The following is a 57,671-nucleotide window of genomic DNA, read 5'->3' as shown; positions in this document are numbered from 1 at the left end:
ATTGATAAAAATAGTAAGGCAATTAGAAGAAACTGATTTACAAAAAAGACCAACACCTCATAAGCAGTCTATCGGAGAGTTGCTGGAACACATTGCGATCATTTGTGAAGCTGACTGGCGTATTGCGAATGAGGCGACCCAAGAAGAGATGGAAACATTTTATGCTAATGTATCATATAAAACTGTAAAGTCTATAGAAAAAGGCTTAATGACTAATTTTCATTCATTAAAAAATCATTATATGAAATTATCGGACGCAGAGCTACTGTCTCGTACCACTTCCTATTGGGGTGTGACATATACAAGGTATGAATGGTTGTTAGAGATTTTAGCACATGTTTATCATCATAGGGGGCAAGTACACGCTATGCTTGTTCACTGTTACGATAAAGACCCTAAAATTTCTATGTTTGAATAACTGTCCTCAATTCAAATAACCATCCATCGTGTTGGTTCAAGTAATGTCAATTATACGTTCTTCGAGTTCATGCTCGACCTAGTTCACGATAGAACAAGGTCTCTCAAACCCTTCTCCATTAAGAGAGGGGTTTTTTTGTGGCGTTCACTTCTAAAACTTTACATCTATATATGTTATAATTAATAATCATTCTCAATTAAAGGTGGTTTCGTCAGTGAAAAAAATGATTTGGCTTATGAGTCTGCTGGCAGTATTGTTGGTGGCTTGCGGGCAGAAAGACAATAAAGAACAAGAATCAAATACTCGTACATATACAACTGAAACGGGTGAAAAGATCACCATTCCTGACAAGCCAAAGCGTATTGTTGTGTTAACAGCGCAGCTTGGAAATTTTAAAAAGTTAGGTGTGACACCTGTTGGCATGACAGATGTTTATCCTAAATCATCCTTTTTAGATGAAACAGGTGTGAAGAGGGTGCCGATAGAAAATGTGGAGGCAATCGCCAAACTGAAGCCTGATCTCATCATTGCTTATTCACAAAATGATCAAGTTGAGAAATATAAAAAGATCGCAAAAACAATTACTTTCACAACAAGTGAGCATAGCTTCAAAGAGATGCATATTGAAATCGGAAAGATTCTTGGAAAAGAATCGTTAGCGAAAAAACAAATACAAGAAATGGACGAGCAACTGAAAAAAGACGGCAAAGAGGTCAAAGCAAAAATTGGTGAAGACAAGACGTTCTCCATTATGGATGTGCAGCCTAAGCAGGTATACTTATTTGGTACAGACTTTGGCCGCGGTGGGGAGGTCATCTATCAAGGGTATGGATTTAGCCTGCCTGAAAAAGCGGATAAGGCTCTTCCGAAAGAAGGGTATCTCGGTATTTCATTAGAAGAGATGAATGAGTATACAGGTGACTATTTACTTGTACCAACAAAGGATGGAAAAGCACCTAATCTAGATATCACAGGTAGCGGTGTATGGAAGAAAAATAAAGCAGTGAAACAAGGACATGTTTTATCCTATTCAATCAAAGAATTTATCTATGCTGATCCAATCTCAATTGAAAAACAGTCTGCTGCGTTTAAACAAATGCTGCTCAAAAATTAATAGAAAAAAGACAAAGCACTTAAACAGGAGGCTTTGTCTTTTTTTCTGCTATCCTCTTAAAATACTAGCCATAAGTCTCATTTATCCCCTTTTCAGGCGTATTTGTTGAGCCCGATCACTGTATAAGATTAACATGGTAGAGAATTGACAATAAGGAGAGGATTCTTGTGGCGAAGGTTTTAATGATTACGTTCCCAGCTGAAGGACATGTGAACCCAATGTTAGGAATGATAAGAGCATTTGTTGATCGAGGTGATGAAGTGCATGTGGTCACAACTGAACATTATCAAAAGCGGATCAAACGCTTAGGCGCTCACATACATATACATCCAGATTATATTCGCACATTAAGTGTCGAAGAAAGCGATTTAGAGTCCATGCAGCCATTTTTCCATGCCATGCTGCAAACGTCATTAGACATTTTAGAAGTGGTGGAAACTCTTTCTCAACAGCATTCATTTGATTTGGTCTATTTTGATATGTTTGGAGCAGGTGAGCTTGTGCGGGATTACTTACAAATTCCAGGCATTGGTTCAAATCCTTCTTTTGTGCTGCAGGAGGCGCATTTTGATACACCTTTATACAGAAAAGATGAGAAGGCGGCTCATCTGTTAGAAGAAATACATGAACGTTTTGGCGTTCAGCCAACACATTTGATGCAATTCATGAAAAACCGCGGAGAACTGAATATGGTGTATACAAGTGAATATTTTCAGCCGTCTGTTGATGCATTGGATGATTCGTTTGTCTTCATTGGACCGAGCTTTCTAAAACGTGCTGACCAGCATGATTTCCCGTTAGAAGCGCTTGAGCGAGAGAAGGTCGTCTTTATTTCAATGGGAACGGTTCTTGGAGATACTGAAGCATTCTTTAATATGTGTATTGATGCTTTTGCCGACTTTGATGGAAAAGTGATTCTCGCAACTGGTGAAAAAATCGACATGTCTCTCCTAAAAGAAGCGCCATCTCATTTTCTTATCGAGCCTTATGTGCCGCAGCTTGAAGTCCTTGAACTGACAGATGTGTTTGTGACCCACGGCGGGATGAACAGTGTCAATGAAGGTATTCATTATCATGTTCCAATGGTTGTCATCCCGGTTGACAAAGATCAGCCGATGGTGGCAAAAAGACTGACGGATCTCTCTGCTGCTCGTGCACTCGATAAAGACCAGCTGACAGCAAAACAGCTGAGAGATACTGTAGAGAGTGTACTCGGAAGTGACACATATCGTGCTGGGATTGAAAAGATTGAAGAAAGTTTCCAAACAGCAGGAGGAACAGAAAAAGCATTACGTGTCATTGATCAGTTTATGCAAGCGAAACAGACTCAATCATGAGTCTCTCAGCGTGTAGACAAACCCTCGAATTCGCCCGCAGGTCTGTGCGCTGGTGCTCGCCCTTCCTAGACTGCAAAGGTTTTCTTTCACGCTGAAAAGAAGACAAAGAGCTAAAATAAAGATCATTTTAGCTCTTTGTCAACAACCTGACAGACTCAATCATGAGTCTGTTTTTTCGGTGAAAAAAGCCATTGTATTTCCCAGATCTGTATGCTAATATTCAATTCGTAATCATTTCGATTAATAATCGTAATGATTACGATAAAATGAACATTTGGGGGAAGTACATATGAATCATCAACCTGATTACATAAAGAAAAAGGACGAGAAAAAGCAGTCCTTTGTGACATATACCTTGATGCTGTTTTCAGTCATGGCTTGTTTTCTATTGGCATCTTGTTCTGAAAATAAGACCTCTTCCAGTTTAAGTGGAAGAGAAGATGATGAACTGGTGTATGCAAGTACAAAAGATATAAGAGACATTAATCCCCATCTATATGGCGGGGAGATGGCCGCTCAAAATATGGTGTTTGAATCGCTTGTTGTGAATACGGAAAAAGGCATTCAACCTGCCCTGGCCCAAAGCTGGGATATTTCTAAAGATGGAAAAACCTACACATTTCATCTTCGAGAAAACGTGACTTTTTCAGATGGTGAGCCATTTAATGCGAAGGCTGTCAAAATGAATATTGATGCAGTTGTCAAAAATATTGAAAAAAATGCTTGGCTCAATCTCGTGTCAGAAATTAAATCCACAAAGGCTGTAGATGAACATACTTTTGTTCTCACATTGAAGGAGCCCTATTATCCAACATTAGAAGAACTTGGTTTAACACGTCCATTCCGTTTTATTTCTCCCAAAAGCTTTATTGATGGCACCACATCAAAAGGCGTAAAAGGTTATGCAGGTACAGGTCCTTATGTGTTAAAGGAACATAAGAAAAATCAATATGCCATTTTTGAAGTGAATCATCACTATTGGGGAAAGAATCCAAAGATTTCAACGGTGAAATGGAAGGTCATGCCAGATCATCAAACCATTTTACTCGCTCTTCAAAAAGGGGAGGTTGATCTCTTATTTGGAGCAGATGGTGACATGATTGATGGAGATTCATTTCAGGCTTTAAAAGAAGCTGGTCAATATGGTGTGACTGTGAGTCCTCCTGTTGGTTCAAGATCTATTGTGATCAACTCCAATCAACCAATAACACAAGATCCAAAAGTAAGAGAAGCATTTCAATATGCCATTCAAAAAGAGATGATTACAGAAGGGATTTTAAATGGAACTGAACAGGTGGCACATACACTGCTCGCCCCATCAGTCCCTTACGCAGATATTCCGCTTAAAAAGAAAACCTATCAAAAAAAGAAAGCAGAGGCATTATTAGATGAGGCAGGCTGGAAGCTAAAAGAAGACGGCTATCGCTATCAAAAAGACAAGCCGCTCAGCGTGACCATTTATTATAATTCGGATAATGCAGGTGAAAGAACGATTAGTGAATCGATTCAGCAGGACTTCAAGCAGGTTGGAATCAAGCTGGATATTAGAGGTGAAGAAAAACAGGCATTTTTAGATCGTCAAAAAACAGGAAAGTTTGATCTTATGTACTCTCTATCTTGGGGACTTCCTTATGACCCTCAAACATACGTCTCTTCATTCCGTGTTGCATCCCATGCTGATTATCAAGCTCAGTTAGGATTGAAAAAGAAAAAGTGGCTGGATGAGACCATTACGAAAGTATTGGTGGAGCCGGATGAGCAAAAGAGGGCACAAATGTACCGAGATATTTTGACGTATATTCATGATGAAAATGTGTATATCCCTATTTCCTATTCTGTGACAAAGGCCGTTTATAATAAGCGCCTCAAAGGTGTAGATTTTCATGTATCTCAGTATGAAATTCCCTTTGATCGAATGTATTTTTCGTCATAAATCGGAGGCTGAGACATGACACGCTATATCATAAAACGATTATTGCTTCTTTTGCCGCTCATTGTATTCATTACGTTTTTTGCGTTTGTGCTACTTGCGATGCGTGCGAGTGATCCAGCTGAGGTCGCTTTACGTGTGAACCAAGTAACCCCAACGGAAGAGATGGTTGAATCTATGCGTCAAGAGCTAGGCTTAGATCAACCTTTTTTCATACGCTATGTCACATGGCTTAAAGACGGATTAACAGGTGATTTTGGCAGTAGTTATGTCACACATGAGCCTGTACTTGACCTGATGATGGAGGCACTTCCTGCGACTTTACAGCTTGCAGGGATGTCCCTTTTGTTTATTATTGTGCTGAGTTTGTTATTCGGAATGGTGTGTGCATATGCGGCACATACATGGTTGGATCGAATCGTGAGAGCATTTGTGTTTATTGCAGCTTCCATGCCTAGTTTTTGGTTGGGCATTTTATTTATCTGGCTTTTTTCAGTCAAATTTAACTGGGTCAACACGAGTGGAATGGAAGGGTTTAAATCGCTTCTTTTGCCAGCGATGACTCTATCGTTTGGCTACTTATCGACCTATGTGAGACTCATTCGAAATCAAATCCTAAAGTTTCAGCATGAGCCCTTTGTTTTTTATGCAAGAGCTCGTGGTTTAAAGGAACGAACCATTCAATTGAAGGTGATGAGACATGCCCTTCAACTAGCGGTAACAGCACTCGGTATGTCAATACCAAAGCTCATTGCAGGAACCGTCATTATTGAAAATCTCTTTGCTTGGCCAGGGGTTGGCCGTTTGTGTGTAACAGCTATTTTTCACGCCGATTTCCCTATGATTCAAGCCTATTTGTTTGTGATGGGAATTCTATTCGTTGTGTGCAACCTTATCGCGGACGTCATACAAATGATCATGAATCCGCAGTTGCGAAAGGAGGTCTGAGAACTTTGCCTGGATGGAATCGATTAAGAAAAGATCGCATAGCCATTCTGTCTATTTGGTTTTTGGCACTTGTCACATTAGCTGGGCTGTTTGCACCAGTGCTAGCGCCACATGATCCAACTGACACGAATATTCTTCAAAAATATGCCGGTGTGAGTCTAACATATCCGCTCGGAACGGATCAGCTGGGGAGATGCGTATTGTCGCGGCTCTTATATGGTATTCGGACAACGATGCTTGCTGCCGTGCTGACAATGTGTATCACGATGCTCATTGGCACGATACTTGGACTCATGGCTGGCTTTTTTAGAGGGAAAGTTGATGGAGCTCTAATGAGAATATGTGATGTCATGCTGTCATTTCCAGCAGAGGTGATGATTTTGGCCGTTTTGGGCATTATGGGACCTGGGCTTTTCAATATTATTTTGGCCAATGTCCTTGCAAAATGGGCTTGGTATACAAGGATGATTCGTTCGTCAGTCCTACAATATACGAATGAACCATCTGTTCAGTTTGCGAAAGTATCTGGGGGTTCACCTTTTTATATCCTTCGAAAACATCTATTTCCTCGCATCTCAGGAGAGATTGCTGTCTTTGCTACACTTGACGCAGGCTGGGTCATTTTAAATATTTCTGCTCTGTCTTTTCTTGGATTAGGTGTGAGTGCACCTACACCGGAATGGGGCATGATGCTCAACGAGGCGAAGAATGTCATGGTGACGCACCCGGCTCACATGCTCCCGCCTGGACTTGCGATCTTATTTGTGGTCATGGCACTGAATTTTTTAGGAGACAGTCTTCAGCAGGTCATGAACCCTGCCATGCACCTTACCAACAAAAAAGGGGGGAGACGGTTTGCCTTTCATCGAGATAAAAAATCTGTCCGTACATGATCCGATTCAACAAAAGGATTTAGTGGCAAATATCACGTTTACATTACATAGACAACGTTGTTTAGGCGTTATTGGAGAAAGTGGAAGCGGAAAATCAACCGTTGCAAAAGCATTAATTGGCCTTATCCCTCCTTCGCTAGAGATGATTGGGACCATTTTGTTTGACGGTGAAAAATTGACAAGTCAGACTTCACAGCAGTGGAGAGGAAAGCGAATTGGCTACATTCCACAAGATGCTATGAATGCGTTCAATCCAATTGAAACAATTGGTCATCAAATACTTGAAACGTTCCAGCGGCATTTGGGCTTACGTGGCAAAGAAGGAACAGCACATGCGATTACTGGGCTAGAACGTGTCCATTTAAACAATTCGCATATGTTAATGAAAAAATATCCTCATGAGCTGTCGGGAGGGATGCTTCAACGTGTCATGATTGCCATTACGATCATGCTTTCTCCTGACGTGATCATTGCCGATGAGCCTACAGCATCATTAGATGCATATAACCGGCGTGAAGTCATCACGCAATTACAGACGCTGAAAGAAGAAACAGGAGCTGCCTTGATCATCATTTCGCATGATTTAGGCGTCGTTCAGGCAATCGCTGATGAATTGTTGGTGATGCACCAAGGGGAGATGCTTGAGCATCGTCATGCAAAAGAGATATTTACATCACCTGAGCATCCTCAAACGAGGCATTTACTAGAAACGAGGCTTCGCTTATCGGCACCCCTTGAAGCACTGAGGCAGCAGAAGAGAGTGAGGGCATTCCCATGCTGATCACAGCAAATCAACTACTTAAACATGGAGAAGATAAAGGGCGCTTTTTTCATAAAGAGGAATCCATAGCACGCATAGCTCAGGTTTCATTTCAGATTGGAGAGGGTGAATGTGTCGGGTTAGTCGGTGAGAGCGGCAGTGGTAAAAGTACAATAGCACGTACGCTGCTTGGTTTAGAAACATTAGACGGCGGAGAGATAAAGATAGGTGGATGGCCAGCTCATACATGGCGTAAGATGAACCGGGGGGGAATGAGTGTTGTTTTTCAGGATTATCTATCTTCTGTCCATCCTTCCTTTACAGTGAAAGAGATCATAGCAGAACCCATGCAAATAATAAAGCGAAACATGGATGTGAACCAAAAAGTGTTGTCCCTGCTCAAGCAAGTAAGACTTCCATCGTCTTTGCTAAATCAATATGCTCATCAGCTAAGCGGCGGTCAGCTCCAGCGTGTATGCATAGCAAGAGCCATATCGACGAATCCAGCCATTCTCATCTTAGATGAAGTCCTTAGCTCACTTGACGTTTCTGTCCAAGTTCAAATATTGGAGCTTCTTGAGACATTAAAGCAAGAGTTAGATATGACCATTCTCATGATTACCCATGATCTAGAGGCAGCCGTTTTTTTATGTGATCGACTTCTTTTTTTACATGAGGGAAAACTTGTGGAAGAATGTAAAAGTGACCAGCTGTTTGAAGCGACTCATCCATTTACGCTCAAGCTAATAGACTCACTCATGCCTTTTCAACTTGACAAAAAATAACCAATCTTTTATCGTATACGTAACAAACGACGGAAGGGTGACCCAATGCAATGAAGTACTAATCCTATGACCTGTAAGCAAAATGAAAGAACGAAGGCAGTGAGCAAACGATATGTGTTGCTATGTTTGCTGCGTTTTCATTTTTTAGCTTCGGAATAGGATGGTACAGCTTGGGAATCAAAGATTGAAGTGATGGATACGGGGGATATGTGTGCTCATTTGATGAACCGCATGTCATTTTGTATCGATACGCTTATTTTTGTACACCATTTTGCCTCCTATTCTGAGAATGGGAGGCTTTTTCATGTCTCCTGATACGAAAGGAGAGGGTTGGATGTTACTGAGAGCCCACCAATTAAAAGTATTTAGAAAGGATCGCTTGTTATTTGATATAGAGGAGCTGGCCATTCATCAAGGGGACCGAATCGGCCTTGTGGGAACGAATGGCAGTGGGAAAACTACATTGCTCCATGTACTGGCGGGGAGGGAAAAACCAGACAGCGGCACATTTGCACACACTACAACTTGTACGCTGCTTCCTCAACTAAAGACAGGAGATGGCAGACAAAGTGGCGGAGAGATGACACAAGCTTATATTGAAAGAGCTTTAAGCCGGCCTTCTGCCCTTTTATTAGCCGATGAACCCTCGACTCACTTAGATACGGAGCATATTGAGTGGCTAGAAGAAAAGCTTCGTTATCATCAAGGTGCTCTGATTGTCGTCTCGCATGACCGTGCTTTTTTAGATGCGTTATGTACAGACATTTGGGAATTGGAGGATGGGAAACTCAAACCATACAAAGGCAACTACAGCGATTTTGCCCGGCAAAAAGAACTCGAACATCGCCAGCAAGTGGAGGCGTACGAGGCGTATACCCAGAAGAAAAAACAGTTAGAACATGCACTGCAAAAGAAAATGAAAAAAGCCGACAAAGCGACAAAGCCATCTCCAAAGCTGAAATCCTCGGGGCCTAAAATTGCAAAGCCTTATTATGCAAACAAGCAAAAAAAGCTTCAAAAAACAGCCAAATCTATTGAAACAAGAATGGAGAAATTAGAAAAGGTGGAGAAGGTAAAGGAAGCCCAGCCTCTTCAAATGACGCAGCACACCATGAAGGAAGTGGCAAGCCGCACCATTTTTCGTGTCGAACATGTAGATGGCAAGGCAGGAGATAAAGTCCTTTGGAAAAAGGCGAATGTAGAAGTGAGAGGCGGAGACAAAGTCGCGATCATTGGGAAGAATGGGAGCGGTAAAACGACATTTCTCCGAATGCTTGTAAACGGTCATCCCGGGATTTTTCGTTCAGAAGCCGTGAAGATTGGTTATTTCAGCCAAGATCTTTCAGGACTGAATCTAGATGAATCGATCTTACAAAATGCACTGGAACAGGCGATTCAAGATGAGACTGTCGTTCGCACCGTTTTAGCGAGACTTGGGTTTCGGGGAGACGATGTGTATAAGCTGACGAACGTATTAAGCGGCGGGGAACGGGTGAAGACGATGCTTGCCAAGCTGCTCGTCAGTGATGCCAATGTTCTGATGCTTGATGAACCGACGAACTTTTTAGACCTTGCGGCAGTAGAAGCGCTTGAAGGACTTTTAAAAGATTACCCGGGCACAGTTGTGTTTGTCTCCCACGACAGAAGGCTCATTGAGCAGGTGGCTACTCGTATTCTTCATGTGCACGAGGGGACCATTGAACGCTTTGATGGCACCTATGAAGAATATAAACAAAAGGAAGAAAAGCCAGCTGCTACAAAGAAAGAAGAAGAGCTCCTGCTGATTGATATGCAGCTGTCTGAAGTGCTCAGTCGTTTAAGCATCGAGCCTTCTCGTGAGCTTGAAGAGATGTTTCAAGCATTGTTGAAAAGAAAGAAGTTGTTAGAGTCATAAAAAAAAGCCCCTGTGTTTACTGCACAGGGGTCTGTTCGTTTCGTTCTTTTTTCAATTGTTCAAGTTCGCTGACTGTGACAAGCTGGTAGCCTTGTTTGGTCAGTTCATGTATGATCTTCACTGCTGCTCGAGCAGAGCTGTCATAAATATCGTGCATGAGTACGGTTTTGCCATCTGCTGCATGTGAGAGAACATGGTTTGTGATCTGCTGGCTGTTGCGAATTTTCCAGTCTTCAGGATCGACATCCCACAATGAAACGTTCATGCCAACCGCTTGATTGATGTCGGGATTTGTTCCTCCATATGGCGGTCTAAAGTGCGTAGGAGTATAACCGCTGGCCTTTTCAATCAGTTTCTGCGTGTCTTTTACTTGTTTGACCGCTTCTTTTAGAGGGAGTCTCGTTAATAAAGGATGGTTATATGAATGGTTTCCGATCTCATTTCCGCCCTTTAAAATGTCGGCAAGCATTCCAGGATAATACTGAACCCTGCTTCCTAATACGAAAAAGGTGGCGTGTCCTTTATTTTCCTTCAGCGCTGCTAAAATGGTTGAAGTTGTGGCTGGGTTTGGACCGTCATCAAATGTGAGTGCGATGGCTTTTTTATTCGGATCAAGCTTTGGCTTTTGCGGCAGCTTGACGGCTTTTCTTTTTGGATTTGGTTCTTTGATTTCATTCTGATTTTTGGTCTTATTCATATATTCCGGCTTCAAGATATCTTTTAGTAGCGTCTTTTTGATCGCCAGCGTTTGTGGACCTAAGTCCTTCGCGGCTACTTGAGAAGCTGGGAAATAGAACTCTATATATTTCTCTTTTAAGGCGAATTGACTGAAGTTTTGATCAGTAGGGGCTGTTCCTTTTTGAAGGAGTGATAGATCCTTAGACAAGGTTTTATCTTTTTTAAGCTCCGTGTATGTAATATAGGATAATTTTTTCAAATAGTCCTTTTTTGGTTGAAATAAATCTTTTGTGTCAAGAAAGTCTTTTTTCTGAAAATCGAAATTGATTGTGACGTGATGAGTGGTTCCATTTTGCTGACCTGTATATGTGTAGGTCGTAAAATAAATGGCCGCAGATTGTTTTGCATAGTGCACCATGTCATAGTCAATATTCAGTTCAAACCGTTTGTTTTCATCAATGTCCTTTGCTTCACTAAATGTCTTTTTGAAATGCTCTAATGCTGAATTCGCATAGCTTTGAATCTTGTCATCTAGCTTTTTTTGATGAAAAAGTGGATAGTTCACCGCATATCTCATAAACTTCCCGTCATTTACAAGAGTGACAATTTCAACATTTTTATAATTCGTATCCTGCTTCACATTTTTCTTCTCTGTACCGCTTGCTTGCTGATTTTGAAAGAATGCAACTGCTCCAATGACGATGGCAAGCGCAAATAGGATGATACTCCATTTTCCCTTTACTGACACAACTTTCAATTCTCCTCTCATGACGGGTCATTCTTTATTCCTTTGACATCTGTTTGTAATATTTTTATAACATTTGACTTACTTTTGTAATTTTAGGGGATTTTCATGCGGAATGTCAACTATTTTCCTATTAAAATACTGTAAAAATTGATAGGTCTTTCAGAACGAGAAAAAGCAGAAGGAAAGAATTCTCTTATTTGCCGTCTACCAATACCTTCAATAATTAAAAAAATGAGCCGTACATTGATTTTTCAGAGGCTGACGGCTATAATTTTGATGATTATGATTCTCATTTTCAAACTGACTTTTAATGAAGAAAAGGATGACACCGATTTTGCCGGATAAGCGAACATCTCAACAAAAACGATCATCACCTATTTTGTTCTTTTTATTGTTTTTTCTAGCTGTCATTGGTTTATTGGCGGCTATGTTTTTGGCTGTTTCCTACGGTGCAAAGTCATTGTCTTTGCAAACGGTCTGGACAGCTGTGTTTGACTATCAGTCTCATGTAACAGAGCAGCAGATCATTCATGAATTAAGGCTTCCTCGTGTGCTAGGAGCGGCGCTTGTTGGAGCGGCGTTTGCTGTGGCAGGTGCGCTCATGCAAGGCATTACAAGAAATCCGCTGGCAGATGCGGGGATATTAGGCATTAACGGCGGTGCGATGTTTGTAGTTGCTCTCTGTTTTGCTTTTTTTCCAGGAATGCCTTATTCGGCATTGATGTTATTTTCTTTTTTTGGTGCCGTTCTCAGTACACTGCTGATCTTTGCCATTGGGGCGGCTGGCGGCGTGCTGACCCCACTTCGGCTCACTGTAGCTGGAGCTGTTGTTGCCGCATTGCTGCATGCGCTAAGCTCAGGTATCGCCATTTACTTTGATCTCAGTCAGGATCTGGCTTTTTGGTATGCAGGGGGTGTGGCAGGTGTCAAATGGCCGCAGCTGATGATCCTTGCTCCAGTCATTCTCATTGTCATCGTTTGGGCGATGTTATTAGGACGATCCCTCTCGTTATTATCACTTGGTGAAGATGTAGCTGCGAATTTAGGGGTGAAAACCCGGCAAGTGCGAATACTAGGTATGGCAGCTGCGGTTCTGCTGGCAGGCGTTTCTGTATCGGCGGTTGGGTCTATTGGGTTTGTCGGGCTTGTCATTCCGCATATTGCACGAAAGCTGGTTGGGGTCAATTATCGTTTCGTCATTCCGATGTCAGCGATTTTAGGCGCAATGCTTCTCGTCTTCGCTGATCTTGCCAGCCGGACAGTAAATCCGCCAAGAGAGCTTGCCATTGGCGTCATGGTGGCACTTGTTGGTGTTCCTTTCTTCTTATATATTGCCAGAAAAGAAGGGAGGAACCTGTCATGAAAGAGAAACGGCGTGCTCTTGTCGTGACAGCCGTTTTGCTTTGTCTGAGTGCGGCTGTCGTGCTGTATAGTTTAAATACCGGCACGCTGAAACTCAGTCCTCTCGTTGTCGTCAAAACGTTATTTGGCTTTGGAGATTTCCAAAGTGAGACGGTGCTGTTTGATTATCGTCTGCCTCGAATCGTCGTGACGATACTAGCTGGAATAGGTCTAGGCATCGCAGGTGGCATTTTGCAGAGTTTATCCCGCAATCCACTGGCTGATCCTGGGATTATTGGTCTGAATGCAGGAGCCGCATTCGGCTTAATCATCTTTGTGACGTATTTTCACGTACTAGAAGGAAATCCATCTTTACTCATTCCGCTCTTTACATTTGGTGGAGGCCTACTTGCGGCGTCAGTCATCGTTCTTCTTGCGTACGACAGGCATGAAGGGCTTGTACCTATCCGGCTGATTCTTGTTGGAATTGCCGTAGCTGCGGGGTTTAGTGCATTGACGTTATATTTGTCATTGAAACTGGATGAAGATACATATACCTTCGCTTCAAGGTGGCTTGTGGGAAATGTATGGGGAAGAGACTGGATTCATGTACTTGCGCTCCTGCCTTGGATCGTATGTCTTGTCCCGCTTACGCTCATGCAGTCCAGCACACTCAATGCGTTAACATTAGGTGATGCCGTTGCCTCAAGTGTCGGAGTACGTGTAGAGCGCAAACGACTTTTTCTTCTCACCTTAGCTGTTGGTCTAGCGAGTGCAAGTGTATCGATGACAGGCGGAATTGGTTTTATTGGCCTTGTTGCACCTCATTTGGCGAGGCGTCTTGTCGGCTCACTGCACCAATATTTTTTACCAGTAAGTGCCCTGCTTGGGCTGTTGATTCTGGTCAGTGCCGATACAATCGGACGTTCCATATTTGCCCCAAATGCCATCCCAGCAGGTGTGGTTGTGGCTTTTATCGGAGCACCTTATTTTCTCTATTTATTAACAAAAACAAAATAAGAAAGAGGAACTCATCATGAAAAAAGTACTTGTGTTTGGTTTAACGCTCTGTTTCTTGATTCTTGCCGCTTGTGGTCAACAGGAAACAAAGAAGACAACAAATCAAGATGAAAACGGAACACCTAAGATTGCATCCTTGTCGATTCATTTAACAAATGATTTATTAGCACTCGGGATAAAACCTGCTGGCTCTGTTGTAGGGGGAGACTTAAAAGATTTCCTTCCACATGCGAAGAAGCAGCTCAGCCAGACGAAAAAGCTGGGCATCGCAGCAGATCCTGATATGGAGTCATTGCTTGCTTTAAAACCAGATGTCATTTACGTCGATGAAGAACTGGCTGGACAAGACTTATCAAAATACAAGAAAATCGCCAAAACCGAAGTGTTTAATTTAAATGATGGCACATGGCGTGATCATTTAAAAAAAATCGGCAAGCTCGTCAATAAAGAAAAAGAAGCCGATCAATATATTAAGGACTACAATCAAGAAGCAAAAGAAGTCAAATCACTTATCCAGAAAAAGATTGGAAATGGAAAAGTGATGGCAATTCGTGTAACAGCAAAAGAGCTTCGAGTATTTAGTATGAAACGTCCGATGGGGCCAATTTTATACGATGATTTAGGACTGACACCTGTAGATGGTGTGAAAAAGCTGGACAGCAAACGTCCATTTGAAGTCATTTCTCAAGAAGTGCTTCCTGACTTTGATGCAGATGCTATTTTTGTTGTCGTGAACCGTGATGATAAGGCGCAGCAGGCATTCAAACAGTTAGAGCAGACACCGATTTGGAAAGGCCTAAAAGCCGTAAAGAAAAACCAAGTGTATCCGATTGCCGATCAGCCATGGCTTGATTATTCAGCTCTAGGCAACAAAATGGCAATGGATGAAGCAAAAAAGATGTTCTCTAAATAAACAGCACATAAATCAAGGCATCATTCCGCATCTAGGAATGATGTCTCTTTTTTTGATTCATTCTTCTATTCATGCGCTTTTTGCATACATATGAGAGGGAACGAGCAGTATCGTCCGTATGAAAGGATAAGGGGAGGGGTTACAGTTGAAGGTTCAAAAAATTAGTGCAGGCACTATTGCGAGGCTTGTGCTGCTTTTATTGGCACTTGTGAACAGCGCTCTCACTGCTGCAGGAAAAAGCCCAATTCCAATTGATGAAGAAGGTGTGCAGCAATTCATTACGTTAGCTTTTCTTGGCATCACATCACTATGGGCCTATTGGAAGAACAATGATATTACGAAAAAAGCACGAACGAAAAAAGAAGAATAATAGAAAACAGAGCCTTTTCATGCAAAAAGGCTCTCAGCGTGTAGAGAAACCCTCGCATTCGGTGTCAGTCCTGCGCGGGTACTCACGAATGTCAAATTCGCTCCGCAAAAGTAGCTGTCCTTCCTAGACTGCTATCACGCTGAAAAGAAGACAAAGAGCTAAAATAAAGTTCATTTTAGCCCTTTGTCCATAAACTGAAAAGAGCCTTTTCATATAAAAAGGCTCTATTTCATCGAAGCGACAAGCGCCTCTCCCCGCAAATTGGTTTGATCTCAGTGGCTTACGCCCGGTGTTCTCCCATATTGGTAAGAAACGCTTTCACTTCCTCGATGGTTAAGCCAATGGCCTTTGCTTCACTCATGAGACGCTTCCATTCTGACATATTTGAGTCGGTCAGCTTTCTATGATGGACATGCAACGTCTTTCCTTCCTGCTCCTTTCTGTAGGTTTGGAGCAGCTGATACAGTTCTTCTTTAGGCATGCCGGATTGGACGGCATGAACGATATGATCCCGCCACTCCTGTTCACCGCCCTCAGCGTAATGAAACATCATCGTTTCTGCATCAAACAGCTCTTGTAAATCAATGTCTAGTGATGAGGATACCTTTTTTAAAAACTGGACAGATGGATTACGGTGGACACCACGCTCAATTTTACTCAAATACGATTTAGAGACATGGGCATCTTCAGCCAACTGCTGGATTGAGTATCCTTTCCTCTTTCGGTAAATTCGTATCACCTTGCCTATCATTCGATATATGATCTCCCTTCTCCCCGGCGAATCGTTCTGTGACCTTTTCGTTCATTATAAGAAATAAATTGTTCTTTATAAAATTCAAAAACGTAAGAAACAGGAAGTAAACAAAAGAAAACGAACGATTTCGTTCTTTAAAAAGAACTATAAGACCTATTATGACATTTTTCTTTGCGGGTATTATCTTTTATAATCCAATCATTAACAAAAAGAAACCATATATAACCTTTTTATGATGAAATCGGGAGGTATCTATGAATGAGAATATAGGTTTTAAGCAGCTGTTTTCTGTCATAAAAGAGAAAATGGCCCTTCTGATCCTGATTGTCCTGATCGTAACGGGCATTTCAGCCTACTATCAGTTCTATGTCTCGACTCCTGTATATCAGGCAACCACTCAAATTCTTGTTCATAAACGAAGCAGTGATGCACAAGCGAATTTAAACGATATTCAGATGAACCTTCAATATACACGTACCTTTCAAGTCCTATTAAAAAGTCCAATTGTCATTGAAAAAGTAAAAGAAACACTCAATCTTACAGAATCGGCAGAAGGATTAAAACACAAAATTGCCACAAGTACAGAAAATGAGTCAGAGGTCATAAATATTTCTGTACAAGATGAGGACCGAGCGAAGGCAGTAGCCATTGCGAATACAGCCACAGAGGTGTTGCAAGAAGAAATCAAAAAAACCATGAATATGGATCGCATTAATGTTTTGTCTGAAGCCAAGCTGTCCAACACGATACTAATGAACTCACGTAAATTCGTTCACATCGTTCTGGCACTAGGCGCCTCTGTATTAGGGGGAATGACACTCATTTTCTTAATGAATTTACTCGATGATACGGTAAAACGAACACATCAAATAAGAGAAGAGATCGGATTGCCGTCGCTCGGCAGTGTCTATCAGATGCATGCAGACAGGAGGGCAAAAAAAGACAAGCAGTCCGTCATAACGGGAGGACAGAACATTGATTTTTAAGAGGAAAAAACGAGAAAAAAGAGATTTATCCTGCATTTCTGTATTAAATCCTCACTCTGTCATTGCGGAACAATTCCGAACGATCCGAACGAACATCGAATTCACGTCGATTCAAACGAGGCTGAAGTCGATATTGGTCACATCCTCCTTGCCGAAGGAAGGAAAATCATTTACGGCTGCAAACTTGGCAGCTGTTTTTGCACAGCAGAAAAAACGGGTTTTGCTCATGGATGCTGATTTACGTAAACCAGCTATTCATGAATATTTTGATCTGAGTCCGCACACCGGATTGACCAATGTGCTATTAAATAATTGCACTTTGGAGGAAGCCATTTTGCCTACACCGATTGAGCATTTAGAGCTGCTTCCGAGTGGGACCATTCCGCCAAATCCCGCTGAGCTGCTTTCCTCCTCTGTGATGAAGCAGCTATTTTACGAGATTGAGCAGCAGTATGACATGGTGATTGTTGATTCCACACCGCTTCTGCCTGTAGCCGATGCCAAAATATTAGCGAACCGAACGGATGGAAGCATTCTTGTGGTTTTAAGCGGTAAAACGAAGATTGCCGCTGTGAAGAAATCAAAAGAAGTATTAGAGGGGACGACAGGGAAACTGCTTGGGGCGATGCTAAATGGCAAGAAAGTGAAAAAGGGAAGGCACTATATGTATTAAAGAGATTGATAGGTGATGTCTCCTAATCTTTAACAACGGAGGCACTCGATCCTGCTGTGGGCATGACATATGCCTTAGATGCTCGTCATCGGTAGTGGGATGTGAGGACGGGTTTGATGCCCATTTTACGTAAGAATAGTGATGCTTTAAAAAGGGGGAGGAGCGTTGACTTACGCCCAAAGATTATCAATCATCGTGGCACTAGATTCATATCTCATTTTAGTAGCCGTCTTTTTTGGCTTTCAATTTGTTCAAGAGGCAGCGTTAACCGTATATACATTTGAAATGCTCGTCATTTCTTCGCTCAGTCTACTGATCGGGCACCATTTGTTTTCGTATATTTTTCACGTGTACAAGCAAGTATGGGCCTATACAGGGGTTAGAGAGCTATTTTCTTTAATGAAGACCTTTGCGTGTTCATTTTTATTTTCCATGACGATGCTGTACATTTTTGTGCAGACATGGCCATTTCGCTTTTTATTTATTGTCTGGCTTTTCCATGTGTTATTCATCGGTGCATCTCGTATGGCATCCAGGCTGTTTCATGATGGTGCGAAGCGGTATCAAGTTGAAAAGGAGCGGGCACTAATCATTGGCGCTGGATCAGCCGGGACCATTATCGTTCGTCAGCTTCAGCAGTCGAGTGATGTACATATTGAGCCGGTCGCTTTCATTGATGATGACAAAACAAAGCATAAGCTTGAAATTATGGGGCTGCCTGTTCTTGGGGGAAAAGAACATATTCAAACGGCTGTTGTGATGATGGATATTCAAAAAATCATTATCGCCATTCCATCCAAAAGCAGTCACACATTAAAAGGACTGTATAAGGAATGTGTAGCGACTGGAATCAAAACACAGATTATGCCGGAAATGGAACAGATTTTAAAAGGAACCCATGCGCTGAATCAATTGCGGGATGTACAGCCAGAGGATTTGCTTGGAAGAGAGCCGATTCAATTAGATACAAGCCGTCTATCCGTTCACCTAAAAGGAAAAACGATTATGGTGACAGGAGCTGGCGGGTCTATCGGGTCAGAAATCTGTCGTCAAATTTGTGTATTTGCCCCTCGGGCGATTGTGCTTGTGGGACATGGAGAATTTAGCATTCATTCTATTTTACTAGAGCTGAAAGAATTGTATGGAGATAGCATTCGCCTATATCCACAAATTGCGGATATTCAAGATAAACAAAAAATGAGTGAAATCGTTGGTCATTTTCAGCCGGATATGATTTATCATGCCGCTGCTCATAAACATGTCCCGCTCATGGAAATTAGCCCGAAAGAAGCGGTGAAAAACAATATTATCGGGACAAAAAATGTGGCAGAAGCTGCACATGAGCACGGAGTTGAAACATTTGTCCTCATCTCATCTGACAAAGCGGTCAACCCTGCCAATGTGATGGGAGCCACAAAGCGGTTTGCTGAAATGGTGATTATGCAAATGGGGGCAAGCAGTGAAACGAAATTTGTCGCCGTCCGGTTTGGGAATGTACTCGGGAGCAGGGGGAGTGTCATTCCAATCTTTAAAAAACAAATTGAAAAAGGCGGGCCAGTGACCGTCACGCACCCAGCCATGACAAGATATTTTATGACGATACCAGAAGCATCAAGGCTTGTTATTCAAGCTGGTGCACTAGCAGAAGGAAGGCAGATTTTTGTTTTAGATATGGGGGAGCCAGTCAAAATTGTCGACCTCGCAGAAAACCTCATTCACCTCTCAGGCTACACCACAGACCAGATTCCCATCACATTTACGGGTATTCGTCCCGGAGAGAAAATGTACGAGGAGTTACTCAACCAGCATGAAAAAGCACAGGAGCAAATTTTCCCGAAAATCCATATCGGCCATGCCTTGGATGGTGATCCGTATGTGCTGAACCGCTTTATTCACGAATTTAACATGATGAGTGACGATCAATTAAGACAGGCCTTGTTTGCCGCCATTGAGTCGCATGATGTATTGCCTGAACCGATGCAACGAGAGGAGGAGCCACTTGCTAATGAAGAAAAAAGTCTTGTTTTGCGCAACGGTTGATTATCATTTTAAGGCGTTCCATCTCCCGTATTTCAGGTGGTTTCAGGAACAAGGATGGGAAGTGCATACAGCGGCAAATGGCCAGCTGGAGCTGCCGTATGTGGATCAAGCGCATTCCATTCCGATTCAGCGTTCCCCTTTTCATTTGCAAAATCGGCTTGCTTATGTGGAGCTGAAAAAGCTTTTAGAAAAAGAGCATTATCAGTTCATCCATTGTCACACACCGATGGGGAGTGTCATTGGCAGGCTAGCGGCGAAAACAACACGCAAAAAAGGGACGAAAGTTCTTTACACAGCGCATGGCTTTCACTTTTGGAAGGGGGCACCGCTTCAAAATTGGCTGCTTTATTATCCAGTTGAGAGATGGCTCGTTCAATATACAGATGCACTCATCACCATTAATGGAGAAGACTATGAAAGAGCCGATCGTCTGTCAAAAGAGAAGGCGGCTGTGCATTATGTTCCCGGTATGGGTGTCGATATGAAGCGATTTGCACCAGTTGATGACAAAGAAAAAGACCGCCTTCGTAAAGCATATGGTTTTACCACGCAAGATTTTATCGTGCTGTGTGCTGGTGAATTAAATGACAATAAAAATCAAGGAATGCTCATCAAAGCTTGCGCGCAGGTGTATCGGAATATACCACAAGTGAAAATTGTATTTGCTGGAGAAGGGACAAGTCGGTCGTCCTATGAAAAGCTGGTCTGTCAGCTGAATCTTGAGGAACATGTACAGTTTGCGGGATTTTGCAAACACATCGAAGATTGGATGCATATGAGCGATGTATGTGTATCAACCAGCTTGAGAGAAGGACTTGGGATGAATCTTCTTGAAGCGATGTCTGCTGAAAAGCCGGTGATTGCAACAGAAAATAGAGGGCATTGTGAGCTCGTCAAACATGGAGTGAACGGCTTTTTAGTCAAACCGCATGATGTGAATGGTTTAGCCGTTTATTTACAGCAGCTCTATCATAAAAAGGACCAGCTTCACCTAATGGGGAAAGCGGGACGTTCTATGGCTCACGCATTTGCACAGGAGCAGACGGTAAGTGCTATGGAGGAAATTTACACAACGTATATGGATCAAAAAGAGAAGGTGATGTGAGCATGCGTCAGCCGAAAGTATCGATTATCATGGGTGTTTACAATTGCCAAGAGACAGTAGAAGAAAGCATTGAATCGATTCTCCGTCAAACCTATGAAAACTGGGAGCTCATCATATGTGATGATGCATCAACAGATGGCACCTATGAAAAAGTGCTGCACTATACCATGCGTGAACCCGATAGAATTCGCCTCATCCGAAATGAACACAATCAAAGACTTGCCGCCAGTTTAAATCGTTGTCTCACTGAAACGAATGGAGAACTGATTGCAAGACAGGATGGCGACGATATATCGGTGTCTACACGATTAGAAAAACAGGTTCGTTTCCTTGATGCACATCCGGAATATGATGTAGTTGGTACGGCGATGACGGTGTTTGATGAGTCAGGGACGAAGGGCGTTCGAGCACTTGTCTCAGAGCCTGATCGAAGGGTGCTGGCAAGAGGAACGCCTTTTTGTCATGGGACGATTATGATGAGAGCGTCAGCCTACAAGGCTTTAAATGGCTATCGTTCTGTCAAAACAACCAGACGGATGGAAGATATCGATCTGTGGATTCGTTTTTTTGCTGCGGGGAGAAAAGGCTTTAATTTGCAAGAGCCCTTATACCTTGTAAGGGAGGATGAAGCGGCCTTTCAGCGCCGGAAATTCCGATACTCAATGGATAATGCCTGGCTTGTTTTAAAAGCATGCAAGCAATTGAAATTGTCGCCGTTTGATTATCTCTTTGCGCTTAAGCCGGTCATCCGTGCCTGTATGTCACCAAAGATCATGAGGTTTTATCATCAGCGGAAACTTGGAGGATCTATGGTGAAAAGGAGGACGATTCGGGATGAATGAGCCAAAGCGTGTACTTCATGTTGTGGGCGGAATGAACAGAGGCGGAGCAGAAACGATGATCATGAACATCTATCGTGCAATCGACCGAAATGTTCTTCAATTTGATTTCGTTACCCACCGGGAGAATGTCTGTGATTACGATGAGGAAATTCGTCAGCTTGGCGGGCGGATTTTTTATGTCCCAAGTATTGGAGCGTCCTCTCCATGGACGTTTGTCAAAACGTTGACGAAGACGATTAAGCAAACGGGACCTTATCAGGCGGTGCATGCACATACAGATTTTCAAACGGGCTTTTCTGCCCTTGCTGCGAAACTGGCAGGTGTGAAGATACGCATTTGCCATTCACATAATACGGCTTGGAAACAGTCTCCTAGCCGGGTGGATCATTTGATGCTCAAAGGATTTCGTCAGCTGATCTTTGCCTTTTCTACGAAGCTTGTTGCATGCGGTGAAGATGCCGGTGTCTTTTTATTTGGACAAAAAAGAATGCACGATGGACGAGTGGACATTTTGCCAAATGGGATTGATTTGAACCTTTTTTTTCAGTTGGAGCCAGAAGCGAAGGTGAAGATGAAAAAAGACCTCCATCTTCACGAGAGAAAACTGATCATTGGACATATTGGCCGATTTCATGAGCAGAAAAACCATGTTTTTTTCATCGAATTAGCGCAGACACTGAAAAAACAAGGGGTCTCCTTTCAGCTAGTTCTCATAGGAGATGGGCCGCTCCGGGCAGTGGTTGAATCGTATGCAGAGAAAGCAGGATTAATGGAAGACATTGTGTTTACGGGCGTTGTCTCAGAGGTTCCGCAGTATATGAAAGCATTTGATGTGTTTGTGATGCCGTCTTTGTTTGAAGGTCTTCCGCTCGTATTAGTGGAAGCGCAGGCATCTGGACTCCCATGTGTGATTTCAGATCATATCACAAAGGAAGTCGATTTAGGCTGTGGGCTTGTGAAAAGGAAATCCTTGCAAGATTCAGCACATGAGTGGATGAAAGCCATACTAGAAGCCTACCATGCAGACCCTCCTCTTCAGGAGACGATTATTTCTCAGCTTGGCCTTAGAGGATTTGATGTGAAACAGAACATCACCCGTGTGATGAATTTGTATGGATTGTAAGGAAGGATTGGCAGATGGCGGTTTATTTGGTGAACATGATCATGGTCTATTTATGGTCGAGCTTTGCTGCATTTTATGGCAGACGTGATGATACCATACAAAGCGGCTGGCGGCCGAACAAGCTTCTGGTGTTTTTTCCGTTTTTATTTCTTTGTATTGTGGCGGGCATACGTTACAAAGTAGGAACTGATTTCGTCACCTATGGACAAATGTATGAGTTCTCCGTCAACTATGACAAGCCTTGGCATATTTTCGGATTCGGTGTAGACAAGGCCGCCACTGATCCGGGCTTTACATTGATCTTGTGGATGCTCAATCAACTGTCACATGAGCCGCAAATCATGTATATCACAGTTGGGATCATCACCTATTTTTTTATTATCAAAACACTTGTGCGATATGGACGGCCATTTGAGCTTAGTATGCTGCTATTTCTCGGCACATTTCATTATTACGCTTCGTTTAATGGCATGCGGCAGTATATGGTGGCGGCGATTCTTTTTTATGCCATCCGATTTGTCATCAAAGGTCAGTGGAAATGGTATTTTCCGCTCGTGCTTGTATGCGCGCTGTTTCATTCCTCGGCACTCATTATGATTCCAGTCTATTTCATCGTCAGAACAAAGGCATGGTCTTGGATGATGCTTGTGTTATGTATGATTTTTCTAGGCTTAACCGCTCTGTATGACCGCTTTGTCTCCGTGTTTGTGGTGATGCTGCAAGGGAGTTCTTATGGTCATTACGAGGAGTGGCTGACAACGAATACGAATGGAATGAATGTGACGAAAATTGGTGTCTTGATTTTGCCGTTATTGCTTGCGTTCTTTTGTCGAAAACGACTTCGTGAGCTGACACCAGAGAGTGATTATATTGTGAATTTTTGCTTGCTTGGATTTTTGTTTGGCATCCTTGCAACGAAGGATGTCATTTATGCAAGATTTCATATTTACTTTGGTCTGTATCAGCTCATTTTACTGCCTTATTTCACACGGATTTTTGATCAGCGAACCAATTTCTTTATGTATATCGGAATTGCGGTTTGCTATATTTTGTACAGCATCATGCTGATGCCGTTTGATTCTTCTGTTTTACCGTACCGAACGATTTTTACAAAGTAGATTTGAAGAAAGGTGGGGCTTGCTGTCATGCCAGCTATCAGTCTATTGGTCGCAGTCTATAACACTAGTCAATATGTGGAGCAGTGTCTTCAATCGATTGCAGACCAAAGCTTTTCAGATATAGAGGTCATCCTCATTAACGATGGATCTACCGATCACAGTGGAGACATCCTTGAAGCGTTTGCTGCGCGTGATGAGCGATTTCGGGTGATTCACCAAACCAATCAAGGGCTGGGAGCGGTGAGGAACAGGGGCATAGAAGAAGCAACAGGAACGTATCTTGCCTTTGTTGATTCAGACGATGTTCTCGCTCCTCAATACTGTGAGGCTTTATATCAAGAAGCCGGAAATACCGGTGCCGATCTTGTTATCAGTGAATATTGGATTCAGTTTGAACAGTCAAAACGGATCATACCGACGACGCTGTTAGCTCAGCAGGAAGCCGATAAAACAAGTTTAATAGAATCGTTATTACATGGTGAGATCACGGGATTCTCATGGAATAAGCTGTATCGGCGGGCGTTTATCGAAAAGCATCATATCCGTTTTCCGTTGAGAGGTGAGCTTGAGAATATTGAAGATCAATATGTCACGCTGCGCTGTTTTTCTTTATCACGTGTCATTGCCTTTGTTCATGAGCCGCTTTATTATTACCGGGTTCATTTGTCATCCATTGTCCAGCGATATCAAAAGCAGTATTTTCAGCATGGACTGGCGTTTTATGACACGCAGCGTTTGTTTTTAAAAGAGCATGATGAGCTGACACCATATGAGAAGGCTTTTTGTTTTTTTATCGTGAATCATACGCTGCATTGTATGCTCAATGAATGGAAGAGCCAAAATTCCCTGTCCTTTCAAAAAAAGCTTGGTCATATGCGTGAAATGGTGACACATGAAGCTTTTCAGAAGGCTGTGAAACAAGTGGAACCATCGAAGCTGACTGTGCGAAAGCGAATGATCTTATTCCTTGCTAGGCTGCAGTGGGTGTATCCGCTCTCTGCCGCAGCTTCAAGCTATCAAAAATGGATTGAATATCAAACGAGAAAATCGGGGTGATGAGTGTGACATTCCAGCAATTAAAAGCACATGCCGCAGAGTGGCTGCTCTTAAAGGTCAAGTATCCACTTCAATATAGGTTGAGCCGCCAAAGACTGCCAGAGCTGCGTCATCAGAAGAAGATCATTCTCACGCTGCTACCGGCACATGACAACTTAGGTGATCATGCGATTGCCTATGCGAGCTGCTGTTTTTTACAAAAGCATTTTCCAGACTATCAAATCATAGAAGTAGACATGCAGGAGATGTATCGTCTAGCACGTCCGCTGAAGCACGCGCGGCACCCAGAGGACATTGTCTGTATCATCGGCGGGGGCAACATGGGCGATTTATACCGATATGAAGAATGGACAAGACAATTTATCATGAACGCCTTTAAGTCCTATCCCGTCATTCAGCTGCCCGCTACTGCTCATTTTACAGAAACAAAGAGAGGGAAAAGAGAAGAACGCCGCGCCATTCAAGCATATCAGCAACACCCGAGGCTTCTTTTGATGGCAAGAGATCAAACCACCTATCAATGGATGAAGCAGCATTTTCCTAATAAAGAGGTGTGGAAACAGCCTGATATGGTCCTGACATTAGACGAAACATCAAAGAGTCAAACCCGTAAAGGAGTGCTGCTTTGTCTGCGTGAGGATAAGGAGGCGTATCTCACGAAAGAGAAACGAGAACAGCTGCAGGAGCATATCAAAGAAACGTATGATCAAGTTGGTTTTATCACAACGACCATTGGTAAGCGAGTGAATCGAACGACTCGTTTAGAGGAATTATCCACGTTATGGACGCAGTTGAGACAGGCACAAGTCGTCGTGACAGATCGACTGCATGGCATGATCTTTTGTGCGATCACACATACACCGTGTGTTGTCATCAGGTCATTTGATCATAAAGTCATGGAAGGATATGAATGGGTAGCGCACTTGCCATTTATGACCCTTTTGAAGGAACCAACGGAGGAAGCGGTGAAAAAGGCCATTCATCAGCATATGAAAACAAGCGGACAAAAGGGAGAGGAAGCTGGATGAAGGCCCTTAAACACTGCGTGAAATCACCATGAACCGTGCGTTTCTTTACAATGTCAGTGCAAATGTGATGACGTTTATCTTGATGATGCTGATGTCTGTTTGTTTAACGCCTTACATTGTTCATACACTTGGAGTGGAAGCGTTTGGTCTGATTCATCTGACGCAAAATATGATCAATTATTTATCGGTCATTACGGCTTCATTAAGTGCTGTGGTGGTGCGTTTTTTTTCTGTTGCGGCTCATAAAGGAGAGATGGAACAAGCGCAGCGCTATCTCGCTTCCTATTTTGTCAGTTCTCTCTTTTTATCCATCTGTCTTTTTTTATTTTGTCTATTCATGTCTCAGCAGCTGGTTGACTGGCTCCATGTGCCTGCTCATCTTGCAAAAGATACACAGATCGCCTTTGTGTTAGGGGGTCTTTTATTTATGCTCAATTTCGTCATGTCTGGTATTGGGGCGGCACCGTTTTATGCGAACAAATTATATGTATCGAGTGTTGGACAGGCCATTCAGATGTTTGGCAGGGCGCTTGTGATTGTGCTGTTATTTACCGTGACAACACCAGCCATTTGGCATATTCCACTTGCAGCCATTGTGGGGAGTCTCGCCGCTTTGGGAATGGGTCTCTATTATTTTAAGAAACTCATTCCTTGGTTTTCGTTTAAGTGGCGGTACGTTTCTTTATCTTCAAGTCTCACGCTGGTTCGATCAGGGGTGTGGCATTCATTTGAGCAAATGGGCATTTTGTTGTTTTTACAAATCGATTTATTGATGACCAACTTACTGATTGGAGCAGAAGCGACTGGACAGTATGCCGCCATTTTACAATTTCCATTATTATTGCGCACCCTTGCAGGGACACTTGCGATTGTGTTTGCGCCAACGATCACAAAATTATATTCAAACCAAGACGAGCAGGGGCTCATTCAATACGCCGCCAATGCCATGAAATGGAGTGGTTTATTTGTGGCATTCCCCGCAGCTCTGTTAGGAGGTCTTGCCGGTCCGCTCATGCTGTTATGGCTTGGACCAGCCTTTGAGGAACTGAAATGGCTGCTGATGATTCATGCGGCTTATTTGTGTTTCACGTTGATGTTTTTACCGCTGACCTATGTACCGACTGCCTTTAACCGATTTAAAGTGCCGGCGGTTGTGACACTCATATTAGGCGGTTCCAATGTCCTGTTCGCCTATGGACTGACTCACCTACTTCAGCTCGGGTTATATGGCATTGCATCAGCAGGGGCCGTTGTTTTATTGATGAAAAATATCGTTTTTCTCCCATTGTATACAGCCAAGATCACGAAACAGAAAAGCACCATCTTTTACAAACATACAGTCGTTCCGCTGTTTGGGACTCTGTTCATATGGGGGATCTGTGCCGGCATTCAGGCTGTGTATGATGTGACGAGATGGTGGGAGCTATTTTGTATTGGCGGAATATGTTTCGTTCTCTACTTAGGCTATTTGTATCAATTTGCAGGAACAAAACAAGAGCGGATACAGCTCATGCGTAAGGTGAAACAAGCTGCTATTGAACGGGCTGTCTCCCGCTAGTGTGGAAAGGAGAAGCAATGATGAAAAGAATAATAGATGTGGTCGTGGCTTTGACCCTGCTCATCGCAGGCAGCCCCCTTTTCCTTCTCATCTATGGACTCATTAGGTGGAAAATCGGAGCTCCTGTGGTGTTTCGACAAGAGCGGCCTGGTCTATACGGACAGCCGTTTATGCTTTATAAATTTCGGACGATGACCGAGGAACGCGATGAACATGGCGTACTGCTTCCAGACCATCTTCGATTAACAAAAACCGGCACCTTTATTCGCAAGCTCAGTCTTGATGAATTGCCGCAGCTTGTCAATGTACTCAAAGGGGAAATCAGTCTCGTTGGACCAAGACCGCTTTTAATGGAGTATTTACAAATGTACACAGAGGAGCAAGCGAAGCGTCATCTTGTGAAGCCTGGTATCACTGGATGGGCCCAGGTGAATGGGAGAAATACTCTCTCTTGGGAGGAGAAATTCACCTATGACCTCTGGTATGTAGAGCACCAATCGTTTTGGCTCGATATAAAAATCTTATGGATGACCTTACTGAAAGTCATCAAAACAGAAGGGGTGCAGCAGCCAAATCATGCAACAGCTGAAAAATTCAAAGGAACCGATACGTAAAGAGCAGCCCATTGGCTTAATAGGGGCTGGCGGACACAGCAAGGTCATTCAGGAGTTGATTTTTTTGCATCCTGATTACTCATTGTGTGCGGTATTAGACGATCGATTTGAGGAAGCTGACACTCAAACCGGTATTCTGTATGGTCCGGTTTCTATGAGTCAAAAGGTAAGATGTGAAATACCTGATATGCAATGGCTGATTGCCATTGGGCAAAATGAAATCAGACAGAGGATCAAAGAACGTCTCGCATTTGAAGAGAGGGCATTTGCCACACTGATTCATCCAGAGGCAGTTGTGAGCTCGTCAACGAAGATTGGCCGGGGAACGGTTGTGATGGCAAGGGCTGTTGTGCAAGCAGATGCAGTGATTGGTGAGCATGCCATTATCAACACCGGTTCTATCGTGGAGCATGATTGCTTTCTCGAATCCTTTACGCACCTATCCCCGGGAGCCGTGCTCACCGGTTGTGTCTCTGTGCGAGAGGGTGCTCATATTGGAGCTGGGGCTGCTGTCATACCTGGCAGAACCATTGGAAGCTGGGCAGTGATCGGCGCAGGAGCGGCAGTGACCCGAGATATACATGATCAGAAAGTCGCCGTAGGCGTTCCTGCAATTGAGATCAAAGATCGAAGAGAAGGTGGGAAATCATGAGAGACAGGAAACGAATCTACTTATCTCCTCCTCATATGAGTGGAAAAGAACAGATGAAAATAGAGGAGGCATTTAAAAGCAATTGGATTGCACCATTAGGACCGCTTGTAAATGAATTTGAGCAAGTGGTCGCGGATTATGCAGGCGTGAAGTGTGGAGCGGCATTATCTTCAGGAACAGCAGCCATTCACCTTGCCTTAAAACTCCTTGGCGTTCAAAAGGGAGATATGGTCTTTTGTTCCACTCTCACATTTGTTGCCAGTGCAAATCCTATTTTATATGAACAAGCGACGCCTGTTTTTATTGATTCAGAAAAAGAGACATGGAATATGTGTCCACTGGCGTTAGAGAAAGCCTTTGCTGAAACAAAACGACTTGGGAAAAGACCCCGTGCGGTTATTGTCGTTCATTTATACGGACAAAGTGCGAAAATGGATGAAATCATAGCGGTGTGTGAGGCATATGATGTGCCAATCATTGAAGATGCGGCTGAATCGTTAGGCAGTATATATAAAGGAAGAAAAAGTGGTTCAATGGGCAGGTTCGGTGTGTACTCTTTTAACGGAAATAAAATCATTACAACATCAGGAGGCGGAATGCTTGTCAGTGATGATGAAGCAGCCATCGACCGCTGCCGATTTCTCGCGTCACAGGCAAGAGAACATGCCCTACACTATGAACATCAAGAGGAGGGATATAACTATCGGATGAGTAACCTGCTCGCAGGTGTAGGAATTGCACAAATGGAAGTGTTAGAGGAGCGTGTTCAGCAAAAACGCCGCATTTTCGAGCGTTATCAAGATGCTTTAGCCGATATTGAAGGCCTTCAATTTATGCCAGAATATCAAGAAACCACATCAAACCGCTGGCTGACCACATTCACCATTGATCATCATGCACAGATGTCTCCAGTAGAGATGATAGATGCTTTAGAACAAAAGCAGATCGAAGCAAGGCGTGTATGGAAGCCACTGCACCAGCAGCCGCTCTTTCATGGTTATCCTTTTTATACAACAGCCGATGAAGTCCCTGCATCTGAGTTGTTATTTGAGACAGGTCTTTGCCTGCCATCTGGTACAAGCATGACAGACGCGGAACAGGAGCTGGTCATTGATACACTGTACAACGCCCTGCAAAAGAAAGCATTACCCTCCTCATAGGCTGCTCGTTCATCAGCAGCCTGCCTCTCTTTTTAACAAATCCTTTAATTTGTGGAATAATAAGGAATATATATTGTTATTTCGTTTCAAATATGATATTGACAACAGAGTCCTTCCTCCTTAAAATGAAAATGATTATCAGCATCAATTAGGAGGAGCAACCAACTTATGTCGATTTGGAGTAATTTTCCGAAAATTAAAATAAATACAATATTACCTATCCTACTGATCTTCTTACTAGTAGGCTGTTCTCAAGCAAATAATGGAGCAGGTGGAGACAAGGATCATCCTGATATGATCACCATGGCATGGCCAAGAGATATTGGCGAAATGAATCCACACATATACAATCCATCACAATTGTTTGCCCAATCCATGATTTACGAACCATTGGTGAGCTATCAGAAAAATGGAAAGCTTAAACCTGAATTAGCAAAATCATGGGATGTTTCCAAGGATGGCAAGGTGTATACGTTCCATCTTAGAGACAATGTCACGTTCTCAGATGGATCTAAATTTAATGCGAACATTGTGAAAAAGAATTTTGATACGATTTTAAAAAACAAAGAAGTACATAGCTGGTTAGGTGTCATAAAGAAAATCAAAAAGACAGAAGCAGTGGACAAGCAAACGTTTAAACTCACATTAATTGAGCCTTATTATCCAACTGTTCAAGAGTTAGCTGTTGTGCGCCCCGTTCGTTTCCTAGGAGAAGCAGGTTTTCCGAAAAACGGAGATACATCAAAAGGAATCGAAAAACCAGTGGGAACAGGTCCTTGGGTATTAAAGACGTACAAAAAAGATGATTACGCGATTTTTGAACGAAATGACCACTACTGGGGAGAGAAACCAAAGGTCAAAGAAATCAAAGTGAAGGTCATTCCAGATGCCGAAACAAGAGTGATGGCATTTGAAAAAGGCGATGTAGATCTACTTTACGGAGAAGGAACGATTAGCCTTGATGCTTTTAAACAACTAGAGGCGAGCGGCAAGTATGAAACGAAGATGTCAGAGCCTGTAGCCACAAGACAGCTTGTCATGAACACAAAAGTCGATCAGCTGTCAGATGAGAAAGTGCGTCACGCCCTTCAGTATGCGATCAATAAAACATCATTGGTGGAAGGTGTGACCTCTGGCTTAGAGGATGTAGCAGATCACATCTTGCCGACAAACATGCCATATACGTCAGGCATCCGGGTGAAATCTTTCCAATATGATGTGGACAAAGCGAAGGCTTTACTGGATGAAGCAGGCTGGACGCTTCCAAAAGGAAAAACCATACGCGAAAAAGACGGAAAAACGCTTGAGTTTAGTATGATGTATGACTCAGCAGAATCGATTCAAAAAACAATGGCTGAAACACTGCAGGCAGAATGGGTAGCCATTGGCGTTGGTGTCAAACTTGAAGGTGTCGAGCTGGCGACGCAGGTTCAGCGGTTTAAAGCGAACAAATTTGATATGAACTTCTTTAGCAATTACGGAGCGCCGTATGATCCGCATACATTTATGAACGTTGTCTCATCAGATGGTTTTGGATTCAAAGAGGCGATCTCAGCGTATCCGAATAAAGATAAGCTGATCAAAGAAATGACAGAGATTCCATCAACAACAAATGAAAACAAACGCAAAGCACTTTATTCGTCCGTCTTATCTTCCTTGCAAGATCAAGGGGCGATTGTGCCAATCTCTTATTTTAAAAAGACAGCTGTTTATCAAAAAGATGTGAAGGACTTTGATTTCCCTGCGAATCGCGATGAACACCCTTTCACAGGCATCAAGCTGAAGTAACAGAAGGAAGGTAAGCAAATGAGCCGCTATATCATCAAACGAATGTTATCCATCATTCCTGTATTTCTACTAGCCACACTGTTCACAACTGGCATGATTCATCTGTCACCAGTTGATCCAGCGGAGGCATATTTAGCAGCGGCTCATATTCAGCCTACTGATGAAGTATTAGCCCAAAAACGAAGTGAATTTGGTTTAGATGAACCTTTTTACATGCAGTACCTTCATACGATTGAAAAAGTCGTCCGTCTTGATTTTGGGCGGTCGTATATGACCAATCAGCCTGTGCTTGATGAGGTGATCTATCGAATACCTGCGACGATTCAATTGGCGTTCACTAGTCTGCTGATCGCAATTTGTGTCAGTATTCCACTGGGCTTTTTCAGCGGCTTGAGAAAAAACGGCGTTGTAGATCATATGAGCCGGTTGATTTCCTTCCTAGGAGCATCTATCCCGACCTTTGTTTTGGGGTATTTGCTCATCTTCTTTTTTTCAGTGAAACTCGATCTTTTACCTGTTGAAGGTGTTGGTACATGGGAACATCTTGTACTGCCATCCATTACACTGGCTGTGCCGTTAATTGCGATGTATACGAGATTATTGCGAGCGAGTGTGAGTGAGACGCTTCACGAGCCTTTTGTTCAATATGCGAGAATGAGAGGGTTAAAGGAACAATCGATTATGTTCAAACATGTCTTCAGAATGGCGATATCACCGATGCTGACAGGACTTGGCGTGAATCTTGGCAAGCTGCTCACAGGGACTATTATTGTAGAGGCTGTTTTTTCATGGCCTGGATTTGGACGATTTTTTATTGAAGCGATCTTTAACCGGGATCTGCCGGTCATTCAATTTTATGTGTTGATGGCGGCGTGTATCTTTATCTTAAGCAGTTTGATAGTGGATCTTCTTCAGCTGCTCATTGACCCCCGTATTTCTAGAAAGGAAGGCCGCCAGCCATGATGACAAAAGTAAAACACCTCTTCTATCATCAAAAGATGATCTCGATCTGTGTGGTGCTGCTCGGTCTCCTGCTCATTGTGACGATATGTGCACCATGGATCGCTCCGCATGACCCGGCGGCGGTTAATCTTGCAATGAAGCTAAAGGGTTCTTCATGGGGGTATCCTCTAGGCACCGACCAATTGGGAAGATGCAATTTATCTCGTATTCTATATGGTGCTCGTATTTCACTAGGATGTGCGTTGTTAATCTTTGTTTCCTCTCTATCTATCGGTTTAATCGTAGGGCTGATTTCTGGATATAAAGGCGGCTGGATCGATCACGTATTGATGAGATTGTGCGACGGGGTCATGGCATTTCCAAATTTGGTGCTGATCCTCGGATTAGTCGGTATTTTTGGACCAGGGCTTTCTCAAGTGGTGCTGGCTTTGATGCTTGTGCAGTGGGTGTATTACGCCCGCGTCTTTCGAGGGATGGTGCTTAGTTTAAAGGAACAAAACTTTATTGCAGCTGCGAAGATTAGTGGTACTTCCCATTGGAATATCATGAGAAAGCATATGATTCCGAATGTACTGCCGCCACTCGCAGTTGTGGGCACACTTGAAATGGGCTGGGCGATTATGGACATTTCCGCCATGTCTTTTCTAGGCTTAGGGGTTCAGCCCCCTACGCCTGAATGGGGAGCGATGATCCATGAAGGAAAATCTTATATTCAAACAAATCCTCAGCTGATGCTTTATCCGGGTCTTGTGATTATGGCTGTGGTCATTCTATTCAACTTACTGGGAGAAGCCCTTTCAGAGAAATATGGCATCAAACGTCGTGTGTAAAGGAATGAGTCAGATGGAAGAGTCTATTTTAAACATAGAGAACCTGCATGTGCATACGAAAACGCCGCAAGGAACCATTTCTCTCGTTCAGGAAATAGCATTTGAGGTAAAGCACGGTCAAATTGTTGGATTAATTGGTGAGAGCGGATGCGGAAAAACGGTGACAAGTATGTCGATCTTAAACATGCTTGATCGAAAAACAACGGAAGTGACTGGCAGTATCACTCTACAAGGTCGAGAATTGATCGGTTTGAGTGAACAGCATATGCGGTCTATTCGTGGCAAAGATCTCTCATATATCATGCAAAATCCAATGAATAGCTTTACGCCTGTATGGACGATTGGACATCAATTGATTGAAACAATCCGCCGGCATACAGCTGTCAGTAAAAGGCAGGCACGGGTCCAGGCAATTAAAGCCTTAGAGAAAATGAACCTGCCGCATCCAGATCAATTACTGAGTAAGTACCCTTTTGAATTAAGCGGGGGGATGCTCCAGCGTGTCATGATTGCTATGGCTGCCTGTATGCATCCGCCTCTGATCATCGCAGATGAACCGACAACCGCATTAGATGTACACAATCAGAAGCTGGTTCTTGAGCACTTGAATCAAATTCGTCATGAATACGGAACGGCGATTTTGCTCATTACCCACGATCTTAGTGTGATTGCGGAAATGGCAGACGAGGTTGTGGTGATGAAACAAGGAAAAATCGTTGAAAAGGCTGAAGTTCTTGAGCTTTTTGAACACCCGAAGCATGATTATACAAAGAAACTTTTAGCAGCTCGTCCATCCATGCCAGCTGTTTGCACGATTTGAGGTGAGAAGACCGTTGCATTTAATAGAAGTGAAAGCAGTGAGTCATTCATATGGCAACCGATCGTTTCTGATGAGGACAAAAGGGAGAGCCCCTGTCCTGAAAAACGTCCATTTGACCATTGAAGAAGGCACTTGTCTTGGGCTATTAGGTCAAAGTGGTGCAGGGAAAAGTACACTCGGCCGCATCATCCTTGGACTAGAGAAGCCGAGTAGCGGACAAGTTCTGTTTGAAGGTCAGGATATCATTCGTGCAGATCAGCGGACACATCAGCATTTCCGCCGACATGTACAAGCGGTATTTCAAGATTCATATTCAGCGGTGAATCCAAGGTGGACAGTGGAACAAATTCTATCTGAGCCGCTTGAAAACTATGAACCAATGAACCGTAAAAAACGTCAGCATATACTGATTCACTGGTTAGAAAGAGTAGGGCTCAGTGAGCAGGATTTGTCCAAGTACCCATACCAATTTAGCGGCGGCCAGCTACAGCGGATCAACATCGCCAGAGCACTGGTGCTTCAGCCAAAGCTCATTGTGCTGGATGAATCAGTCAGTAGCTTAGATATGGTTACGCAGGCAGTCATTTTAGATTTGTTAGTCGAATTAAAGAAAGAGCTGAAGCTTGCATACTTATTTATTACACATGATTTGACAGCGGCCTATCATTTAAGTGATCAATTAGCGATTCTTGATCAGGGTGAGCTTGTGGCTCAGTTTCAATCGAAGGATGATTTCTTTATATCAGAGCACGAAGCTGTGCTGAAAATGAAGGAGGCAACGCTCGCCAGCCACCCTTTGTCTCGAACGATTGGCAGGCCGGTTCGTTAACTTTTTCATTCCCTCAATGCCTCTTTTAAGAGAGGCTATTTTTCATGAAAGGCAGGTGGCATCGTGAACCATCGAGCATATTTAGCTTTGGCGATCCCTTTAACCATTTCAACGATGACCACGCCATTACTTGGAGCTGTCGATACAGCAGTTGTTGGACAGCTTGCCAATCCCGCTTATATAGGAGGCGTCGCAGTCGGCAGTCTCATTTTTAGTACATTGTACTGGCTGTTTGGTTTTCTGCGGGTAAGTACTTCTGCTTTTGCTGCCCAAGCAAACGGAGCGCAGAACGAGGAGCAGGGTGTTCTTGCTTTTCTAAGGCCTTTTTTGCTAGCTATTATCGTCGGACTTTGTTTTATTGCTCTTCAATGGCCCATTATTCAATCCGCATTATGGATCATCTCTCCTGCTGCTGATGTGCGCGAATATGCAGCGGACTATTTTCATATTCGGATCTGGGGAGCGCCATTTACCTTGATGAATTACGTCATACTCGGCTGGCTGATGGGGATGGCAAAAATGAAAGAAGCCCTTTCTTTACAAATTTTGATCAATGTCATGAATATGATCTTGGCATTGATCTTAGTTCATGCGTTTTCTTTTGCCGTCAAAGGTGTGGCAGCGGCGACATTGATCTCTGAACTCACTGCTTTTGTGTTAGGGGCCTGGATCATCTTGAAGCATACGTCAAACGGTTTTCGGATGCCGTCTATCCAGCAGGTGATGGACACACGTGCAGTAAAGAAAATGTTTCATGTGAATAAAGACTTGTTTATCCGAACGATCTGTCTGCTTGTCGTGATCAACATGTTTACAGCAAAGGGAGCGTCTTTCGGAACGGAGCAATTGGCGGCGAATGCCATTTTATTTCAAATTCACTACATCATGGCCTATTTGTTCGATGGATTTGCCAATGCATCCAGCATCCTTGTCGGTAGATCAGTAGGTGCGAACGACCGAGCGCTTTATGATAAAACATTAACCCTTTCGAGACAATGGGCAGTTGTGATGGCATGTGTCATTGCGGCAGGTTACTTTTTCTTTAAAGTACCAATTTTGAGCCTGTTTACAAATTTGCCTCAGCTTCTTGATGTGACACTGCAATATGCCGATTGGCTCGTTCTTTATCCGTTTGCTGCTTGCTTTGGCTTGGTGATTTACGGTGTATTCACAGGTGCGACAGAAATTGCTCCTGTGAGAAATTCAATGCTCTTTGCGATGATTTTGTTTGTGGCTGTTCAAGCGGCAGTCATTCCGATATGGCACAATCACGGACTATGGTTTGCCTTTATCATTTATACTTTAGGACGGTCTGGCTTTTTGATGATGTACAAATCAAAGCTGGATCAAAAGCTTTTCCTACATGAAAAACACCCTTTGCAATCATGAGAAAGGGTGTTGTTTGTCGTCCATTTATTCGCTTTCTTTTTTCACCTTTTGGTACGCTTCATCGAGATGCTGAATTCGCTTCAAGACAACAGCATTTTTCGTCAATTGGTCCTGCACAAGTGTAGAAACCACCGAACGATAATAAGCGTTCATGGCATGAATCTTGTCTTCATGTTGATTCATGGCAATGTGCTGTTTTAAGTTATCAATAAAGTATGGAACGGAAAAAAGTTCAGACATGGACATCACTCCTATTTCGTATATACGGTCCGTCAATCTTCATGTAAAATGATGAGAGGGAGGGGAGACAATGAGCCTTAAACTGCAACAAGAACTAGTATTAAAGCAGGTACTCACGCAAGAACTCAGGCAGGCGATTACGCTGCTGCAATTGAATTGTGCAGAGCTGGGTGAGTATCTTGATCAGTTAGCGCTTGAGAACCCTCTGATTGAGCGGAAAGACACGGACAGCTATCAACCAGTTTATCATAAAAGAACGCAAGATCGAATGACAGAGCCGTATCGTACGCATCAAAAAGAAAGCCTGCAAATGTATTTAAAGAGACAGGCCATTGATTTGAATTTAAGTGAAAAGAATCAAAGGATTTTTCACTTCATGATTGAGTCCATTGATTCCAATGGCTATTTAAATGAACCGGTTGACCAAATGGCCACTGTTTTACAGGCTTCGGCAGAAGAAGTAGAGGCCGTTCTTCATCAGCTTCAATCATTAGAGCCTGCCGGTATTGGCGCTAGATCATTGCAAGAATGTATCCTGCTCCAGCTTAGACGAAAAAAGGAACGTTGGTATGAAGCAGAGCTGATCATCGAAGGGCATTTCTTTCTTTTCGCAAGGAAGGCTTGGAAGGAAATCGCGGCAAAAACAGGTATACCTTTGAAAACCTTGCAGGCCATACAAGATGAGGTGTCGCTTCTCGAACCAAGACCAGGCCTTCATTTCTCTTATGAAGAAGAGGATGTGTATATAGAACCAGATGTGTTGATTACAGCTACGGGAGGTCACATCACATTCGAGCTGAACCAGCGTGCTTTTCCGGACATTGAAATGAATGAAGGGTATTTCGCCATGATTCAAGATCAAAAGCGGCATGAAGCATACACGTATTTAAAGGAAAAGCAGCAGCAGTACAATTGGCTTGTTCAAGCGCTGAAGCAGAGAAAACAAACGATGACAAATGTCGTTCGTGAGATTATCTTACAACAGACTGATTTTTTCCTGACAGGGAAGCATAAAATGAAACCGCTTACGATGAAGCGGATTGCAGATATATTACAAGTGCATGAGTCGACAGTGAGTCGAACAGTCAAAGGGAAAATGGTGCAGACCCCTTACGGATTAATGGAAATGAAACAGTTTTTCCAAGCGAAACTAGAAGGGCATTCGCTCGAAGAAGCATCCAGCTACACAGTGAAGACCCACATTGCGGAGCTGATTCAATCAGAAAATAAGAAAAAACCGTATTCGGATCAGCAAATCATGACGCATCTTCAGCAAACCTTTGGTATCCGCGTCTCTCGCAGAACCATTGCCAAATATCGTGAACAAATGAACCTTCCGTCTTCCACGCTGCGGAAGCGATATGATTAAAAAGAAGCACATGCCAGAAACAATGGCATGTGCTTCTTTTTTGATGAGTGGAAGAGTGATAGAAGATTTCTTGAGAATTGAAAAAAGGGAAGACGTGTGATCTGAATTTTGGGGTAAAGTATAAGATAGGGCATGAGCCGATAGGGTAGACAACAGTGATGAGGTGAGACCAATTGAAATATAAACAAATCAAAACGAAAAAAATATATGAAGAAATTGCGGACGCATTAGTCGAATCCATTCGAACGGGGGAGCTTCTTCCGGGCGAAAAATTAGACTCGGTTCAAGCACTTTCTGAAAACTTTCAAGTCAGCCGTTCCGCTGTGAGAGAGGCGCTGTCCGCTCTGAAAGCGATCGGATTAATAGAGATGAAGCAAGGAGAAGGCACATATGTGAAGCAGTTCGATCCTGAGCAGCTCACATTTTGTTTATCTCCTGCTTTTTTGATGAAGCAGCAGGATATCGTGCAGCTTCTTGAAGTGAGATCAATCATTGAATCAGGTGCTGTCAAAAAGGCAGCATTGCTGCGGACAGACGATGACCTCCATCGACTGCAGGAGGCACTAGAACAAATGAAGCGTGCAGAAGCGCATAAAGAAATTGGTGAAGAGGCAGACCTCACATTTCATCTTGCCATCGCTAAAGCCTCAAAGAATCATTTACTAGCGGCGTTAATGAATCAGGTCTCAACCTTGTTAATGGAAACGATGCGAGAAACAAGAAAAATCGTGTTATTTTCAAGAAAAGCGTCCATACGTCAGCTTTACAAAGACCATGAACGTATTTATCAAGCTATCATGGACAAACAGCCAGAAGAAGCAGAGCGGGCGATGCTCACACATTTGGAAAAAGTAGAACAACTTCTTGGTGATGTGCTGCAAGAACAGGAAGGAAAGCCAGATATACAATAAGCTGTGCCGAAAAGCGGCACAGCTCAGCGTGTAGACAAACCCTCGCATTCTTTGTCAGTCCTGCGCGCTGGTACTCACGGATGTCAAATTCGCTCCGTGCCAGTGCTCGTCCTTCCTAGACTGCAAAGGTTTTCTATCACGCTGAAAAGAAGACAAAGGGCTAAAATAAAGTTCATTTTAGCCCTTTGTCAACAATCTAAGCTGTGCCGCATAACGGCACAGCTCTATTATTGAAGAGAAATATGCAGCTTTTTCATTCGATATTGCAGACTTTGCCTGCTCATGCCCAATATCTTTGCAGTCTGTGAAATATTGTCGTCCATTTTATTTAAGTAATGGACGATGTATTGTTTTTCAAATCGATCCATTTGGGTTTGGAAGTCAGTTGTATGATCTGAGCTCGTGTAGACAAACGTATCAGCTGCAGCTGCTAGATTAAGCGGACTCATCTGCATGTGTTCACTAGGACGTCCTTCTCCTTGCTTGAAACGGAAATGGTAAGGAAGGTGATGCATGCTTAAGTATGTTTCGTCCATCATCATATTCATCCCAGCTTCAATCACATGCTCCAGTTCTCTTACATTGCCCGGCCAATGATACGTTTGGAACAGGGCAAGTACCTCTTCATCAGCCGCCTTCACATTCATTTGAAACAGTTCATTATATTTTTGAATAAAATGCATGACAAATGTGGGGATGTCTTCTTTTCGCTCAGAGAGTGGCGGGATAAACAAGGTGACAATGCCAAGCCGGTAAAATAAATCCTTTCGCATCCGTCCACCTGCGATCGCATCTACAGGGTCCTCATTCATATTAGCAATCACTCTCACATCAATGGCGATTTCCTTTGTACTGCCTAACCTTCTTACACGTTTCTCTTGCAAGACGCGCAATAGTTTTGCTTGAAGAGCTGGGTGTAATGAGTTGATCTCATCTAAAAGCAGTGTACCTCCTTGTGCTTGTTCGAATAGACCCGGCTGATCTGTTGCCCCTGTAAAAGCCCCTTTTTGTGTTCCAAAAAGCAGACTTTCAATCAGGTTATCAGGCAGTGCTGCACAATTCTGCGTAATAAATGGTCCAGATGAACGGCTGCTGCCATTATGAATGCTTTGTGCAAATAGTTCTTTCCCCGTCCCTGTCTCACCAACAATCAGCACATAAGAAGAGGTACGTGTGGCTCGTTTCGCATGTTCAATCACTTCTAAAAAGGCAGGACTCTCCCCAATGATTGAATCAAATGTAAAGCGTGTGTTTCCTTTTTTCTTCATATTGTGATGAATGAGCCGTTCCAGTTTCGTGACATCATTCGAAATTTCAACTGCCCCTTGAATCAAACCGTCTCGAACGAGCGGGTATGTATGGTTAATCGTTGTGATTTCTTTTCCATTGTAGTTGTGATACGTCTGCTTTGCATGAACCGTCTGTTTCCCGGTTCGCAGCGCTTGGACAAGTGTACTGTGCATCTCATCCTGAAACACAAAGAGGTCTAAGACATTTTTATAAAGGACATCAGAACGTTTTAAAGATTCGATCTCCATCATTTTTTTGTTATAAACAATGGTATTGCCATTTTCGTCAATGGCGTGAACCCCAACATCAATTAAATCGAGCATTTGTTTATATAGATCAATCTCATTTTCGAGCTTTGCGGTATGCTGATCTTTTTTCACTTGCGCCACCTCCAGACATTACCTCTATTTTACATGAAAAATTTTGCGGTTTCCTCTAAAAAAATTTGCATATGCAAAATATTTTTGCGGTAAAGATGAGCACAATCCTAGACACAGAGCGATCACTAAGTTGGCATGATCCTTGCATAACATAAGAGTGAAGATGAACCCAATCAAAAGAGGCAAGCTTATAGAAGGAGGAATACACGATGACACAGACAAAAGCATTGATTCATCAAACAGAACAATACGGTGCGGCGAATTATCATCCGTTGCCAATTGTGATTTCAGAGGCTGAGGGAGTGTGGGTGACTGATCCTGAAGGCAACCGCTACATGGATATGCTCAGTGCATATTCTGCAGTGAACCAAGGACATCGCCATCCCCGCATTATTGAAGCGCTTAAAACACAAGCTGACCGCGTGACACTCACATCAAGGGCCTTCCATAATGATCAGCTTGGCCCATGGTATGAGAAGATCTGCAAATTAACGAATAAAGAGATGGCATTGCCGATGAATACGGGTGCCGAGGCTGTGGAAACGGCGATAAAGGCAGCGAGACGATGGGGCTATGATGTCAAGGGAATCGAAGAGAATCGAGCAGAAATCATTGCATGTACCGGGAATTTTCATGGTCGTACAATGACGGCTGTGTCACTTTCTTCGGAAGCAGAATATCAAAGAGGTTTCGGTCCGATGCTCCCAGGCATAAAGCTCATCCCTTATGGAGATATTGAGGCGTTACGCGAAGCAATCACTCCGCAAACAGCAGCTTTTCTCTTTGAACCGATTCAAGGAGAAGCGGGCATTGTCATGCCGCCTGAGGGCTTTATAAAAGAGGCAAAAGCGATCTGTGAGAAGGAACATGTGTTATTGATCGCAGATGAAATTCAAGTGGGATTAGCGCGGACCGGCAAGATGTTTGCATGCGACTGGGAAGACATTGAGCCGGATATGCTGATTCTTGGTAAAGCACTTGGCGGTGGGGTATTCCCGATCTCATGTGTTGTAGCAAACCGTGATATTTTAGGTGTATTTAATCCAGGGTCTCACGGGTCTACCTTCGGCGGGAATCCTCTTGCGTGCGCAGTATCACTTGCTGCATTAGATGTTTTAATCGACGAGAAGCTTGCCGAGCGCTCATTGGAGCTTGGGGAATATTTCAAAGACAAACTATCACGCATTCAAAGTCCTGTCATTAAGGAAGTACGCGGGCGTGGACTATTTATTGGGATGGAACTGACTGAGGCAGCTAGACCTTATTGTGAGAAACTCAAGCAAGCGGGGCTGTTATGCAAAGAAACCCATGAGACAGTAATTCGATTTGCACCGCCGCTTACCATTTCAAAAGAAGACTTGGATTGGGCAATTGCTCATATCCAAGCGTTATTTCAAGCATAAATGATCAAGGGAGAAGCCTTATAATTCTCCCTTTCTCTTTCAATGAACGGCGAATTTTGTCAAAGGTTGATGAATAGAAGAGTGAAAGTGGGGAAGCGGATTTGAAGCCAGAACAGCATAATGAACTAGAGCGTTCCATGAAAAGCAGACATCTCTTTATGATTGCCTTAGGTGGGGTCATCGGAACAGGCCTTTTCCTTGGATCAGGACTCATTATTCATCAGGCAGGCCCAGGGGGAGCCATTCTTTCGTTTATCATTGGCGGGTTGCTCATGTATTTGGTCATGCTCTGTCTTGGTGAATTAGCAGTGGCGATGCCGACAGCCGGTTCCTTTCAAGAGTATGCAACCAAATATATAGGTCCGTCCACAGGCTTTATGATCGGCTGGCTTTATTGGTTTAGCTGGGCATGTACAATTGGACTGGAGTTTACGTCAGCAGGCATTTTGCTCCAAAGGTGGTTCCCAGATATCCCTGTTTGGCTTTGGTGTCTTGCATTTAGCGTGATTTTATTTGCCGTGAATGCCATCTCAGCTCGTAGCTTCGCTGAAACAGAGTTTTGGTTTTCAGCCATCAAGGTTGCTGCGATCTTATTGTTTATTATCATTGGAATTGGCGCAATTTTCGGAATGATTCACTTGAAAGGTGGGGAACCAGCCCCTCTATTTCGTCATTTGACGGATCATGGTGGACTTTTTCCTAATGGTGTTTTTGCGATTTTATTAACCATGGTCACAGTCAATTTCTCCTTTCAAGGAACAGAGCTTGTAGGGATTGCAGCAGGGGAGAGTGAAAGTCCAGAAAAAACACTCCCGCGCTCTATTCGGAATATTATTTGGCGGACGATGGTCTTTTTTGTTTTATCGATTGCGGTTCTTGCAGCACTTCTTCCATGGCAGACCGCCGGCGCAGTGGATAGTCCGTTTGTTGTGGTGTTGGACAAGGTGGGCATACCATACGCTGCAGATATCATGAATTTTATTATCATTACAGCCGTTTTATCTGTAGCGAACTCTGGATTATATGCATCATCACGTATGCTTTGGGCGCTTTCAAAAGACGGGAAAGGACCTGTTTTCACGAAAAAATTATCCAAGCGTAAAATCCCGATCAATGCCTTATTGGTGACAATGGGTGTATCCGCTCTATCACTGCTCACGAGTGTTGTAGCACCAAAAACGGTATATGTCTGGCTCATATCCATTTCGGGTATGGTGCTTGTCGTGGTTTGGATGTCGATTTGTTTATCCCAATACTTCTTTAGGAGGCAATTCATAAAAGAGGGCGGAGATGTAAAGAATCTTGTCTTCCGAACGCCTTTTTATCCATTTGTGCCATTAGCAGGCTTTATCGCATTTGGCATTGTTCTTATCAGTTTATTCTTTATTGAGGATCAGCGGATTGGTCTTTATTGCGGAGTTCCATTTATGGCCGCCTGCTACATCATTTACTACCTCAAGATTAAACCGAAGGAAGATGCGAAACGATTTAATGAAGAGAAAGAAACGATACCGAAAACATAAGCAGGCGGCTTTTGACCGCCTGCACCTTTTCAAAGACAAATGCATTCAATATAGAAGAAAATAAATAGTTTTAAAAAAATAAAATGGCGGAAAGCTAGATGACAAGCAGGTTATCGGTCAAAATGTGTCTATTTTTTGTCTAAATGTGTTTGTAAGAGTTGAAAATGCAAGATTATCCTGTTAAAATAATTAAAGAAAGCAGGGATTGATTTTTTTTGGCTGTGGCGGGACGTTTTTTGTCACAGTGGGACGTTTTTAGTCCAACGTGAAAAGAAAGGGTCGTTAGCCATGAATCGTTTATTGGAAGCTCAAAAAAAATTATTACCAGATCTTCTCACAGTTATGCAAAAGCGCTACGACATTTTGCAGTACATCAGATTAGCTGAACCAATTGGTCGCAGAAGTCTTGCGACAAGTCTTGGTCTGAGTGAACGTATCTTAAGAGCTGAGGTTCAGTTCTTAAAGGAACAAAATCTGCTTGATGTCAAAACGAGCGGTATGATGCTGACGACTGAAGGTCATGCTTTGCTTGAAATGCTTGAAGGAATGATGAAGGACGTTTTAGGTTTAACCTTTTTGGAAAATACATTAAAGAGGAAATTAGGCCTGGAAGAAGTCATCATTGTTTCTGGTGACAGCGATGAATCCCCGTGGGTGAAGCAAGAAATGGGAAGAGCTGCTGTCCAGTGTATGAAAAAAAGGTTTACTGGAAATAATATCGTCGCCGTCACTGGCGGAACGACGATGGAAGCTGTTGCCGAAATGATGACCCCTGATGCCAAAAACAGAGACATGATGTTTGTCCCTGCGAGAGGCGGTCTTGGGGAGAATGTAAAAAATCAGGCAAACACCATTTGTGCCCACATGGCTGAAAAAGCTTCCGGTACTTACAAACTGCTGTTTGTTCCAGGACAGCTGTCAGAAGGTGCTTACTCTTCCATTATTGAAGAGCCGTCCGTCAAAGAAGTGCTTCAAACAATTAAATCATCCACGATGCTCATTCATGGAATCGGTGAAGCAAAAACAATGGCGATGAGACGAAACACACCCGCTGAAGATTTAAAAAAGATTGATGAGCATGACGCAGTGACAGAGGCTTTTGGCTATTACTTTAATCGTGATGGCGAGGTCGTCCACAAAGTGCACTCCGTCGGCATGCAGCTAGATGATTTAGAAAGCATTCCACACATCATTGCTGTTGCAGGTGGATCATCAAAGGCAGGGGCCATTGAAGCTTATTTCAAAAAACCCCGCCGAACGGTTCTCGTCACAGACGAAGGAGCCGCAAAAGAGTTATTAAGGGAGTCAATTGATCCCTCAATATAAAACATTGTGACCTATAAAAGGAGGAAACATCATGGCAGTAAAAGTCGGTATTAACGGATTTGGACGTATTGGACGTAACGTATTTCGTGCAGCATTAAACAATCCTGAAGTTGAGGTAGTAGCGGTTAACGATCTAACAGACGCTAACATGCTTGCACACCTTTTACAATATGACTCTGTTCACGGAAAACTAGATGCAGAGGTTTCTGTAGACGGTACGAACTTAGTAGTGAACGGTAAAACAATCGAAGTATCAGCTGAGCGTGACCCTGCGAAATTAAGCTGGGGTAAACAAGGCGTAGAAATCGTTGTTGAATCTACTGGATTCTTCACAAAACGTGCAGACGCTGCTAAACACTTAGAAGCTGGCGCTAAAAAAGTCATCATCTCTGCTCCTGCTAACGAAGAAGATATCACAATCGTTATGGGTGTAAACGAAGACAAATACGATGCAGCTAGCCACGATGTCATCTCTAATGCATCTTGTACAACAAACTGCTTAGCTCCATTTGCAAAAGTACTTAACGATAAATTTGGTATCAAACGCGGTATGATGACAACTGTTCACTCATACACAAATGACCAACAAATTCTTGATCTTCCGCACAAAGACTACCGTCGTGCTCGTGCAGCTGCGGAAAACATCATCCCAACTTCTACAGGTGCTGCGAAAGCTGTTTCACTTGTATTGCCTGAACTTAAAGGTAAATTAAACGGTGGCGCTATGCGTGTTCCAACACCTAACGTTTCTTTAGTTGATCTTGTTGCTGAATTAAATCAAGATGTGACAGCTGAAGACGTAAATGCAGCACTTAAAGAAGCAGCTGAAGGAGAACTTAAAGGAATCCTTGGCTACAGCGAAGAGCCATTAGTATCTGGTGACTACAATGGTAATGCAAACTCTTCAACAATCGATGCTCTTTCTACAATGGTAATGGAAGGCAGCATGGTGAAAGTCATTTCTTGGTACGATAACGAGAGTGGATATTCTCACCGCGTTGTTGACCTTGCAGCTTACATTGCAAAACAAGGTCTTTAATTTCTCACACTGAAGGAACTCACTTGGTTCTTTCCTAGAGACACGATATAATGAAGACGGACAAGGGAAGGGGAAGCATCCCTTTCCCTTTTTCTCTGTATTTATCCGTTCTGCACGATTTCTCGTTTTGATGAGGGCAAAATGGGAAAAGGATAAAGAGAGACTTGTCCAATGCGTAAGGAAACCAGAATAAAGGAGGATCTCCTGACGAGCATGAATAAGAAATCAGTAAAAGACATTGACGTAAAAGGTAAAGTTGTGTTCTGCCGCGTAGATTTTAACGTTCCAATGAAGGACGGAAAAGTGACGGATGATACTCGTATTCGCGCAGCATTACCAACGATTGAGTATTTAACAGGACAAGGCGCAAAGGTACTACTAGCTAGTCATTTGGGTCGTCCGAAAGGTCAAGTTACTGAAGAACTGCGTCTGACACCTGTAGCAAAACGTCTGCAAGAGCTTCTTGGACAAGAAGTGAAAAAAGCAGATGAAGCTTACGGCGACAACGTGAAAAAGCAAATCTCCGACTTAAAAGAAGGAGATGTGCTAGTGCTTGAAAACGTTCGTTTCTATCCTGGTGAGGAAAAGAACGATCCTGAATTATCAAAAGCGTTTGCTGATTTAGCCGATGTGTATGTCAATGATGCGTTTGGTGCTGCACACCGTGCACATGCATCCACAGCTGGTATTGCAGCGTATCTTCCGGCTGTTTCAGGCTTCCTCATGCAAAAAGAGCTTGAGGTTCTAGGAAAAGCCATTTCAAACCCTGATCGCCCATTTACAGCGATTATCGGTGGCGCAAAAGTAAAGGATAAAATCGGTGTAATTGAAAGTCTTCTTGATAAAGTGGACAACCTGATCATCGGCGGCGGACTTGCTTATACATTTGTCAAAGCACTTGGCCACGAAGTAGGGAAATCTCTATTAGAAGAAGACAAAGTAGATTTAGCGAAATCCTTTATGGACCGTGCAAAAGAAAAAGGCGTGAACTTCCTGATTCCAACAGATGTTCTGGTAGCCGACGACTTTTCAAATGATGCGAATACAAGCATTGTGCCAATCTCTGAAATTCCAAGTGATCTAGAAGCACTTGATATTGGAACAGAGACAAGAGAGAAGTATGCTGATGTCATTAAAAACAGCAAACTTGTTGTCTGGAACGGACCAATGGGTGTATTTGAAATCGATGCATTCGCTAAAGGAACAAAAGCAATCGCAGAAGCACTGGCAGAAGCAAAAGATACATATTCTGTCATTGGCGGTGGAGATTCAGCAGCAGCTGTTGAGAAATTTGGTCTTGCCGATCAGATGAGCCATATTTCTACAGGCGGCGGCGCTTCACTTGAATTTATGGAAGGCAAAGAACTTCCAGGTGTGACTGCATTAAACGATAAATAAGACCAAAACTGCTATAAGGAAGTGTCAATCATGAGAAAACCAATTATAGCTGGGAACTGGAAGATGAACAAAACACTTGGTGAAGCTGTAAGCTTCGTTGAAGAAGTCAAGTCATCTATTCCATCTCCTGACAAAGTGGAATCTATTGTCTGTGCACCAGCCCTTTTCCTTGAAAAGCTGAACAGCCTTTCTAACGGAACAGACCTTAAAATTGGTGCGCAAAACATGCACTTTGAAGAAAATGGTGCATTCACTGGTGAAATCAGCCCTGCTGCGCTTAAAGATCTTGGCATCGGCTACTCAGTGATCGGTCATTCAGAGCGCCGCGAATTCTTCGCTGAAACAGATGAAACAGTGAACAAAAAAGCACATGCTGCATTCAAGTATGGCATCGTTCCAATCATCTGTGTAGGTGAAACGCTTGAAGAGCGTGAAGCAGGCAAAACAAACGAACTTGTCGCTGATCAAGTGAAAAAAGCACTAGCTGGTTTAACGAAGCAACAAGTCGCTGAATCTGTCATTGCCTATGAGCCAATCTGGGCGATCGGTACAGGTAAATCTTCTACAGCGAAAGATGCAAACGATGTTTGTGCGCACATTCGCCAAACGGTTGCAAGCGAATTTGGTCAAGAAGCGGCAGACAGCCTTCGCATTCAATATGGCGGAAGCGTGAAACCTGCGAATATTAAAGAATATATGGCAGAATCCGATATTGACGGTGCTTTGGTAGGCGGCGCAAGCTTAGAACCTCAGTCTTTCGTTCAATTATTGGAGGAAGGTCAATATGAGTAAGAAACCAGCTGCATTAATCATCTTAGATGGATTCGGTTTAAGAGGCGAAACAGTCGGTAACGCTGTTGCCCAAGCAAAGAAACCGAACTTCGACCGCTACTGGAACGAATTCCCGCATCAAACCTTAACGGCTTCAGGTGAGGCAGTGGGCCTCCCAGAAGGTCAAATGGGGAACTCTGAAGTTGGGCATTTGAACATCGGTGCAGGACGCATCGTGTACCAAAGCTTAACAAGAGTGAATGTTGCCATTCGTGATGGGGAATTTGAGAAAAACGAAACGTTCCTAGATGCAATGACTTATGCAAAAGAAAATGACAAGGCCCTTCATCTATTCGGTCTCTTGTCAGACGGCGGTGTGCATAGCCACATCCAGCATCTTTTTGCCTTGCTGAAACTAGCGAAAAAAGAAGGCTTAACAAAAGTATACATTCACGGCTTCTTAGACGGACGCGATGTTGGTCAGAAGACAGCGAAAGTGTACTTAAAACAGCTTGAAGAACAAATCAAAGAAATCGGTGTCGGAGAAGTCGCAACACTTTCTGGACGCTATTACTCAATGGACCGTGACAAGCGCTGGGATCGTGTGGAGAAAGCATATCGCGCGATGGCGTATGGTGAAGGCCCAAGTTATCAAAACATCTATGATGTCGTTGATGACTCCTATGAAAATGGAATCTACGATGAGTTCGTTATTCCATCTGTCATTACGAGAGAAAATGGTGAGCCGGTTGCAAAAGTAAACGACGGCGACTCTGTGATTTTCTATAACTTCCGTCCAGACCGTGCGATTCAAATTTCAAACACATTCACAAATGAAGATTTCCGCTCGTTTGACCGCGGGGAAGCACATCCGAAGGATTTACACTTCGTCTGCTTCACACACTTCAGTGAAACGGTAGATGGCTATGTGGCTTTCAAACCAGTGAATTTGGATAACACAGTAGGAGAAGTACTTTCTCAAAATGGATTGAAGCAGCTGCGGATTGCTGAAACAGAGAAATATCCTCACGTGACGTTCTTTATGAGCGGTGGACGTGAAGAAGAATTTCCTGGAGAAGACCGCATCTTAATCAATTCACCAGATGTCGCAACCTATGACCTCAAGCCAGAAATGAGCGCTTATGAGGTAAAGGATGCACTTGTTGCAGACATCAATGCTGATAAGCATGATGCGATCATTCTGAACTTTGCTAACCCAGATATGGTGGGGCATTCAGGTATGCTTGAGCCAACAATCAAAGCCATTGAAGCAGTAGATGAGTGCTTAGGAGCTGTAGTCGACGCAATCCTTGCAAAAGGCGGACACGCCATCATCACGGCAGACCACGGTAACGCAGACGTGCTCATTACCGAAGAAGGAAAGCCGCATACTGCACATACAACGAATCCTGTGCCAGTCATCGTAACGAAAAAAGGTGCGACGCTTAGAGAAGGCGGCATTTTAGCTGATCTATCTCCAACGCTTTTAGACTTACTTGGACTTGAAAAACCAAAAGAGATGACAGGAACATCATTGATTCAGAAATAACAAATTGATTCAAAAGGAGAGAAATAACGATGCCATACATTGTTGACGTATATGCACGCGAAGTATTAGACTCTCGCGGTAACCCAACAGTTGAAGTAGAAGTTTACACAGAATCTGGCGGCTTTGGCCGTGCACTAGTACCAAGTGGTGCTTCTACTGGTGAATATGAAGCAGTAGAACTACGTGACGGAGACAAAGACCGTTACCTTGGAAAAGGTGTTTTGACAGCTGTAAACAACGTAAACGAAATCATTGCACCAGAGCTTTTAGGCTTTGATGTCACTGAACAAGTAGCAATTGACAAAATGTTAATCGAACTTGACGGAACAGAAAACAAAGGGAAATTAGGTGCAAACGCAATCCTTGGCGTATCTATCGCTGTAGCACGTGCGGCTGCTGATTTCTTACAAATTCCACTTTATCAATACCTTGGTGGATTCAACTCCAAAACGCTTCCAGTGCCGATGATGAACATCGTCAACGGTGGAGAGCATGCGGATAACAACGTAGACATTCAAGAATTCATGATTATGCCTGTAGGTGCTCCAAACTTCCGTGAAGCACTTCGCATGGGCGCTCAAATCTTCCATAGCCTGAAATCTGTATTAAGCGCAAAAGGCTTAAACACAGCTGTAGGTGACGAAGGTGGATTCGCTCCAAACCTTGGTTCTAACGAAGAAGCACTTCAAACAATCGTAGAAGCGATTGAAAAAGCTGGTTTCAAACCAGGTGAAGAAGTGAAACTTGCGATGGATGCTGCATCTTCTGAGTTCTATAACAAAGAAGACGGTAAATATCATTTATCAGGCGAAGGTGTTGTGAAAACATCTGCTGAAATGGTTGACTGGTATGAAGATATGGTATCGAAATACCCAATCATCTCAATCGAAGACGGCCTTGATGAAAACGACTGGGAAGGTCACAAACTATTAACTGAGCGTCTTGGCAGCAAGGTTCAGCTAGTAGGAGACGACTTGTTCGTAACAAATACGAAGAAGCTTTCTGAAGGAATCAAAAACGGCGTTGGTAACTCAATCCTCATCAAAGTAAACCAAATCGGTACATTAACTGAAACATTTGATGCAATCGAAATGGCGAAACGTGCAGGCTATACAGCTGTTATCTCTCACCGTTCTGGTGAAACAGAAGACAGCACAATTGCAGACATTGCAGTTGCAACTAACGCTGGACAAATCAAAACAGGTGCTCCATCTCGTACGGACCGTGTGGCGAAATACAACCAATTACTTCGCATCGAAGATCAATTGGCTGAAACAGCTCAATACCACGGCATTGCTACATTCTACAACTTGAATAAGTAATGTAAAGCAACGCGCTGCGTGCGCTCTTTTGAAAAGAGCGTATCGCAGCGCTTTTTTTATGTTGAAATAAAGACGCAAAGCTGGCTCAAGCGAATAGGCTCTGCTTCCTTTGTCATATCCTATTTTTGTAAAAAATCATCCTTCAGTCAGAGGTGAAACGATGAGCTTGACGATTTATAAGCAATAAATCATGAAAACTCTTCTAAAAATATGATCTGAATTGAACTTATGCTATTTGCATGGGGGTGGTATCATTTTACATATATTAGGGGGTGATGAGATGCTGAATCCTTTTAGCCTTCGTTTTCCAGTAGGCGTGTACATGTATGTCCTTCACCTACTGGCGGCATATGATGAAAGGAAGCAACGAATTCTAACTTCTAAGAACGTACAGAAAAATGCATTTTGGATTTATGTCCTTGCCGCTATCTTAGGCATTGTGACAGCTGCAGCTTTGATTTGGGCATGCAAAACATTTGGAAAAGGCTCGAAATTTTTAGGAGAGTTCAAGTTTTTAGGCCTGTATATTAAAATCAAATGCGGCTTCTAACAAATGGTGAGAACAGATGCGAGGTCATCTGTTCTATCTGAAATAAATGGAGGGACATGATGCTGACATTACACTTAACAGAAAAAACGTATAGCCGCACCTTTTCTCTCCGCGATATTCAGTTAAATGTAGAGAAAGGACGTATGCTTCTGCTTTTGGGACATAATGGGGCAGGAAAAACCACGATGATTCAGTCTATGTTTGGCCTGACACCATTTACGGGTGTTGTCTCTTTAGATGGTAAACAGCTGAATTTTCAATCCTCAGCACATATCTCCTTCTTGAAAGAACATGTTTCCTATATTCCTGATGATCATGCTTTGTTTGATTATTTAACGCCGAGAGAATATTTTCATTTACTCCAGCTTCCAGACAAACGAAATGGACCTCGAGAAGAGGCCTTCGTCGATCTGTTTGAGCTGAGACCTTATATGGATCAGCCAATTGCCCAGCTGTCTCATGGCAATCAAAAGAAAACCCAAATCATTTCACAGCTCCTTAGGTCTTGTGATTATTATGTATTCGACGAGCCTACAAATGGACTTGATCCAGATATGATGATCATCTTAAAAAAGGTGCTCATGAAGCTGAGAAATCAAGGTGCAGGCATTCTCATTTCTACCCATCATTTGGGCTTTGGTGAGACATTGTATGACCACCTTATGATCTTAAGAAACGGTGATATCAAGCTGGATATGTCACGTCAAGAAACAAACAAAACATTCCCTCATCAAGCACTTGAGGATATTTATAAAGAAGTGAATCAAGATTACTATATGCAGGTGGAGAGGTTGCTCAATGACTTGGACACGACACGTTCTTCATAAAATAGAATGGGGCATGCTCACAACGAAAATCAAGCAGCTCGGCAAAAAATATCCTTTGCAGCTTCTCGCCGCAGCCGTTTTTTTATTGCTGATCTACGCCATATACGTTGTCATGAGCCTGCGTTTTTTTATGCAAGTAGGGGAGAGCGAACCAGTTGCTTTATACCTTCAATTTGTGAAAATGACCCTGCTGCTTTTGGGAGCAGGTATTGTCTTTTCCCGTCATAAAATGAAGCGTCAAGAGTATCAGTTCTTCTTTTTGAATAGTGCGATGCAAAGTGTCTCATTTGTCCTTTGTGTGTATTTCTTTCCAGTGCTGTTTTGTTTCATCATGCTTGGTCTGCTTTTTTTACCCATCCTATTAGGGCTGATCATTAGCGGCGTTACACTATCTTTGTATTGGATCATTGTGGTGGGGATCACTTGCTGTGGATTGGCGCTGTATACTCTTGCTTCTTGGATGCTGATACGCATTGGTGTGAGCCATTTTATATCAAAAACAAAAGAGCATTTACTGCTGCAAACGATTGGATTTGTGACGCTCGGTGCTTTCTTGTTTCTCCTTTTTCAAAAAGCGGTTGAGATGATTCACGTATGGCCGTCTATCTATCTTGTATTTCTGATGATCTTTCTATGTGCAGGGTGGTTTTGGCTGAAAGGGTTGGCGGCTTGTTATGTCAATCGGATGTTTTTGCAGCTAAAGGTAGAGGTGAAGTCGTTTTCTTACCAAAAAATTAGATCGGATTCTTCATTTTTCACACATCTGCGGCAGGAGCTTGTTTATTTTAGCCGATCAGCTGTGTTTAAAGAACAAGGTATTTTGTTCCTGTTTCTTGTCTGTTTCACGATAGGTCTCCCATTCATCTTTACTCCGGCAGAGACTGGCTGGCTGTATGCTTTTATTGTGCAGTTTGCCTTAAAGGAGATCCTTATTATGCTTCCCCTGATGATTGGCAGGGAATATCATCTCCATCAGCGAGCCATTTTTATGTTAAATACATCAAAGGGTGCCTATTTATTATCAAGAATTTTATTTTATTACACAATGAATATATTGATTTATTTTGTCTATATCGGGCTTGCTTATTTCATGATTGGGGTTGAAAGTGAAGGGCACGGTTTGGCAAGTTTGTCCATTTTATTGATCACTGTCATGGCGGCATGTGTCGGGTTTGTCGTGAAGATTAGTGATTTTAATAAACTGTTTGTGATCGTGATGATGATTGCTGTGTTCAGTATGTTGGATATGCTTTTAGTCCAGTGGCTTTCAGCAAATATCCAGCTGCTCTCAACTGCCTATATGGCTTGTTCAGCCGCATTCTTCATCTTCATATATGCTGCCATGCTAAAGAGGCCGATTGTGCGATGATGACGCTTTTATTTTGCTTAATAGCCGTTGTGCTCATTCATGAACTCGGTCATATCCTGATGGTGATGGTGTGCAACAAAATCGAAAAAAGACCCACCTTTGATTATGTGGTGATGATCGATTGGAAGCACGTGTCGATTGTCCATGAGAAATTTTCACGGCCGGGTTTTAATATGATGGTCGCACTTGCAGGTCCTGTGTTTCCAGTGATCTGCTCGGGTGTGCTTTTCTTCATGTGGTGGCATCCATTGACGCATCCATTGCTGCTTTTTTCTTTATTAAATACAGTGATGCTGCATCCAGCTTGCCCAGACGGGAAAAATATCATCGCCAGTTTAAAAGAGATGAAAGGAGAGAACTAAATGGTTAAAGTATTTCATTCGTTTTCTAGCGGCTTAACGCTTGCGATGCTTTATGTGTTTGCTGTGTTTATGACACCAGTATTTTTAATGCTGCTAGAGATTCATCATGTTGAATCAAGTCCAACTCTATTTGGTATGCCATTTTATATCATGAAAATTGAACAGTATCAATTCAGCTCAGAGGCAACGCTCTTTGGGTGCGTGGTCTGTTTTTTAGCGGGTGCCGCTCTCTACTTCTTGATTCAATATGTGATTCATGCAGTGAAAAAGAGCAGAACATAAAAAAAAGCAGGCTGAATGAAGTCAGTCTGCTTGAAGAACGAGTGACAACCGCACCATATCCATACACTGAATACCGTTCTCATAAATCGGTTCATCATAGTGCTTCAGAAAGAAATCGTGATCGATAGACGCCATGCGAAAACCGCATTTTTGATAAAGGGCGAGCTGCTGAATACTAGAGTTGCCTGTGCCAATTTCAATTGTATGAAAGCCAGCTGCCTTGGCTTCTGAAATAGCATGGCGGATCAGCTGCTTCCCAATTCCTCTACCTTGCCATGACTCTTTCACGGCGACATTCATGATTTCCACTGTCTGCTGAGACAGAGGCGTCAGAACATACACACCAATCATGTCCTGTTTATGAAAAGCAACATAACAAGAACCAGATTGTACATAGGCAATGACTTTTTCAGTTGAAGGGTCAGCTAATAGTAAAAGATCCATAGGAACAGATTGATCATGAGACAATGGCCGAATCTGTATCAAATCATTTCATCCTCTCTATTCTTTGATATACCCTTGTTTAACACCCCAATCATATTGATCCTGCACCCATTGAGAAGGAGGATGATGGGTGACATTTGGGTCTTTCTTAACAGTTGCTTTCCTAGTCGTTTGTGCTGCCTGCTTATTCGCTTGAGCCGTTGCTTTCGCTGATGCCAGTTCTTTTTGAAGCTGGTCTATTTTTAACTCAAGCGCTTTACGCTGTTTGATTTCTTTTTGATGCGCCTTCTTTTCTTTCTTCAGCTTGTTTGTGACGGTGGACAATTCCTTTTTTTGACCATCGATTTCATCTTTCATATCCGTGCCTTCTGACTTTAACTGTGCCAGCTGCTTATCGTTCGTTCTGGTTTCTTGCTGGTGTTTTTTCTCTGCCGCGGTGAGCGACTGCTGCTGCCACACAATCCAGCCAGTTGCACCTAGGATGATCACAGACAGGACAATGATCGTGATGTTTTTTTTCATGTTCTATTCCCCTTTCGTTAAACCTCTATTATCATCGGTTAAAACAAACCAGGTTTTAACAGAACAAGGGAATATTCGCATCAGATTAGCAGACACTATGAAAAAAGGAGGGTGTCTGTTGATTTCCTTTATGATTCATGTCATTGTGTCATTATTTGCTGTCTCAAATCCCATTGGAAACGTGCCTCTTTTCATCACTTTAACAGAAGGCTACTCAGAAAAAGAACGCGCCCAGACGGCCAAAAAAGCGATTGTTGTGTCTTTTATGATTTTGATTGCCTTTCTTTTGGCAGGCAGGCTCATTTTCAAATTGTTTGGCATTGATATCCATGCACTCCGTATCGCCGGAGGTATTTTTATTTTTGGTATCGCTTACAATTTGCTGAATGCAAAAGAATCACATGTTCAAAACCCTCATTCGGATGAAAAGGCAGAGAGCAAAGAGAAGGCCGATGTTTCGGTGACCCCGCTCGCCATTCCGATCATTGCCGGACCTGGTACAATTGCGACTGTCATGAGCTTAACGCCAGGAAGCCACCAAGTAACGCTTCATCTGCTTGCGATTCTTATTGGCATTGTGGTTGTACTTGCCATGACCTATTATGCATTTCATTATTCAAGTTTCATTATGCGAAAAATGGGGAAAACAGAGATGAATGTCGTGACACGATTAATGGGATTGATTCTAGCTGTTGTGGCAGTAGAGATGATTGGCGCAGGGATCAAAGGGATGTTCCCAATGCTAATGTCATAAGTGTATATAAAAAAGCTGTTTTCTTCTACAAAATTGTAAAATAAAACAGCTTTTTTTAAGGTTTTGGCACATGTTGAAATACTTCTTCACTTTCAAAGAACTCAATTAAACGGCTAATCCAGTCATAATAATCGAGACTTTCCTTGATTTCGGAAAGAAGAAGATTGATTTTATCTACTGTTTCTTCTGGCAGGTCATTTTGTTCAAGCAGCTCCAGCAATTCCTTGCATGTCTTCTTATGTGCCTTGCGATTTTTGCTGACAACACGTGACCAATTGGCTGCAAACAATGAAATAAAGGTTTGATATTGATCTTGCTCAACGTCATATAAATCTTTGCGTATTCCTTTTTCATAAACCTTTTCAGCAATATTCAGATCAAGCATTTCTCGAACGACTTGACTCATTCTTGTTTTGCTCATGCCGGTCGCCTCTGAGAGCTCACCGAGCGTCATTGGTTTACGGTTCATATGAATGATACCAAGCACTCTACCCACTGTGGCAGAAAGACCAAAGGCATTCATGTTCTCGGCAGCTTTTTCAATATAATGATCCTGTGCTTTTTGAATGGCGCCTAACGCTTGCTTGTCCATTCCCCGCTTCATCCCTTCACGACTGACAATTTGTAACACAATATATCATATACCTGTTTGTTCATGAAAACAATAAATATTGAGTATTTGCTCGTAAGTTGGAGGAAAAAGGAGGGATCGGTACATATCAGGCCGTTAACTGAAAATTTTAAATAAATCTTATGCAATACAAACACATCGTAAACTTTTTATTTTATAAAGTTTGCACTATAATAAATAAGGTGTAAATTTTCTGAAAATATATATCCGACTAATTGGAGGTGTCTCATTTGCTGAAACTAGAGAATGTATCTAAGACGTATAAAGGCGGAAAAAAAGCTGTCAAAAATATTGATTTAGAAATAGCAAAAGGAGAATTTATTTGTTTTATTGGACCGAGTGGCTGTGGTAAAACGACAACCATGAAGATGATTAACCGATTGATTGAACCTTCCTCAGGAAACATATTGATCGAGGGAGAAAACATTATGAAAAAAGATCCAGTCCAATTAAGAAGAGAAATTGGTTATGTGATTCAGCAAATTGGACTTTTCCCTCATATGACCATCGCACAAAACATTTCCCTTGTGCCGAAGCTGCTGAAGTGGCCGGAAGAAAAACGAAAAGAACGAGCGCGTGAATTGCTCAAACTCGTCGACATGGGGCCGGAATACTTAGAGCGTTACCCGCATGAACTCAGTGGAGGACAGCAGCAGCGTATCGGCGTTCTTCGCGCACTCGCAGCAGAACCCCCTTTAATCTTGATGGATGAACCATTTGGAGCACTTGACCCGATCACAAGAGATTCATTGCAGGAAGAATTTAAGAAACTGCAAAAAACGTTAAATAAAACAATCGTATTCGTCACACATGACATGGATGAAGCGATTAAACTTGCAGACCGCATTGTCATTTTAAAAGATGGAGAGATTATCCAAGTGGGCACGCCTGATGATATTTTACGTAATCCTGCGAACGAATTCGTAGAAGAA

56 protein-coding genes (2 of these 56 cut by a window edge) are annotated in these 57,671 nt (G+C 42.9%); 49 read left to right on the top strand and 7 right to left on the bottom strand.

Translation table 11 applies throughout. The annotated features are described in order from the left end of the window. The 9 genes from KVT11_RS07185 to abc-f all read left to right on the top strand — a co-directional run. Nucleotides 1–418 carry the 3' portion of a DinB family protein gene (locus KVT11_RS07185; RefSeq protein ID WP_046344530.1) on the top strand. Its footprint begins 47 nt before the window's first position, so the window shows 418 of its 465 coding nt (coding positions 48–465); its start codon lies beyond the left edge, outside the window; it ends in the stop codon at nt 416–418. A 223-nt stretch (nt 419–641) separates the two neighbouring features. After that, on the top strand, nt 642–1,532 hold the full coding sequence (locus tag KVT11_RS07180) for an ABC transporter substrate-binding protein (protein WP_034657816.1): 891 nt from the start codon (nt 642–644) through the stop codon (nt 1,530–1,532). Nucleotides 1,533–1,699: 167 nt separating this feature from the next. Further along, nucleotides 1,700–2,869 (top strand): macrolide family glycosyltransferase, encoded by a 1,170-nt coding sequence (locus KVT11_RS07175; RefSeq protein WP_116306261.1) that lies wholly within the window; start codon nt 1,700–1,702, stop codon nt 2,867–2,869. 289 nt (nt 2,870–3,158) lie between these two features. Next, complete coding sequence (nikA, locus tag KVT11_RS07170; protein ID WP_210552213.1) at nt 3,159–4,802, top strand: nickel ABC transporter substrate-binding protein; 1,644 nt, start codon at nt 3,159–3,161, stop codon at nt 4,800–4,802. Nucleotides 4,803–4,817: 15 nt separating this feature from the next. After that, the gene (opp1B, locus tag KVT11_RS07165; RefSeq protein ID WP_017368098.1) at nt 4,818–5,747 is read left to right on the top strand and encodes a nickel/cobalt ABC transporter permease; all 930 of its coding nucleotides are present in this window, start codon (nt 4,818–4,820) and stop codon (nt 5,745–5,747) included. A gap of 5 nt (nt 5,748–5,752) precedes the next feature. After that, entirely contained in the window at nt 5,753–6,640 is an 888-nt protein-coding gene (gene opp1C, locus KVT11_RS07160) for a nickel/cobalt ABC transporter permease (RefSeq protein ID WP_210552212.1), read from the top strand. Further along, nucleotides 6,603–7,421, top strand: coding sequence for an ABC transporter ATP-binding protein (locus KVT11_RS07155; protein ID WP_099497022.1), 819 nt, complete (start codon nt 6,603–6,605; stop codon nt 7,419–7,421). Before opp1C ends, KVT11_RS07155 begins: the two co-directional genes overlap by 38 nt. Further along, nucleotides 7,415–8,185, top strand: a complete 771-nt coding sequence (locus KVT11_RS07150; RefSeq protein ID WP_008347777.1) for an ABC transporter ATP-binding protein — start codon at nt 7,415–7,417, stop codon at nt 8,183–8,185. The genes KVT11_RS07155 and KVT11_RS07150 overlap by 7 nt, the downstream gene beginning before the upstream one ends. A gap of 334 nt (nt 8,186–8,519) precedes the next feature. Next, nucleotides 8,520–10,079, top strand: a complete 1,560-nt coding sequence (abc-f, locus tag KVT11_RS07145; RefSeq protein WP_210552475.1) for a ribosomal protection-like ABC-F family protein — start codon at nt 8,520–8,522, stop codon at nt 10,077–10,079. Nucleotides 10,080–10,095: 16 nt separating this feature from the next. On the opposite strand, the gene KVT11_RS07140 is transcribed toward abc-f, so the two are convergent. After that, a complete protein-coding gene (locus KVT11_RS07140; RefSeq protein ID WP_017359186.1) occupies nt 10,096–11,505 on the bottom strand; it encodes a polysaccharide deacetylase family protein in 1,410 nt (469 codons plus the stop codon). Between the two features lie 310 nt (nt 11,506–11,815). Between KVT11_RS07140 and KVT11_RS07135 the strand changes: the two genes are divergently transcribed. From KVT11_RS07135 to KVT11_RS07120, 4 genes are all read left to right on the top strand, one after another. After that, nucleotides 11,816–12,868 (top strand): FecCD family ABC transporter permease, encoded by a 1,053-nt coding sequence (locus KVT11_RS07135; protein ID WP_038475387.1) that lies wholly within the window; start codon nt 11,816–11,818, stop codon nt 12,866–12,868. Continuing rightward, a complete protein-coding gene (locus KVT11_RS07130; RefSeq protein WP_048002926.1) occupies nt 12,865–13,866 on the top strand; it encodes a FecCD family ABC transporter permease in 1,002 nt (333 codons plus the stop codon). Before KVT11_RS07135 ends, KVT11_RS07130 begins: the two co-directional genes overlap by 4 nt. A 16-nt stretch (nt 13,867–13,882) precedes the next feature. Next, nucleotides 13,883–14,779: an iron-hydroxamate ABC transporter substrate-binding protein gene (locus KVT11_RS07125; RefSeq protein WP_007500130.1), complete on the top strand. Its 897-nt coding sequence runs from the start codon at nt 13,883–13,885 to the stop codon at nt 14,777–14,779. Between the two features lie 145 nt (nt 14,780–14,924). Continuing rightward, nucleotides 14,925–15,149 (top strand): phage holin, encoded by a 225-nt coding sequence (locus KVT11_RS07120; protein WP_008347764.1) that lies wholly within the window; start codon nt 14,925–14,927, stop codon nt 15,147–15,149. Nucleotides 15,150–15,429: 280 nt separating this feature from the next. Here the strand turns inward: KVT11_RS07120 and slrR are convergent, their stop codons facing one another. Beyond that, on the bottom strand, nt 15,430–15,900 hold the full coding sequence (slrR, locus tag KVT11_RS07115; RefSeq protein ID WP_007500131.1) for an HTH-type transcriptional regulator SlrR: 471 nt from the start codon (nt 15,898–15,900) through the stop codon (nt 15,430–15,432). A gap of 257 nt (nt 15,901–16,157) precedes the next feature. Here slrR and KVT11_RS07110 point away from each other — a divergent pair, with 257 nt between their 5' ends. The 19 genes from KVT11_RS07110 (at nt 16,158) to KVT11_RS07020 (ending at nt 36,477) form a co-directional block, all read left to right on the top strand. Then, a complete protein-coding gene (locus tag KVT11_RS07110; protein ID WP_007500132.1) occupies nt 16,158–16,889 on the top strand; it encodes a YveK family protein in 732 nt (243 codons plus the stop codon). Further along, nucleotides 16,879–17,562, top strand: coding sequence for a CpsD/CapB family tyrosine-protein kinase (locus KVT11_RS07105; protein ID WP_007500133.1), 684 nt, complete (start codon nt 16,879–16,881; stop codon nt 17,560–17,562). The genes KVT11_RS07110 and KVT11_RS07105 overlap by 11 nt, the downstream gene beginning before the upstream one ends. Nucleotides 17,563–17,727: 165 nt before the next feature. Next, nucleotides 17,728–19,602: a polysaccharide biosynthesis protein gene (locus tag KVT11_RS07100; protein ID WP_052321046.1), complete on the top strand. Its 1,875-nt coding sequence runs from the start codon at nt 17,728–17,730 to the stop codon at nt 19,600–19,602. Further along, nucleotides 19,568–20,707, top strand: coding sequence for a glycosyltransferase family 4 protein (locus tag KVT11_RS07095; RefSeq protein ID WP_050826624.1), 1,140 nt, complete (start codon nt 19,568–19,570; stop codon nt 20,705–20,707). Before KVT11_RS07100 ends, KVT11_RS07095 begins: the two co-directional genes overlap by 35 nt. Nucleotides 20,708–20,709: 2 nt before the next feature. Beyond that, the gene (epsE, locus tag KVT11_RS07090) at nt 20,710–21,549 is read left to right on the top strand and encodes a glycosyltransferase EpsE (RefSeq protein ID WP_017368088.1); all 840 of its coding nucleotides are present in this window, start codon (nt 20,710–20,712) and stop codon (nt 21,547–21,549) included. Then, nucleotides 21,542–22,672 carry a glycosyltransferase family 1 protein gene (locus KVT11_RS07085; protein WP_052321044.1) on the top strand — a complete coding sequence of 377 codons (1,131 nt, stop codon included), beginning with the start codon at nt 21,542–21,544 and terminating at the stop codon, nt 22,670–22,672. Before epsE ends, KVT11_RS07085 begins: the two co-directional genes overlap by 8 nt. 14 nt (nt 22,673–22,686) lie before the next feature. Then, the gene (locus tag KVT11_RS07080) at nt 22,687–23,790 is read left to right on the top strand and encodes an EpsG family protein (RefSeq protein WP_035701465.1); all 1,104 of its coding nucleotides are present in this window, start codon (nt 22,687–22,689) and stop codon (nt 23,788–23,790) included. A gap of 27 nt (nt 23,791–23,817) precedes the next feature. After that, on the top strand, nt 23,818–24,846 hold the full coding sequence (locus KVT11_RS07075; RefSeq protein WP_052321043.1) for a glycosyltransferase family 2 protein: 1,029 nt from the start codon (nt 23,818–23,820) through the stop codon (nt 24,844–24,846). After that, nucleotides 24,846–25,874, top strand: a complete 1,029-nt coding sequence (locus KVT11_RS07070) for a polysaccharide pyruvyl transferase family protein (protein ID WP_017359196.1) — start codon at nt 24,846–24,848, stop codon at nt 25,872–25,874. Before KVT11_RS07075 ends, KVT11_RS07070 begins: the two co-directional genes overlap by 1 nt. Before the next feature lie 28 nt (nt 25,875–25,902). Next, nucleotides 25,903–27,432 (top strand): MATE family efflux transporter, encoded by a 1,530-nt coding sequence (locus KVT11_RS07065; RefSeq protein WP_052321042.1) that lies wholly within the window; start codon nt 25,903–25,905, stop codon nt 27,430–27,432. Nucleotides 27,433–27,452: 20 nt separating this feature from the next. Then, a complete protein-coding gene (locus KVT11_RS07060; RefSeq protein WP_052321041.1) occupies nt 27,453–28,046 on the top strand; it encodes a sugar transferase in 594 nt (197 codons plus the stop codon). After that, nucleotides 28,009–28,698 (top strand): acetyltransferase, encoded by a 690-nt coding sequence (locus KVT11_RS07055; protein ID WP_052321040.1) that lies wholly within the window; start codon nt 28,009–28,011, stop codon nt 28,696–28,698. The genes KVT11_RS07060 and KVT11_RS07055 overlap by 38 nt, the downstream gene beginning before the upstream one ends. Then, nucleotides 28,695–29,858, top strand: coding sequence for a DegT/DnrJ/EryC1/StrS family aminotransferase (locus tag KVT11_RS07050; protein ID WP_116306243.1), 1,164 nt, complete (start codon nt 28,695–28,697; stop codon nt 29,856–29,858). The genes KVT11_RS07055 and KVT11_RS07050 overlap by 4 nt, the downstream gene beginning before the upstream one ends. 168 nt (nt 29,859–30,026) lie before the next feature. Continuing rightward, a complete protein-coding gene (nikA, locus tag KVT11_RS07045) occupies nt 30,027–31,646 on the top strand; it encodes a nickel ABC transporter substrate-binding protein (RefSeq protein ID WP_052321038.1) in 1,620 nt (539 codons plus the stop codon). A gap of 18 nt (nt 31,647–31,664) precedes the next feature. Next, nucleotides 31,665–32,609: a nickel ABC transporter permease subunit NikB gene (gene nikB, locus KVT11_RS07040; RefSeq protein WP_052321037.1), complete on the top strand. Its 945-nt coding sequence runs from the start codon at nt 31,665–31,667 to the stop codon at nt 32,607–32,609. After that, nucleotides 32,606–33,439, top strand: a complete 834-nt coding sequence (gene nikC, locus KVT11_RS07035) for a nickel ABC transporter permease subunit NikC (RefSeq protein ID WP_008347734.1) — start codon at nt 32,606–32,608, stop codon at nt 33,437–33,439. The genes nikB and nikC overlap by 4 nt, the downstream gene beginning before the upstream one ends. 13 nt (nt 33,440–33,452) lie before the next feature. Continuing rightward, complete coding sequence (nikD, locus tag KVT11_RS07030; protein ID WP_008347731.1) at nt 33,453–34,259, top strand: nickel import ATP-binding protein NikD; 807 nt, start codon at nt 33,453–33,455, stop codon at nt 34,257–34,259. A 13-nt stretch (nt 34,260–34,272) separates the two neighbouring features. Next, nucleotides 34,273–35,088, top strand: a complete 816-nt coding sequence (locus tag KVT11_RS07025; RefSeq protein ID WP_008347729.1) for an ABC transporter ATP-binding protein — start codon at nt 34,273–34,275, stop codon at nt 35,086–35,088. A gap of 63 nt (nt 35,089–35,151) precedes the next feature. Then, complete coding sequence (locus KVT11_RS07020) at nt 35,152–36,477, top strand: MATE family efflux transporter (protein ID WP_156061066.1); 1,326 nt, start codon at nt 35,152–35,154, stop codon at nt 36,475–36,477. Nucleotides 36,478–36,501: 24 nt separating this feature from the next. Here KVT11_RS07020 and yvfG read toward each other — a convergent pair whose 3' ends face one another. Beyond that, complete coding sequence (gene yvfG, locus KVT11_RS07015; RefSeq protein ID WP_017359206.1) at nt 36,502–36,717, bottom strand: protein YvfG; 216 nt, start codon at nt 36,715–36,717, stop codon at nt 36,502–36,504. Between the two features lie 70 nt (nt 36,718–36,787). Here yvfG and rpoN point away from each other — a divergent pair, with 70 nt between their 5' ends. Then, entirely contained in the window at nt 36,788–38,086 is a 1,299-nt protein-coding gene (gene rpoN / locus KVT11_RS07010; RefSeq protein ID WP_210552210.1) for an RNA polymerase factor sigma-54, read from the top strand. 173 nt (nt 38,087–38,259) lie between these two features. Beyond that, a complete protein-coding gene (locus KVT11_RS07005; protein WP_048001975.1) occupies nt 38,260–38,997 on the top strand; it encodes a FadR/GntR family transcriptional regulator in 738 nt (245 codons plus the stop codon). A 227-nt stretch (nt 38,998–39,224) separates the two neighbouring features. Here KVT11_RS07005 and KVT11_RS07000 read toward each other — a convergent pair whose 3' ends face one another. Continuing rightward, complete coding sequence (locus KVT11_RS07000) at nt 39,225–40,667, bottom strand: sigma-54 interaction domain-containing protein (protein ID WP_099496760.1); 1,443 nt, start codon at nt 40,665–40,667, stop codon at nt 39,225–39,227. A gap of 209 nt (nt 40,668–40,876) precedes the next feature. Between KVT11_RS07000 and KVT11_RS06995 the strand changes: the two genes are divergently transcribed. From KVT11_RS06995 to KVT11_RS06935, 13 genes are all read left to right on the top strand, one after another. Beyond that, nucleotides 40,877–42,070, top strand: a complete 1,194-nt coding sequence (locus KVT11_RS06995; RefSeq protein ID WP_210552209.1) for an ornithine--oxo-acid transaminase — start codon at nt 40,877–40,879, stop codon at nt 42,068–42,070. A gap of 137 nt (nt 42,071–42,207) precedes the next feature. After that, nucleotides 42,208–43,593 (top strand): amino acid permease, encoded by a 1,386-nt coding sequence (locus KVT11_RS06990; protein WP_051626179.1) that lies wholly within the window; start codon nt 42,208–42,210, stop codon nt 43,591–43,593. A gap of 288 nt (nt 43,594–43,881) precedes the next feature. Then, on the top strand, nt 43,882–44,919 hold the full coding sequence (locus KVT11_RS06985; protein WP_008347711.1) for a sugar-binding transcriptional regulator: 1,038 nt from the start codon (nt 43,882–43,884) through the stop codon (nt 44,917–44,919). A gap of 31 nt (nt 44,920–44,950) precedes the next feature. Further along, nucleotides 44,951–45,958: a type I glyceraldehyde-3-phosphate dehydrogenase gene (gene gap, locus KVT11_RS06980; RefSeq protein ID WP_007500174.1), complete on the top strand. Its 1,008-nt coding sequence runs from the start codon at nt 44,951–44,953 to the stop codon at nt 45,956–45,958. 213 nt (nt 45,959–46,171) lie between these two features. After that, nucleotides 46,172–47,356 (top strand): phosphoglycerate kinase, encoded by a 1,185-nt coding sequence (locus KVT11_RS06975; protein ID WP_017359212.1) that lies wholly within the window; start codon nt 46,172–46,174, stop codon nt 47,354–47,356. A gap of 30 nt (nt 47,357–47,386) precedes the next feature. Further along, the gene (tpiA, locus tag KVT11_RS06970) at nt 47,387–48,148 is read left to right on the top strand and encodes a triose-phosphate isomerase (protein ID WP_048001978.1); all 762 of its coding nucleotides are present in this window, start codon (nt 47,387–47,389) and stop codon (nt 48,146–48,148) included. Then, on the top strand, nt 48,141–49,676 hold the full coding sequence (gene gpmI, locus KVT11_RS06965) for a 2,3-bisphosphoglycerate-independent phosphoglycerate mutase (protein WP_017359214.1): 1,536 nt from the start codon (nt 48,141–48,143) through the stop codon (nt 49,674–49,676). Before tpiA ends, gpmI begins: the two co-directional genes overlap by 8 nt. 29 nt (nt 49,677–49,705) lie before the next feature. After that, a complete protein-coding gene (gene eno / locus KVT11_RS06960) occupies nt 49,706–50,998 on the top strand; it encodes a phosphopyruvate hydratase (RefSeq protein WP_003212752.1) in 1,293 nt (430 codons plus the stop codon). A gap of 280 nt (nt 50,999–51,278) precedes the next feature. Further along, complete coding sequence (locus KVT11_RS06955) at nt 51,279–51,548, top strand: hypothetical protein (RefSeq protein ID WP_008347702.1); 270 nt, start codon at nt 51,279–51,281, stop codon at nt 51,546–51,548. A 59-nt stretch (nt 51,549–51,607) separates the two neighbouring features. After that, the gene (locus tag KVT11_RS06950) at nt 51,608–52,375 is read left to right on the top strand and encodes an ATP-binding cassette domain-containing protein (protein ID WP_008347699.1); all 768 of its coding nucleotides are present in this window, start codon (nt 51,608–51,610) and stop codon (nt 52,373–52,375) included. Further along, a complete protein-coding gene (locus KVT11_RS06945; protein WP_116306231.1) occupies nt 52,347–53,744 on the top strand; it encodes a hypothetical protein in 1,398 nt (465 codons plus the stop codon). The genes KVT11_RS06950 and KVT11_RS06945 overlap by 29 nt, the downstream gene beginning before the upstream one ends. Next, entirely contained in the window at nt 53,741–54,106 is a 366-nt protein-coding gene (locus KVT11_RS06940) for a hypothetical protein (protein WP_116306229.1), read from the top strand. Before KVT11_RS06945 ends, KVT11_RS06940 begins: the two co-directional genes overlap by 4 nt. Further along, nucleotides 54,107–54,388, top strand: a complete 282-nt coding sequence (locus tag KVT11_RS06935; RefSeq protein WP_116306227.1) for a hypothetical protein — start codon at nt 54,107–54,109, stop codon at nt 54,386–54,388. It abuts the gene before it with no gap. Nucleotides 54,389–54,409: 21 nt separating this feature from the next. On the opposite strand, the gene KVT11_RS06930 is transcribed toward KVT11_RS06935, so the two are convergent. Next, entirely contained in the window at nt 54,410–54,874 is a 465-nt protein-coding gene (locus KVT11_RS06930) for a GNAT family N-acetyltransferase (protein ID WP_035389418.1), read from the bottom strand. Nucleotides 54,875–54,889: 15 nt separating this feature from the next. After that, nucleotides 54,890–55,354, bottom strand: coding sequence for a hypothetical protein (locus KVT11_RS06925; protein ID WP_116306225.1), 465 nt, complete (start codon nt 55,352–55,354; stop codon nt 54,890–54,892). A 118-nt stretch (nt 55,355–55,472) separates the two neighbouring features. On the opposite strand from KVT11_RS06925, the gene KVT11_RS06920 reads away from it, so the two are divergent. After that, nucleotides 55,473–56,108 (top strand): MarC family protein, encoded by a 636-nt coding sequence (locus KVT11_RS06920; protein ID WP_035389414.1) that lies wholly within the window; start codon nt 55,473–55,475, stop codon nt 56,106–56,108. A gap of 55 nt (nt 56,109–56,163) precedes the next feature. Here KVT11_RS06920 and KVT11_RS06915 read toward each other — a convergent pair whose 3' ends face one another. Continuing rightward, nucleotides 56,164–56,700 carry a GbsR/MarR family transcriptional regulator gene (locus tag KVT11_RS06915; protein ID WP_060832655.1) on the bottom strand — a complete coding sequence of 179 codons (537 nt, stop codon included), beginning with the start codon at nt 56,698–56,700 and terminating at the stop codon, nt 56,164–56,166. Between the two features lie 269 nt (nt 56,701–56,969). Between KVT11_RS06915 and KVT11_RS06910 the strand changes: the two genes are divergently transcribed. Next, nucleotides 56,970–57,671 carry the 5' portion of a betaine/proline/choline family ABC transporter ATP-binding protein gene (locus tag KVT11_RS06910; protein ID WP_116306223.1) on the top strand. 447 nt of this gene lie beyond the right edge of the window, so only the first 702 of its 1,149 coding nucleotides appear in the window; it begins with the start codon at nt 56,970–56,972; its stop codon lies beyond the right edge, outside the window.

Source organism: Bacillus sp. GbtcB10, assembly GCF_019091365.1.
Taxonomy (GTDB): domain Bacteria; phylum Bacillota; class Bacilli; order Bacillales; family Bacillaceae; genus Bacillus; species Bacillus altitudinis.
Note: the sequence above shows the minus strand (reverse complement) of the source record. Positions and strands in the feature narration are given on the sequence as shown.

Excerpts from the sequence above, each read along its gene's own strand:
- KVT11_RS07180 (WP_034657816.1), top strand. The coding sequence starts at position 642 with ATGATTTGGCTTATGAGTCTGCTGGCAGTATTGTTGGTGGCTTGCGGG.
- nikA (WP_210552213.1), top strand. The coding sequence starts at position 3,159 with ATGAATCATCAACCTGATTACATAAAGAAAAAGGACGAGAAAAAGCAG.
- opp1B (WP_017368098.1), top strand. The coding sequence starts at position 4,818 with ATGACACGCTATATCATAAAACGATTATTGCTTCTTTTGCCGCTCATT.
- KVT11_RS07150 (WP_008347777.1), top strand. The coding sequence starts at position 7,415 with ATGCTGATCACAGCAAATCAACTACTTAAACATGGAGAAGATAAAGGG.
- abc-f (WP_210552475.1), top strand. The coding sequence starts at position 8,520 with ATGTTACTGAGAGCCCACCAATTAAAAGTATTTAGAAAGGATCGCTTG.
- KVT11_RS07135 (WP_038475387.1), top strand. The coding sequence starts at position 11,816 with ATGAAGAAAAGGATGACACCGATTTTGCCGGATAAGCGAACATCTCAA.
- KVT11_RS07130 (WP_048002926.1), top strand. The coding sequence starts at position 12,865 with ATGAAAGAGAAACGGCGTGCTCTTGTCGTGACAGCCGTTTTGCTTTGT.
- KVT11_RS07125 (WP_007500130.1), top strand. The coding sequence starts at position 13,883 with ATGAAAAAAGTACTTGTGTTTGGTTTAACGCTCTGTTTCTTGATTCTT.
- slrR (WP_007500131.1), bottom strand. The coding sequence starts at position 15,900 with ATGATAGGCAAGGTGATACGAATTTACCGAAAGAGGAAAGGATACTCA.
- KVT11_RS07110 (WP_007500132.1), top strand. The coding sequence starts at position 16,158 with ATGAATGAGAATATAGGTTTTAAGCAGCTGTTTTCTGTCATAAAAGAG.
- KVT11_RS07095 (WP_050826624.1), top strand. The coding sequence starts at position 19,568 with ATGAAGAAAAAAGTCTTGTTTTGCGCAACGGTTGATTATCATTTTAAG.
- epsE (WP_017368088.1), top strand. The coding sequence starts at position 20,710 with ATGCGTCAGCCGAAAGTATCGATTATCATGGGTGTTTACAATTGCCAA.
- KVT11_RS07085 (WP_052321044.1), top strand. The coding sequence starts at position 21,542 with ATGAATGAGCCAAAGCGTGTACTTCATGTTGTGGGCGGAATGAACAGA.
- KVT11_RS07080 (WP_035701465.1), top strand. The coding sequence starts at position 22,687 with ATGGCGGTTTATTTGGTGAACATGATCATGGTCTATTTATGGTCGAGC.
- KVT11_RS07075 (WP_052321043.1), top strand. The coding sequence starts at position 23,818 with ATGCCAGCTATCAGTCTATTGGTCGCAGTCTATAACACTAGTCAATAT.
- KVT11_RS07070 (WP_017359196.1), top strand. The coding sequence starts at position 24,846 with ATGAGTGTGACATTCCAGCAATTAAAAGCACATGCCGCAGAGTGGCTG.
- KVT11_RS07065 (WP_052321042.1), top strand. The coding sequence starts at position 25,903 with ATGAACCGTGCGTTTCTTTACAATGTCAGTGCAAATGTGATGACGTTT.
- KVT11_RS07060 (WP_052321041.1), top strand. The coding sequence starts at position 27,453 with ATGAAAAGAATAATAGATGTGGTCGTGGCTTTGACCCTGCTCATCGCA.
- KVT11_RS07055 (WP_052321040.1), top strand. The coding sequence starts at position 28,009 with ATGCAACAGCTGAAAAATTCAAAGGAACCGATACGTAAAGAGCAGCCC.
- KVT11_RS07050 (WP_116306243.1), top strand. The coding sequence starts at position 28,695 with ATGAGAGACAGGAAACGAATCTACTTATCTCCTCCTCATATGAGTGGA.
- nikA (WP_052321038.1), top strand. The coding sequence starts at position 30,027 with ATGTCGATTTGGAGTAATTTTCCGAAAATTAAAATAAATACAATATTA.
- nikB (WP_052321037.1), top strand. The coding sequence starts at position 31,665 with ATGAGCCGCTATATCATCAAACGAATGTTATCCATCATTCCTGTATTT.
- nikC (WP_008347734.1), top strand. The coding sequence starts at position 32,606 with ATGATGACAAAAGTAAAACACCTCTTCTATCATCAAAAGATGATCTCG.
- nikD (WP_008347731.1), top strand. The coding sequence starts at position 33,453 with ATGGAAGAGTCTATTTTAAACATAGAGAACCTGCATGTGCATACGAAA.
- yvfG (WP_017359206.1), bottom strand. The coding sequence starts at position 36,717 with ATGTCTGAACTTTTTTCCGTTCCATACTTTATTGATAACTTAAAACAG.
- rpoN (WP_210552210.1), top strand. The coding sequence starts at position 36,788 with ATGAGCCTTAAACTGCAACAAGAACTAGTATTAAAGCAGGTACTCACG.
- KVT11_RS06995 (WP_210552209.1), top strand. The coding sequence starts at position 40,877 with ATGACACAGACAAAAGCATTGATTCATCAAACAGAACAATACGGTGCG.
- KVT11_RS06990 (WP_051626179.1), top strand. The coding sequence starts at position 42,208 with ATGAAAAGCAGACATCTCTTTATGATTGCCTTAGGTGGGGTCATCGGA.
- KVT11_RS06985 (WP_008347711.1), top strand. The coding sequence starts at position 43,882 with ATGAATCGTTTATTGGAAGCTCAAAAAAAATTATTACCAGATCTTCTC.
- gap (WP_007500174.1), top strand. The coding sequence starts at position 44,951 with ATGGCAGTAAAAGTCGGTATTAACGGATTTGGACGTATTGGACGTAAC.
- KVT11_RS06975 (WP_017359212.1), top strand. The coding sequence starts at position 46,172 with ATGAATAAGAAATCAGTAAAAGACATTGACGTAAAAGGTAAAGTTGTG.
- tpiA (WP_048001978.1), top strand. The coding sequence starts at position 47,387 with ATGAGAAAACCAATTATAGCTGGGAACTGGAAGATGAACAAAACACTT.
- gpmI (WP_017359214.1), top strand. The coding sequence starts at position 48,141 with ATGAGTAAGAAACCAGCTGCATTAATCATCTTAGATGGATTCGGTTTA.
- eno (WP_003212752.1), top strand. The coding sequence starts at position 49,706 with ATGCCATACATTGTTGACGTATATGCACGCGAAGTATTAGACTCTCGC.
- KVT11_RS06955 (WP_008347702.1), top strand. The coding sequence starts at position 51,279 with ATGCTGAATCCTTTTAGCCTTCGTTTTCCAGTAGGCGTGTACATGTAT.
- KVT11_RS06950 (WP_008347699.1), top strand. The coding sequence starts at position 51,608 with ATGCTGACATTACACTTAACAGAAAAAACGTATAGCCGCACCTTTTCT.
- KVT11_RS06945 (WP_116306231.1), top strand. The coding sequence starts at position 52,347 with ATGACTTGGACACGACACGTTCTTCATAAAATAGAATGGGGCATGCTC.
- KVT11_RS06940 (WP_116306229.1), top strand. The coding sequence starts at position 53,741 with ATGATGACGCTTTTATTTTGCTTAATAGCCGTTGTGCTCATTCATGAA.
- KVT11_RS06935 (WP_116306227.1), top strand. The coding sequence starts at position 54,107 with ATGGTTAAAGTATTTCATTCGTTTTCTAGCGGCTTAACGCTTGCGATG.
- KVT11_RS06925 (WP_116306225.1), bottom strand. The coding sequence starts at position 55,354 with ATGAAAAAAAACATCACGATCATTGTCCTGTCTGTGATCATCCTAGGT.
- KVT11_RS06915 (WP_060832655.1), bottom strand. The coding sequence starts at position 56,700 with ATGGACAAGCAAGCGTTAGGCGCCATTCAAAAAGCACAGGATCATTAT.